Source organism: Halobacterium hubeiense, from assembly GCF_001488575.1.
Classification (GTDB): domain Archaea; phylum Halobacteriota; class Halobacteria; order Halobacteriales; family Halobacteriaceae; genus Halobacterium; species Halobacterium hubeiense.
Window position 1 is genome coordinate 659445 of sequence record NZ_LN831302.1, and the last position, 53944, is coordinate 713388.

Annotated in this window: 63 protein-coding genes (1 of these 63 running past the window's edge); 43 read left to right on the plus strand and 20 right to left on the minus strand. The window is 69.9% G+C overall.

Annotated features, from left to right (window positions below):
* Positions 1-32: 32 nt before the first annotated feature.
* Genes HHUB_RS03340 through HHUB_RS03350 form a run of 3 tightly spaced genes read right to left on the minus strand, consistent with a single transcriptional unit; the run spans position 33 to position 1473 of the window.
* Positions 33-902, minus strand: a complete 870-nt coding sequence (locus HHUB_RS03340) for a mechanosensitive ion channel family protein (protein ID WP_059056191.1) — start codon at positions 900-902, stop codon at positions 33-35.
* Positions 902-1144, minus strand: coding sequence for a YhbY family RNA-binding protein (locus HHUB_RS03345; protein WP_059056192.1), 243 nt, complete (start codon positions 1142-1144; stop codon positions 902-904). Before HHUB_RS03345 ends, HHUB_RS03340 begins: the two co-directional genes overlap by 1 nt.
* 53 nt (positions 1145-1197) lie before the next feature.
* Positions 1198-1473: a ribonuclease P protein component 4 gene (locus HHUB_RS03350; RefSeq protein WP_059056193.1), complete on the minus strand. Its 276-nt coding sequence runs from the start codon at positions 1471-1473 to the stop codon at positions 1198-1200.
* A 73-nt stretch (positions 1474-1546) separates the two neighbouring features.
* Between HHUB_RS03350 and HHUB_RS03355 the strand changes: the two genes are divergently transcribed.
* Together HHUB_RS03355 and HHUB_RS03360 are read left to right on the plus strand one after the other, a co-directional pair.
* Complete coding sequence (locus HHUB_RS03355; RefSeq protein WP_059056194.1) at positions 1547-2635, plus strand: glycosyltransferase family 4 protein; 1089 nt, start codon at positions 1547-1549, stop codon at positions 2633-2635.
* 13 nt (positions 2636-2648) lie between these two features.
* Entirely contained in the window at positions 2649-3746 is a 1098-nt protein-coding gene (locus HHUB_RS03360) for a glycosyltransferase (protein WP_059058173.1), read from the plus strand.
* Here HHUB_RS03360 and HHUB_RS03365 read toward each other — a convergent pair.
* Together HHUB_RS03365 and HHUB_RS03370 are read right to left on the minus strand one after the other, a co-directional pair.
* Positions 3743-4147, minus strand: coding sequence for a hypothetical protein (locus HHUB_RS03365; RefSeq protein ID WP_059056195.1), 405 nt, complete (start codon positions 4145-4147; stop codon positions 3743-3745). The two genes, HHUB_RS03360 and HHUB_RS03365, sit on opposite strands and share 4 nt — an antisense overlap.
* A gap of 60 nt (positions 4148-4207) precedes the next feature.
* Positions 4208-5023, minus strand: coding sequence for a DUF2797 domain-containing protein (locus HHUB_RS03370; RefSeq protein ID WP_059056196.1), 816 nt, complete (start codon positions 5021-5023; stop codon positions 4208-4210).
* A 119-nt stretch (positions 5024-5142) separates the two neighbouring features.
* On the opposite strand from HHUB_RS03370, the gene HHUB_RS03375 reads away from it, so the two are divergent.
* The 10 genes from HHUB_RS03375 to HHUB_RS03420 all read left to right on the plus strand — a co-directional run bounded on the left by HHUB_RS03375 (position 5143) and on the right by HHUB_RS03420 (position 14415).
* On the plus strand, positions 5143-5757 hold the full coding sequence (locus HHUB_RS03375; RefSeq protein WP_059056197.1) for a VOC family protein: 615 nt from the start codon (positions 5143-5145) through the stop codon (positions 5755-5757).
* 22 nt (positions 5758-5779) lie between these two features.
* Entirely contained in the window at positions 5780-6733 is a 954-nt protein-coding gene (locus tag HHUB_RS03380; RefSeq protein WP_059056198.1) for a VOC family protein, read from the plus strand.
* Positions 6726-7379 (plus strand): alpha/beta hydrolase, encoded by a 654-nt coding sequence (locus tag HHUB_RS03385; protein ID WP_059056199.1) that lies wholly within the window; start codon positions 6726-6728, stop codon positions 7377-7379. The genes HHUB_RS03380 and HHUB_RS03385 overlap by 8 nt, the downstream gene beginning before the upstream one ends.
* A 198-nt stretch (positions 7380-7577) precedes the next feature.
* On the plus strand, positions 7578-7985 hold the full coding sequence (locus HHUB_RS03390; RefSeq protein ID WP_059056200.1) for a DoxX family protein: 408 nt from the start codon (positions 7578-7580) through the stop codon (positions 7983-7985).
* A gap of 378 nt (positions 7986-8363) precedes the next feature.
* Positions 8364-9746 carry an ammonium transporter gene (locus HHUB_RS03395; RefSeq protein ID WP_059056201.1) on the plus strand — a complete coding sequence of 461 codons (1383 nt, stop codon included), beginning with the start codon at positions 8364-8366 and terminating at the stop codon, positions 9744-9746.
* Positions 9739-10092 (plus strand): P-II family nitrogen regulator, encoded by a 354-nt coding sequence (locus HHUB_RS03400; protein ID WP_082687156.1) that lies wholly within the window; start codon positions 9739-9741, stop codon positions 10090-10092. The genes HHUB_RS03395 and HHUB_RS03400 overlap by 8 nt, the downstream gene beginning before the upstream one ends.
* A gap of 124 nt (positions 10093-10216) precedes the next feature.
* Complete coding sequence (locus tag HHUB_RS03405) at positions 10217-11473, plus strand: branched-chain amino acid ABC transporter permease (RefSeq protein ID WP_059056202.1); 1257 nt, start codon at positions 10217-10219, stop codon at positions 11471-11473.
* Positions 11470-12786 carry a branched-chain amino acid ABC transporter permease gene (locus tag HHUB_RS03410; protein ID WP_059056203.1) on the plus strand — a complete coding sequence of 439 codons (1317 nt, stop codon included), beginning with the start codon at positions 11470-11472 and terminating at the stop codon, positions 12784-12786. Before HHUB_RS03405 ends, HHUB_RS03410 begins: the two co-directional genes overlap by 4 nt.
* On the plus strand, positions 12779-13669 hold the full coding sequence (locus HHUB_RS03415) for an ABC transporter ATP-binding protein (RefSeq protein ID WP_082687157.1): 891 nt from the start codon (positions 12779-12781) through the stop codon (positions 13667-13669). The genes HHUB_RS03410 and HHUB_RS03415 overlap by 8 nt, the downstream gene beginning before the upstream one ends.
* Complete coding sequence (locus HHUB_RS03420; RefSeq protein ID WP_059056204.1) at positions 13666-14415, plus strand: ABC transporter ATP-binding protein; 750 nt, start codon at positions 13666-13668, stop codon at positions 14413-14415. The genes HHUB_RS03415 and HHUB_RS03420 overlap by 4 nt, the downstream gene beginning before the upstream one ends.
* 1 nt (position 14416) lies before the next feature.
* Here the strand turns inward: HHUB_RS03420 and HHUB_RS03425 are convergent, their stop codons facing one another.
* The 4 genes from HHUB_RS03425 to HHUB_RS03440 form a co-directional block, all read right to left on the minus strand.
* Positions 14417-15430 (minus strand): DUF4350 domain-containing protein, encoded by a 1014-nt coding sequence (locus tag HHUB_RS03425; protein ID WP_059056205.1) that lies wholly within the window; start codon positions 15428-15430, stop codon positions 14417-14419.
* The gene (locus tag HHUB_RS03430) at positions 15417-16340 is read right to left on the minus strand and encodes a S49 family peptidase (RefSeq protein ID WP_059056206.1); all 924 of its coding nucleotides are present in this window, start codon (positions 16338-16340) and stop codon (positions 15417-15419) included. The genes HHUB_RS03425 and HHUB_RS03430 overlap by 14 nt, the downstream gene beginning before the upstream one ends.
* Positions 16337-16966 (minus strand): hypothetical protein, encoded by a 630-nt coding sequence (locus tag HHUB_RS03435; protein ID WP_059056207.1) that lies wholly within the window; start codon positions 16964-16966, stop codon positions 16337-16339. The genes HHUB_RS03430 and HHUB_RS03435 overlap by 4 nt, the downstream gene beginning before the upstream one ends.
* A 114-nt stretch (positions 16967-17080) precedes the next feature.
* Positions 17081-18313 carry an ABC transporter substrate-binding protein gene (locus HHUB_RS03440; protein ID WP_082687158.1) on the minus strand — a complete coding sequence of 411 codons (1233 nt, stop codon included), beginning with the start codon at positions 18311-18313 and terminating at the stop codon, positions 17081-17083.
* Between the two features lie 179 nt (positions 18314-18492).
* Between HHUB_RS03440 and HHUB_RS03445 the strand changes: the two genes are divergently transcribed.
* Positions 18493-19890: a phosphoribosylamine--glycine ligase gene (locus HHUB_RS03445; protein WP_059056209.1), complete on the plus strand. Its 1398-nt coding sequence runs from the start codon at positions 18493-18495 to the stop codon at positions 19888-19890.
* A gap of 6 nt (positions 19891-19896) precedes the next feature.
* Here the strand turns inward: HHUB_RS03445 and HHUB_RS03450 are convergent, their stop codons facing one another.
* Positions 19897-20814: a hypothetical protein gene (locus HHUB_RS03450; protein WP_143416407.1), complete on the minus strand. Its 918-nt coding sequence runs from the start codon at positions 20812-20814 to the stop codon at positions 19897-19899.
* Positions 20815-20883: 69 nt separating this feature from the next.
* Here HHUB_RS03450 and HHUB_RS03455 point away from each other — a divergent pair, with 69 nt between their 5' ends.
* The 6 genes from HHUB_RS03455 to HHUB_RS03480 all read left to right on the plus strand — a co-directional run bounded on the left by HHUB_RS03455 (position 20884) and on the right by HHUB_RS03480 (position 27022).
* On the plus strand, positions 20884-22059 hold the full coding sequence (locus HHUB_RS03455) for a hypothetical protein (RefSeq protein WP_059056211.1): 1176 nt from the start codon (positions 20884-20886) through the stop codon (positions 22057-22059).
* Positions 22060-22132: 73 nt separating this feature from the next.
* Positions 22133-23083, plus strand: a complete 951-nt coding sequence (locus tag HHUB_RS17310; protein ID WP_059056212.1) for a CopD family protein — start codon at positions 22133-22135, stop codon at positions 23081-23083.
* Entirely contained in the window at positions 23083-23364 is a 282-nt protein-coding gene (locus HHUB_RS03465; protein WP_059056213.1) for a sulfurtransferase TusA family protein, read from the plus strand. Before HHUB_RS17310 ends, HHUB_RS03465 begins: the two co-directional genes overlap by 1 nt.
* On the plus strand, positions 23357-24052 hold the full coding sequence (locus HHUB_RS03470) for a hypothetical protein (protein ID WP_059056214.1): 696 nt from the start codon (positions 23357-23359) through the stop codon (positions 24050-24052). Before HHUB_RS03465 ends, HHUB_RS03470 begins: the two co-directional genes overlap by 8 nt.
* A 77-nt stretch (positions 24053-24129) precedes the next feature.
* Positions 24130-25170, plus strand: coding sequence for an ATP-binding protein (locus HHUB_RS03475; protein ID WP_059056215.1), 1041 nt, complete (start codon positions 24130-24132; stop codon positions 25168-25170).
* Between the two features lie 49 nt (positions 25171-25219).
* The gene (locus HHUB_RS03480; protein WP_059056216.1) at positions 25220-27022 is read left to right on the plus strand and encodes a sensor histidine kinase; all 1803 of its coding nucleotides are present in this window, start codon (positions 25220-25222) and stop codon (positions 27020-27022) included.
* 2 nt (positions 27023-27024) lie between these two features.
* Here HHUB_RS03480 and HHUB_RS03485 read toward each other — a convergent pair whose 3' ends face one another.
* From HHUB_RS03485 to mvaD, 3 genes are read right to left on the minus strand one after another with little or no spacing between them, the layout of a single operon-like run.
* Positions 27025-27675 (minus strand): response regulator, encoded by a 651-nt coding sequence (locus tag HHUB_RS03485; protein ID WP_082687159.1) that lies wholly within the window; start codon positions 27673-27675, stop codon positions 27025-27027.
* Between the two features lie 60 nt (positions 27676-27735).
* Positions 27736-28878, minus strand: a complete 1143-nt coding sequence (locus HHUB_RS03490; RefSeq protein ID WP_059056217.1) for an NAD(P)/FAD-dependent oxidoreductase — start codon at positions 28876-28878, stop codon at positions 27736-27738.
* Positions 28879-28918: 40 nt separating this feature from the next.
* Positions 28919-29899 (minus strand): phosphomevalonate decarboxylase MvaD, encoded by a 981-nt coding sequence (gene mvaD / locus HHUB_RS03495; RefSeq protein WP_059056218.1) that lies wholly within the window; start codon positions 29897-29899, stop codon positions 28919-28921.
* 245 nt (positions 29900-30144) lie between these two features.
* Here mvaD and nth point away from each other — a divergent pair, with 245 nt between their 5' ends.
* Together nth and HHUB_RS03505 are read left to right on the plus strand one after the other, a co-directional pair.
* Entirely contained in the window at positions 30145-30828 is a 684-nt protein-coding gene (gene nth / locus HHUB_RS03500) for an endonuclease III (RefSeq protein ID WP_059056219.1), read from the plus strand.
* Positions 30829-30926: 98 nt separating this feature from the next.
* Positions 30927-31628, plus strand: coding sequence for an ArsR/SmtB family transcription factor (locus HHUB_RS03505; RefSeq protein ID WP_059056220.1), 702 nt, complete (start codon positions 30927-30929; stop codon positions 31626-31628).
* Positions 31629-31634: 6 nt separating this feature from the next.
* Here the strand turns inward: HHUB_RS03505 and HHUB_RS03510 are convergent, their stop codons facing one another.
* Complete coding sequence (locus HHUB_RS03510; protein ID WP_059056221.1) at positions 31635-32120, minus strand: DUF7321 family protein; 486 nt, start codon at positions 32118-32120, stop codon at positions 31635-31637.
* A gap of 111 nt (positions 32121-32231) precedes the next feature.
* Here HHUB_RS03510 and HHUB_RS03515 point away from each other — a divergent pair, with 111 nt between their 5' ends.
* The 9 genes from HHUB_RS03515 to HHUB_RS03555 all read left to right on the plus strand — a co-directional run bounded on the left by HHUB_RS03515 (position 32232) and on the right by HHUB_RS03555 (position 37805).
* Entirely contained in the window at positions 32232-32669 is a 438-nt protein-coding gene (locus HHUB_RS03515; protein ID WP_059056222.1) for a hypothetical protein, read from the plus strand.
* Positions 32670-32709: 40 nt separating this feature from the next.
* Positions 32710-33564 (plus strand): DUF7319 domain-containing protein, encoded by an 855-nt coding sequence (locus HHUB_RS03520; protein WP_059056223.1) that lies wholly within the window; start codon positions 32710-32712, stop codon positions 33562-33564.
* Between the two features lie 85 nt (positions 33565-33649).
* Positions 33650-34324: a plastocyanin/azurin family copper-binding protein gene (locus HHUB_RS03525; protein ID WP_059056224.1), complete on the plus strand. Its 675-nt coding sequence runs from the start codon at positions 33650-33652 to the stop codon at positions 34322-34324.
* On the plus strand, positions 34325-34711 hold the full coding sequence (locus HHUB_RS03530; RefSeq protein WP_059056225.1) for a DUF7318 family protein: 387 nt from the start codon (positions 34325-34327) through the stop codon (positions 34709-34711). It begins immediately after the preceding gene.
* Positions 34711-35544 (plus strand): Rieske 2Fe-2S domain-containing protein, encoded by an 834-nt coding sequence (locus HHUB_RS03535; protein WP_059056226.1) that lies wholly within the window; start codon positions 34711-34713, stop codon positions 35542-35544. The genes HHUB_RS03530 and HHUB_RS03535 overlap by 1 nt, the downstream gene beginning before the upstream one ends.
* Positions 35545-36360, plus strand: a complete 816-nt coding sequence (locus HHUB_RS03540; protein WP_059056227.1) for a cytochrome b — start codon at positions 35545-35547, stop codon at positions 36358-36360.
* Positions 36361-36364: 4 nt separating this feature from the next.
* The gene (locus tag HHUB_RS03545) at positions 36365-37129 is read left to right on the plus strand and encodes a cytochrome b family protein (RefSeq protein WP_059056228.1); all 765 of its coding nucleotides are present in this window, start codon (positions 36365-36367) and stop codon (positions 37127-37129) included.
* 129 nt (positions 37130-37258) lie between these two features.
* A complete protein-coding gene (locus tag HHUB_RS03550) occupies positions 37259-37552 on the plus strand; it encodes a DUF7315 family membrane protein (RefSeq protein WP_059056229.1) in 294 nt (97 codons plus the stop codon).
* Entirely contained in the window at positions 37545-37805 is a 261-nt protein-coding gene (locus HHUB_RS03555) for a DUF7314 family protein (RefSeq protein WP_059056230.1), read from the plus strand. Before HHUB_RS03550 ends, HHUB_RS03555 begins: the two co-directional genes overlap by 8 nt.
* Positions 37806-38047: 242 nt before the next feature.
* Here HHUB_RS03555 and HHUB_RS03560 read toward each other — a convergent pair whose 3' ends face one another.
* From HHUB_RS03560 to HHUB_RS03575, 4 genes are all read right to left on the minus strand, one after another.
* Complete coding sequence (locus HHUB_RS03560; RefSeq protein WP_059056231.1) at positions 38048-38488, minus strand: DUF7313 family protein; 441 nt, start codon at positions 38486-38488, stop codon at positions 38048-38050.
* A 45-nt stretch (positions 38489-38533) separates the two neighbouring features.
* Positions 38534-39253 carry an NAD(+)/NADH kinase gene (locus HHUB_RS03565; protein WP_059056232.1) on the minus strand — a complete coding sequence of 240 codons (720 nt, stop codon included), beginning with the start codon at positions 39251-39253 and terminating at the stop codon, positions 38534-38536.
* An 81-nt stretch (positions 39254-39334) separates the two neighbouring features.
* On the minus strand, positions 39335-40636 hold the full coding sequence (locus HHUB_RS03570; protein ID WP_059058177.1) for a M28 family peptidase: 1302 nt from the start codon (positions 40634-40636) through the stop codon (positions 39335-39337).
* 58 nt (positions 40637-40694) lie between these two features.
* Positions 40695-40952, minus strand: a complete 258-nt coding sequence (locus tag HHUB_RS03575; protein WP_059056233.1) for an MTH865 family protein — start codon at positions 40950-40952, stop codon at positions 40695-40697.
* 178 nt (positions 40953-41130) lie between these two features.
* Here HHUB_RS03575 and HHUB_RS03580 point away from each other — a divergent pair, with 178 nt between their 5' ends.
* Positions 41131-41679, plus strand: coding sequence for a plastocyanin/azurin family copper-binding protein (locus HHUB_RS03580; RefSeq protein ID WP_059056234.1), 549 nt, complete (start codon positions 41131-41133; stop codon positions 41677-41679).
* 4 nt (positions 41680-41683) lie between these two features.
* On the opposite strand, the gene HHUB_RS03585 is transcribed toward HHUB_RS03580, so the two are convergent.
* On the minus strand, positions 41684-42763 hold the full coding sequence (locus HHUB_RS03585; protein WP_059058179.1) for a Gfo/Idh/MocA family protein: 1080 nt from the start codon (positions 42761-42763) through the stop codon (positions 41684-41686).
* 121 nt (positions 42764-42884) lie between these two features.
* Entirely contained in the window at positions 42885-43376 is a 492-nt protein-coding gene (locus HHUB_RS03590; RefSeq protein WP_059056235.1) for a type II toxin-antitoxin system RatA family toxin, read from the minus strand.
* An 87-nt stretch (positions 43377-43463) separates the two neighbouring features.
* On the opposite strand from HHUB_RS03590, the gene HHUB_RS03595 reads away from it, so the two are divergent.
* The 12 genes from HHUB_RS03595 to hpt form a co-directional block, all read left to right on the plus strand.
* The gene (locus HHUB_RS03595; protein WP_059056236.1) at positions 43464-44183 is read left to right on the plus strand and encodes an NAD(P)/FAD-dependent oxidoreductase; all 720 of its coding nucleotides are present in this window, start codon (positions 43464-43466) and stop codon (positions 44181-44183) included.
* Between the two features lie 37 nt (positions 44184-44220).
* Complete coding sequence (coaBC, locus tag HHUB_RS03600) at positions 44221-45372, plus strand: bifunctional phosphopantothenoylcysteine decarboxylase/phosphopantothenate--cysteine ligase CoaBC (RefSeq protein ID WP_059056237.1); 1152 nt, start codon at positions 44221-44223, stop codon at positions 45370-45372.
* A gap of 139 nt (positions 45373-45511) precedes the next feature.
* Positions 45512-46555 carry a monovalent cation/H+ antiporter subunit E gene (locus tag HHUB_RS03605; RefSeq protein WP_059056238.1) on the plus strand — a complete coding sequence of 348 codons (1044 nt, stop codon included), beginning with the start codon at positions 45512-45514 and terminating at the stop codon, positions 46553-46555.
* Complete coding sequence (locus HHUB_RS03610; RefSeq protein WP_059056239.1) at positions 46552-46827, plus strand: cation:proton antiporter; 276 nt, start codon at positions 46552-46554, stop codon at positions 46825-46827. Before HHUB_RS03605 ends, HHUB_RS03610 begins: the two co-directional genes overlap by 4 nt.
* Positions 46824-47141 carry a monovalent cation/H(+) antiporter subunit G gene (mnhG, locus tag HHUB_RS03615; RefSeq protein ID WP_059056240.1) on the plus strand — a complete coding sequence of 106 codons (318 nt, stop codon included), beginning with the start codon at positions 46824-46826 and terminating at the stop codon, positions 47139-47141. Before HHUB_RS03610 ends, mnhG begins: the two co-directional genes overlap by 4 nt.
* Entirely contained in the window at positions 47138-47668 is a 531-nt protein-coding gene (locus tag HHUB_RS03620) for a DUF4040 domain-containing protein (RefSeq protein WP_059056241.1), read from the plus strand. Before mnhG ends, HHUB_RS03620 begins: the two co-directional genes overlap by 4 nt.
* Entirely contained in the window at positions 47665-48153 is a 489-nt protein-coding gene (locus tag HHUB_RS03625) for an MnhB domain-containing protein (protein ID WP_082687161.1), read from the plus strand. The genes HHUB_RS03620 and HHUB_RS03625 overlap by 4 nt, the downstream gene beginning before the upstream one ends.
* The gene (locus HHUB_RS03630) at positions 48150-48506 is read left to right on the plus strand and encodes a cation:proton antiporter subunit C (RefSeq protein ID WP_059056242.1); all 357 of its coding nucleotides are present in this window, start codon (positions 48150-48152) and stop codon (positions 48504-48506) included. Before HHUB_RS03625 ends, HHUB_RS03630 begins: the two co-directional genes overlap by 4 nt.
* On the plus strand, positions 48499-49986 hold the full coding sequence (locus HHUB_RS03635) for a monovalent cation/H+ antiporter subunit D family protein (RefSeq protein ID WP_059056243.1): 1488 nt from the start codon (positions 48499-48501) through the stop codon (positions 49984-49986). Before HHUB_RS03630 ends, HHUB_RS03635 begins: the two co-directional genes overlap by 8 nt.
* Positions 49983-51599, plus strand: coding sequence for a proton-conducting transporter transmembrane domain-containing protein (locus tag HHUB_RS03640; RefSeq protein WP_059056244.1), 1617 nt, complete (start codon positions 49983-49985; stop codon positions 51597-51599). The genes HHUB_RS03635 and HHUB_RS03640 overlap by 4 nt, the downstream gene beginning before the upstream one ends.
* Complete coding sequence (locus HHUB_RS03645; protein ID WP_059056245.1) at positions 51599-53371, plus strand: Na(+)/H(+) antiporter subunit D; 1773 nt, start codon at positions 51599-51601, stop codon at positions 53369-53371. Before HHUB_RS03640 ends, HHUB_RS03645 begins: the two co-directional genes overlap by 1 nt.
* A gap of 60 nt (positions 53372-53431) precedes the next feature.
* A protein-coding gene (gene hpt, locus HHUB_RS03650; RefSeq protein ID WP_059056246.1) for a hypoxanthine/guanine phosphoribosyltransferase crosses the window boundary here: on the plus strand, positions 53432-53944 show its 5' portion. The gene runs 54 nt beyond the window's last position; only the first 513 of its 567 coding nucleotides appear in the window; its start codon is at positions 53432-53434; the stop codon falls past the right edge of the window.

Sequence of the window (53944 nt, forward strand, 5' to 3'; positions counted from 1 at the left end):
TCGCGCAGAAGAGTGGCAGACGGCGCGGTCGGCTATTCGAGGTGGTCGGTCGCCGGCGACCCCGAAATCTCGACCTCGCCGTTCAGGGTGCGAATCGGGTACGGGATGTCGATACCCGCCTCGTCGAAGCGCTCCTTGACCGACTGGACGTACTCGCTGCGGGTCTTCACGAAGTCCGACCGCGAGGGGTTGGCGATCCAGAACCGGGACTTGAGTCCGACGTAGGAGTCACCGAGTTCGGTCAGCCGCACGGTCACGCCGGGGTCGTCGAGGATGTTCTCGTGGGCTTCGGCCTCCTCGACGATGATTTCGGTGGCCTCGTCGATGTCATCGTCGTAGCCGATGCCGAACAGGAACTGCTGGCGGAGCTTGTCCTTCGCCACCGGGTTCTTGATGACGCCGTCCGTGAGATTCGAGTTCGGCACCGTCAGCAGTTCGTTGTCGAACGTGCGCACGCGGGTGACGCGGAGGCTGATGTCCTCGACGACGCCGGCGTTGTCGTCCCACTCGATCCAGTCGTCGACGCGGAACGGCTCGTCCGTGTAGATGAACACGCCCGCGACGAAGTTCTGGATGACGTCCTGCATCGCGAACCCGACGGCGAGCGTCGCCGCGGCGGCGATGGTCGCGAGGCTCGTCAGGAAGTTCCCGTAGCCCGCGAACCCGAACGCCACCGAGATGGCGACGAAGACGATGGCGAAGTTCACGAGCCGCTGGAGCGGCTTGCGGGCGTGCGAGTCGAGGTCGCGGCGGCGGAGCACGCGGTCGAACAGCGGCCGCACCACCGCCTTCCCGACGAGGTAGATGGCGGCGAACGCCGCGACGAAGTAGAGGAACTGCGTGATTGCGCCCGCGTACTGCGGCACGAGGTCCTCGATGAACGGCAGCGGCTCCACTGGCATTACTGGTACACCGCCGTGTTGCCCCGCGTCTCGACGACCTCGCCGTCGGAGAGGTCCGCCAGCTCGTCCGCGAGCTCCTCGGTGGAGCCGTCGCCGCGCGCCGACCGCAGGAACTTCACTTTCACGACGTCCCGGTCGTCCAGTTGGTCCGAGAGTTCGTCCGCGACCGCGTCCACGCCCGCCTTCCCCACCCAGACCGTGACGTCGGCCTCGTGGGCTTGCTTCGCTAGGTCCTCGCTCATGTTCTACAGACAGTTCAGGGCGCGAGGCTTTGAAACTTGTTGCATCGCCGCCGCTACTCGTAGGGGTACCGAGACTGGTGGCCGCAGTCGCAGGTGACGACGACGTGGCCGTCCCGCGTGCGGACGCGGGCGTTGCGGCCGGGAATCAGGTAGGCGTCGCAGGCGTCGCAGGTGAACCGCCGGAACTCGCAGGGAAACTGGAGCCGGTTGCGTTCCGCGAGCCGGTGCGCCAGCCGGACGTACTCGCGGGCGCGGTCGTCGTCGCCGGCCCGCGCCGCTCGCCGCGCGAGGGCGTGCAGTCGCTCGATTCGCTCCGCCGCGATGGACATGTCTACGGGCAGGCGCGGCCGCCCGAAGACAGTTCCGGTAGGGTTATCGGCGACGGTCGGTTTGCGTCGGGTAATGCGGGCGCTGAACTACCTCGAGTTCGAGGACCGCCTCCGCGGGGGCATCGTGACGGCGACGCGCCAGCAGCGCAAGGCCCTCGCGACGACGGACGTCGAGGTGGTGGAGACGCCGTGGCGCGCCGGCAACCCGGTGCAGTCGCTGGGCACGCTGTTCGCCGGCGAGGGCTACTTCGCCGAGTACGACGTCGCGCACTGCAACCTCGTCGGGCCGGGCAGCGTCGCGGTCGCCCGGCACGCCAAGCGAAACGACATTCCGCTCGTGTTGCACGCGCACGTCACGAAGGAAGACTTCGCGGAGTCGTTCCGGGGGTCGTCGACGGTCGCTCCCGCGCTGGAACCGTACCTGCGGTGGTTCTACTCGCAGGCCGACCTCGTGGTCTGCCCCAGCGAGTACACGCGCGGCGTCCTCGAATCCTACCCCGTGGACGCGCCGATAAAGCAGCTCTCGAACGGCGTGGACGTCGAGAGTCTGGAGGGCTACGACCAGTTCCGCGAGGACACCCGCGAGCGCTTCGACCTCGACGGCATGGTCGTGTACGCGGTCGGCGAGGTGTTCGAGCGCAAGGGCCTCACGACGTTCTGCGAGCTCGCGAAGGCCACCGACTACGACTTCGCGTGGTTCGGTCCCTACGACGAGGGGCCGCAGGCAGGCAAAGCCACGAAGAAGTGGGTGAACAATCCGCCCGAGAACGTGACGTTCACGGGCTACATGGAGGACAAGCGCGCGGCGTTCGGCGCGGGCGACGTCTACCTCTTCCCCGCGAAAGTCGAGAACCAGGGCATCGCCGTGCTGGAGGCGATGGCCTGCGGGAAGCCCGTGGTCCTCAGGGACATCGACGTGTTCCGGGAGTTCTTCGCGGACGGCGAGGACTGCCTGATGTGCTCGACGTTCGAGGAGTTCCGCGAGGCCCTCGAACGGCTCGCCGACGACCCCGAGTTGCGGGAGCGCCTCGGCGAGAACGCCCGGGAGACCGCCGAGTCACACAGCCTCGACCGCGTCGGCGACGAACTCGAAGCCGCGTACCGCGACCTCGCCGACGGCGTGCCCCCCGAGTCCGTCGCGGCCGGCGACGCGGAGGGGTAGCGTGAGCGAGGAGCTGCCGACCGTCGCGGCGTTCACGGACTCCTATCTGCCGACGGTCAACGGCGTCACGTACACGGTCTCGACGTGGCACGACCGCTGGCAGTCCCGCGGCGGCGAGATGCCGGTCGTCTACCCGCGCGCGGACTACGACGCCGGCCCCGGCGAGTACGGCGTCCCGAGCCTGCGATTTCCGTTCTACGAGGGCTACCGGATGGCGCTCCCGCGCACCCCGGGCGCCGTCGCCGCCCTCGACGTGGATGTCGTGCACGCGCACACACCGTTCGGCCTCGGGCTCGCCGGCCTGCGGTTCGCGCGCAAGCACGACCTGCCGTTCGTCGCGTCCTACCACACGCCCACGGCCGAGTACGCCAACTACGTCGTCCCCGACGCGGCGACGGGCGTGGTCCGACGCGCCAGCGAGGCCTGGGAGCGGTGGTTCCTCGACCACGCCGACCTCGTGTTGACGCCGAGCGAGCGCACCCGCGACCACGTCTGGGACCTCGGCGTCGACGCGCCCGTCGAACCGCTCCCGAACGGCGTGGACGTCCGGACGTTCCGGCCGGTCGATACCGCCGATTTCCTCGCGCGCCACGACCTCCCCGCGGACGAGCCGCTGGTCGGCTACACGGGCCGCCACGGCTACGAGAAGTGCCTCTCGGACCTGCTCGCGGCAGCGGAGGGACTGGACGCGACGGTCGTCTTCGGCGGGGACGGTCCCGCCCGCGACGACCTCGAAGCCGAAGCCCGCGAACGCGGCGTTGACGCGCGCTTCTTGGGGTTCCTCGACCGCGAGGAACTCCCGGCGTTCTACTCCGCGCTGGACGCGTTCGCGTTCCCGAGTCCCGTCGAGACGGAGGGACTGGTCGCGCTGGAGGCCAACGCCTGCGGGACGCCCGTGGCGGGCGTGAACGCCGGCGCGCTCGCGGAGACCATCGACGACGGCGAGACCGGCTACCACTACGAGCGCGGCGACGTCGACGGCTTCCGCGCAGCCATCGAGCGCACGCTCGACGAGCGCGAGCGCCTCGCGGGGAACTGTCTGTCGCGCCGCGAAGAGATTAGCGTCGAACGCGCAATCGACGAGTTAGAAGAGCTGTACCGCGGCCTCTAGTCTTCGAGCGCGTTCGCGATGCGGTCGAGCTTGTTGTTCGTGCGCTCCAGTTCCTTGCGGAGCTGTTCGAGCTCGCGCTCGACCTTCTCGCTGGTGCCGCCCTCGGACTCCTCGCCGCGGCCGCCGCCCATGCCGGGCGGGCCGCCACCGCCGCCCATCATGCCGCCCATCATCTGCGCGAACGGGTTGCCGCCGCCACCGCCGCCGCCCATGCCGGGCGGACCGCCACCGCCGCCCATCGCTTCTTCCATGCGCTCGCGGGGGCCGCCCTCGCCGTCCTCGCCCTCGTCGCGTTCCTGCGCGCGCTCCTGGCGGATTTCCTCGACGCGCTCTCGGAAGGACTTCTCCTCCCCGTCGTCGCCGTTCTCGCCCTCGGCTGTCTCGGGTTCGTCGTCTGCCATACCAACGGGTTCATCGCCCGCACTGAAAAAAGCCGCTTTCCACCACGCGCCTCGCCGGCGCTAGAACGCGCCGAGACTCGACTGCCGGTCCCGGTCGCTCGCGCCCTCGGTGACGTCGTAGCCCACGAGGTCGCGCATGTCCACGGCGTACGTCGTCCCGCCGCGCTCCAGCGCGAGCACGCGCCCCTTCGTCCCGAGCACGGTCCCGGTGGCCATCGTCTCCGCGACGGGGCGGCTATCGAAGGCCAGCCCGTAGTCGAAGTCGAAGCGCTCGATAGGGTCGTACTCGGCAACGAGCGCGTTCCACGCCGCCTCGTCCACGCGCTCGGCGAACCCCCGGATTTTGGTGGGAACGCGCACGCGGTCGGGAATCTCGTCGGCGATGCCGTACTCGATTTGCCGCGCGCGCTTGCCGTCCTCGACCGTCCGGACGTGGGCCGCGCGGTCCGCGCCCTGCTCGCGCAGGCGCGTGTCCAGCCGCCACGAGCGCGTCACGCCCACCTTGAACGTGTCCGGCGCGAACGCCGCCAGGTAGATTGCGTGTTCCTCGTGGCACGACTCCAGCGGCATCGCGCAGTTCCCGATGCAGCGCGCGCACGGCCACGTGGACGTGTGCTCGTCGCAGTACGGCGCGTCCGCGTTCCCGCAGGCCTCGTGGACGTCCTCAGAACACTCTGTGTTCTGATGGGCTGGGGAAGACGACTCAGTCGTCTTCCCAACGCCCTCGTCCGTGGCGCCCGCGCAGTGCCGCTCGCCGAGCGTGTACGCCAGCGACTCGCCCGCCAGCAGCGGCACGCGCTCGACTGTCCCGCTGTCGGCAACCCGGAGCGCGGCCGGCCCCTCGCCGGGCGTCGTCTCGTACCCCACAATCTGCACGCTCGCGAGTACGCCGCTCCCGAATAAAGCGGTGGCGTTCGCCGCCCGATGACGTGCGTGTCACCGGGTGGCGTCGACACCCGCGAGCGCTTATCCGGACGGGCCGCCTAGGTGGCGTCATGGCAGACGAATCCATTCCCGTCTCCGCAGAGGCCCCCGACAGCCCGTTCCAGACGACGGGCACCGACCACATCACCATCTGGGGGAGCAACGCCGAGGACACCATCGCGTTCTACCGCGACATGCTCGGGATGCCGCTCGTGCTCCGACAGCCGAACCTCGACGACCCCTCGCAGACGCACCTGTTCTTCGACACCGGCGACGGCCGCATCCTCACCGTCTTCGTCAGCGACGACCGCGCGTCGAACCGCGGCCGCATCCGCACGCAGACCGGCAGCGTCCACCACCTCTCCTTCTCCATCGCGGCGGAGGACTTCGAGGACGTGATGGAGGCGCTCGAAGAAGCCGGCCACGGCTACAACGTCTTCGACCGCGGCATCTTCTTCTCGCTGTACACGCAGGACAACAACGGCCTCATCATCGAGCTCTCCGCGGACAAGTACGACATCCCGGACGACCGCCGCGGCGAGGTGCTGGCGACCGCCCAGCGCCTCCGCGAGGAGGACGGCGCGGATTTCGCCGAGGACCGCCACATGAAGCAGGCCCTCGAAGAGCTCGGCCTCGACGCCGAGCCCGCGGACCTCCCGGACGCCTCCACGGGCGTCGGCTACTGAACGCTCCCCGGTTTCCCAATTCGTGCTCACTGACACGCCCGGCATCCACCACGTCACCGGCCTCGTCGAGTCCGCCCAGCGCAACGTCGACTTCTACGTCGGCGTCCTCGGCCTGCGGCTCGTCAAGCGCACGGTCAACCAGAACGACATGCTGCGCTACCACCTCTTCTACGGGAACGAGACCGGCGACCCCGGGACCGTGCTGACGTGCTTCCCGTACCCCAACGAGGCGCCGGGCCGCGTCGGCAAACCACAGATTTCGGCGGTGGCGTTCGTCGTCCCCGAGGGCTCGCTGCCGTACTGGCGCGGCCGCCTCGCCGCCCACGGCGTGGACGCAATCGGGACCGACGCCCGGTTCGACGACCGCGTGCTGCGCTTCACCGACCCGGACGGCACGAACGTCGAACTCGTCGAGGGTGATGCGCCCGTCGAGCCGTGGACCGGCGGCTCCGTCCCCGAGGCGTACGCGATTCGGGGCGTGCACAGCGTCACCGCGCTCCCGACGAACCCCTACACGACCGGCGCGCTGCTGGAGACGCTGGGCTTCGAACTCGTGGGCGAGGAGCGCACGCGCGACGAGACCCGGATTCGCTACGAGGCCGACGGCGAGTACGCCACCGTCATCGACCTGCTCGACCGCCCGACCACGGAGTTCGGCCGCGAGGGCACGGGCTCGATTCAGCACGTCGCCGTCCGTGCCGAGAGCGTCGAGGAGCTGTACGAGTGGCACAGCTTCCTCCGGGAGCGCGACTACGACGTCTCGCGCGTGCACGACCGGTACTTCTTCCACTCGCTGTACGTCCGCGAGCCCGGCGGCATCCTCTTCGAACTCGCCACCGAGAAGCCCGGGCTCGCGTTCGAGGCGGACGTCGGCGACCTCGGGGAGTCGCTGGCGCTGCCCGACCAGTTCGTCGAGGACCGCGACCTCATCGAGCGCCAGCTGCCCCCGCTGTCGGTCCCGTACCTGGATGACTGACGGCGACCCGCACGCCGACCAGCCGGTCGTCACTGCGGGCGCACCAGCCTCTGTAGCGGACGCCGTGGTCGTCCTGCTGCACGGCCGCGGCGCGACCGCGCAGGGCGTCGTGAACCTCGCGGAGCCGCTGTACCGCCACGGCGTGACGTTCGTCGCGCCCGACGCCGCGCGCAGCCGGTGGTATCCGTACTCGTCGTTCGCGCCAGTCGAGCGAAACGAGCCACACGTCTCGTCGGCGCTCGCGGCCGTCGACCGCGTCCTTGCCGACGTGCACGAGTGGGACGTGGCTATCGAGGACGTGGTCCTGTTCGGGTTCTCGCAGGGCGCGTTTCTCGCCAGCGAGTACGCCGCGCGCAACCCCCGCAGGTACGGCGGCGTCGCGGCGTTGAGCGGCGGCCTGCTCGGCGAAACCGTCGATGCCAGCGGCTACACGGGGTCGCTGGACGGCGCGCCGGTCTTCCTCGGCGTCGGTGACGACGACCCGAACGTCCCCGTCGAGCGCGTCCACGAGACCCGCGAGGTCTTCGAGGCCCTCGACGGAACTGTCACCGAGCGCGTCTACGAGGGCGTCGGCCACGAGGTCACGGACGACGAGTTCGCGGTCGTTGGGTCGTGGCTCGACGGCATCGTGGGCGAGACGGACTGAGGAACGATTCTGTGGGTCGTCGCGGCCGTCCGAGCAGTCGGCGACACGCGTGTCACCCGGTGGCCCGAGTATCGCCAAACGTACAAGTAGGTTCCGCGACGAACCAAGTAACGTTGTGAAAGCTACTATCCAGACGACAGCCAACGCGGCTGCATCGCTCGACGACCACACCGGCCTCGACGCGGAGGTGACGGCCTGATGGCGGCCGCCGACCTCCTCCTGCTGGTCGCGCGCGTGCTGTTCGGCGGCGTGCTCGCGTTCATGGGCCTCAATCACTTCATGCAGCTAGAAGGGATGACCGGCTACGCCCAGCACAAGGGCCTGCCGGCGCCGAAGCTCTCGGTGCTGGCCTCCGGCGCGGTGCTCGTGCTGGGCGGCCTCTCGGTCGCCACCGGCGTCCTGCCGGTCGTCGGCGCCGTCGCGCTCGCGGCGTTCCTCGTGGTCTCCGCGCTCACGATGCACGACTTCTGGGCGGTCCCCGAGGACCAACAGCAGGACGAGATGACCGGCTTCCTGAAGAACGCCGCCCTCGCCGGCGGCGCGCTCGCCATCGCGGCGTCCGCCACGACCGGCTGGGCGTACAGCGTCGGTCTCACGCTCTTCTAGCGGCCCCTGAGACGACGCGCCCGTTCGCCGGGTAGACGCGGTTTTTGCCAGATTCTCCAGTGAAATTATATTTGTTTCGCGCGTGGGACGCGTGCACGCGCTGTTTATCGAAGAGAATTGGACGAATAGAGGAAAAGAAATCTGATTAGTTTAGAATATTGTTGGTTCGTCCTTATACACTCACTATACTACTATCACGATGCCATTCGATTAGGCGTTTATACGTTAGCCTTTTGTATGGAAGCGTGGTGTCCAGCGATGTGACGGATTCAATGCCCGAACGTGGAGTAATCTCATCGATTAGTGGTCGTATTCTGCAAGAATTGCACAGTCCGGTGAACGGAATCTCGGTGCGCGGGCGCCCGGAGGGGGTCGCCGATGCTTGAGGGAGCGCTCCTCGCGCAGGCGGACCCGGCGTCCGTCGTCAGCGGCGTCAACACGGTCTGGACGCTCGTGGTCTGCTTCCTCATCTTCTTCATGCAGCCCGGCTTCGCGCTGCTGGAGGCGGGGCAGGTGCGGGCGAAGAACGTCGCCAACGTCCTGATGAAGAACCTCATGGACTGGGGGATGGGCGTGCTCGTGTTCTTCGTGCTCGGGCTCGGCGTCTACGGCATCGCGGGCGCGGTCACCACGCCTGACCTCGCAGTGAGCGTCTCCGGGGCGTTCTCGTACATCAACGACCCGAGCGCGTGGATCGGCTCGTACCTGTTCAGCGCCGTGTTCGCGATGACCGCCGCGACCATCGTCAGCGGGGCGGTCGCCGAGCGCATCAAGTTCAAGGCGTACATCTTCTACTCCATCGGCCTCACGGCGTTCATCTACCCGGTCATCGCCGGGTTCGCGTGGGGCGGCAACGGTCTGCTGTCCAGCGCCGGCTACCTCGGACAGGCCATCGGCGTCGGCTTCCAGGACTTCGCGGGCGCGACCGTCGTCCACATGCTCGGCGGCGTCGCCGGCCTCGTCGGCGCGTACATGGTCGGCCCGCGCCGCGGCCGCTACGACTCCGAAGGCAACAGCCAGCCGATTCCCGGTCACTCCATCACGCTGGCCGTGCTCGGGACGTTCATCCTCGCGTTCGGCTGGTACGGCTTCAACGTCGGCACGCAGGCCGCGGTGCTCAGCGTCACGGACGGCGCGCTCGCGTTCAACGGTGACGCGCTCGGCCGCGTCGCGCTGAACACCACCCTCGGCATGGGCGGCGGCGCGGTCGCCGCCGCGCTCGTGACCGGCTGGTCGGACGGCAAGCCCGACCCGCTGTTCACCGCCAGCGGCCTGCTCGCCGGTCTCGTCGCGGTCACGGGCGCCGTCCCCCACGTCACGTGGTACGGCGGCCTCATCCTCGGCATCATCGGCGGCGCGCAGGCGCCCATCGTCTACCGGTGGGTCACGGACAAGCTCAAAATCGACGACGTCGCGGCCGTCTTCCCCGTCCACGGGAGCGCGGGCGCAATCGGCACGCTGCTGATTCCGGTGTTCGCGGTCGACGGCTTCTCGGCCTCGCAGCTCGCGATGCAGGCGGCCGGCATCGCCGTCATCGTCGTCTGGACGGTCGTCACGACGGCAATCGTGTTCAAAATCGCGGATGTCGTCGTCGGACTGCGCCCCGACGAGGACGACGAGGACATCGGGCTCGACCGCAGCGAACACGGGTACACGGCGTACCCCGAGTTCGTGGACACCGCCGGCGACGGCGGCGTCACGGTCACCAGCGGGGACAGTGCTATGGCTACCGACGGCAGTGGGGTGAACGAAGATGACTGAAAGCGACATCGAACTCGTGATTGCGGTTATCCGGCCGGACAAGCTCTCGGAAGCGAAGCAGGCGCTGGCGGAGGTCGGCGCGCCCAGTCTCACTGTCTCGGACGTGAGCGGGCGCGGCAGCCAGCCCGCGATGACCGAGCAGTGGCGCGGCGAGGAGTACACGGTGGACCTCCACCAGAAGGTGAAAATCGAAATCGTCGTCGCAGACATCGACGCCGAAGACGTCGCGGAGGCGCTCAGCGACGCCGCCCACACGGGCGAGCCGGGCGACGGCAAGATATTCATCGTCCCGGTCTCGGAGGCCTACCAGATTCGCACCGGCGAGACGGGCGTCGACGCGGTCTGACGCGCGCACCGCCACCGATTTTCTCGCGCAACCCGCCCGAAGCAGCGGCCATTGGCAAATACTACCACGTCGAACGAGCGTTATTTATCCCTCCGTGTCTGAGCGTACCACGAGAGACTCACACATGGACGCGAACGCAACAGTAGAACGCGGACTCCGGGCCGCGCGCGGCAGTCCCGGCGCGGCCGTCGTCTGGACGGTCGCGGCCGTCCTCTTCGTGGACCTGCTCGCGAAGCTCGCGGGCGTCTCCCTCGGTCCCTTCGAGACGCCGTGGTTCGCCCTCTGGTTCGGCGGGGACGTTCCACTCAGTCAGGCCGCGGGCCTGGCGTGGGACGGCGTCGTCATCGGCGCCGTCGTCGGCCTCGCGAGCATCGGCCTGTCGCTGACGTACAGCATCCTCAACTTCGCGAACTTCGCGCACGGCGACTACCTCACCGTGGGCGCGTTCTCCGGGTGGGCGGTCACGTACGTCATCGCCGGCGTCGGCGGCCTGCTCGCGCTCACCGAGTCCGCCGTCAACGCCGTCACCGGCCTCGGGCAGTCCCGCCTCGGGGACGCCGACCTCGTCTCGCTCGTCCTGCTCCAGACGCCGCCGCTGGACGCCGGCGCGAACATCTGGCTGTCCCCGATAGCCATCGTCCTCGGGCTCGTGGTCGCGGTCGCGGTGACCGTCGTGGTCGCGCTCGTGCTCGACCGCTTCGTCTACCGGCCGATGCGGGATGCCGACGGCATCTCGCTGCTCATCGCGTCCATCGGCGTGGCGTTCATGCTCCGGTACTTCGTCGCGTTCGTGTTCGGGAACAACCGCCGCATCGTCACCTCCACCGACCAGCTCCCGTCGCTGAACGTCGCGGAGGCGGTGACGGACGCGCTGCCGTTCCTCGGCCCGGCCCGCGGCTCCATCATCGTCGACCTCCACGAGGTCACGCTCGTCGTCGTCGCGGCGCTGCTGATGGTCGGCCTCCACGTCCTCCTCCAGCAGACGAAACTCGGGAAGGCGATGCGCGCGATGGCGGACAACCGCGCGCTCGCGCAAGTCACCGGCATCCCGACCGAGCGCGTCATCAAGTCCACGTGGCTCATCGGCGCCGGACTGACGGGCGCCGCCGGCTACCTGCTCGTGCTCTCGCAGGGCGGACTCGGCTTCCAGACCGGCTGGCTGCTGTTGTTGCTCATCTTCGCGGCGGTCATCATGGGCGGCATCGGCTCCATCTACGGCGCCATCGCCGGCGGGCTCGTTATCGGGCTCGCGAGCCGGCTGTCGCTGGTCTGGCTGCAGGGCGACCTCTCGTCGTTCGCGCGCCCGACCGCGTTCGCGCTCATGATTCTCATTCTCCTCTTCCGGCCGTCGGGCATCTTCGGCGGGGTGAAGACCGCATGAGCGAGTCAGCCACGCGGAACGCACTCGACCCGCTGCGGACCCTGTTCGCGCGCGACGCCGCGAAAGTCACCGCGATGTTCCTCGGCATCTGGGCGCTGTTCTACGCGTTCGGCCTCGCGCTCGGCTACGGGAACAACGGCCTGCTCGCGCTCGTGCGCCGCGTGACGTTCCTGTCGGCGGTGTACGGCATCGTCGTGCTCGCGCTGAACATCCAGTGGGGGTACGCGGGCCTGTTCAACATCGGCGTCGCGGGGTTCATGGCGGTCGGCGCGTACACCGCCGCGATGCTCTCCAGCGCGCCGTCCGGGATGCCGCCCGGCCTCGGGCTGCCGCTGCCCGTCGGCATCCTCGGCGGGATGCTCGCGGCGACCGTCGTCGGGCTGGTCGCGGCGCTGCCCGCGCTCCGCCTGAAAGCCGACTACCTCGCCATCGTCACGGTCGCGCTCTCGGAAATCATCCGCATCGTCTACAACACGCCCGCGTTCGCCGACATCACGGGCGGCGCGAGCGGGTTCGACAACCTCCCGACGAGTCCCGTCAACACGCTGCTGTTGCGCGACCCGACGAGTACCATCTCGGAACCGACCGCGGTCGGGTCGGTGGTGTTCTCCCTCTTCGAGCAGTTCGGCATCCAGCGGTTCACCGCCATCAACACCGTCTACACGGTCGGCGTGCTGGTGGCGCTGCTCGTCGTCTACCTGATTCTGGAGCGCACCGGGAAGTCCCCGTACGGCCGCGTGCTGAAGGCCATCCGCGAGGACGAGACCGCCGCGCAGTCGCTGGGCAAGGACACCCAGAACTTCAAGGTGCGCGCGTTCGCGCTCGGCTGCGGGCTGATGGGGCTGGCGGGCATTCTCTGGTTCGCGATGGGACCGCGCGCGTCGATTACGCCGACGACGTTCCGCCCGAACATCACGTTCTACATCTTCATCGCGCTCATCATCGGCGGCGCCGGCTCGAACACGGGGAGCGTGCTCGGCGGCGCGCTGTTCGCCAGCCTGCTGTTCGAGGCGCCGCCGGTCGTCCGCAACATCATCACGGACGCCTTCGACGTCTCCGCGGACCCCGCGAACCTCGTGGAGGCGCTGGCGCCCATCGTCAGCGGCAACCTCGCGCCGCTGGCGGGGTTCCTGTTGAACAACATCGACACGCTCCGGTTCATGGGCATGGGGCTGTTGCTCGTGGTGCTCGTCCAGCGCCGTCCCGACGGCCTGCTCGGCGCGCGCAAGGAGACCGCCGCCGGCGTCTCGCTGGCCGCGGACACGCGCCCGGGCGGTCAGTCCGCCGCGAACGGGGGTGACGACGATGAGTGACGCCGGCAACGACATCGCCGACGCCGAAGTCCCGGAGGACGTAGACGTTCCCGAGGACCTCGAACCCGAGAGCGCCGACTCCGAAATCGAGGAGGGCGCGAAGGAGGTTCCCCGCGGCCTCCCGCTGCGCGTCGAGGGGCTGCGCAAGGAGTTCGGGGGCATCACCGCCGTCGATGGCGCGTCCTTCGAGGTCGAGGAGGGGTCGCTGACGGGGCTCATCGGGCCGAACGGCGCGGGGAAGTCCACGACGTTCAACTGCATCACGGGCGTCCACGAGCCGACCGCCGGCGACGTCTACTTCCGCGGCGAGGAAATCACGGGACTGCAGCCCCACGAGGTCGCCCAGCGCGGGCTCGTGCGGACGTTCCAGATTGCGCGCGAACTCGACGAGATGACCGTCCTCGAGAACGTGATGCTCGCGCCGGGCGGGCAGAAGGGCGAGTCCATCGCGCGCTCGGTCGTCCCGGGGCTGCGCGGCGGCGTCGTCGACCAGGAACGCGACCTCCGCGAGGAGGCCTGGGAGACCCTAGAGTTCTTCGAGCTCGACCACCTCGCGACCGAGTACGCCGGCAACCTCTCGGGCGGCCAGCGCAAGCTCCTCGAACTGGCGCGCGCGCTGATGACCGACCCCGACGTGATGTTGCTGGACGAGCCGTTCGCGGGCGTCAACCCCACGCTGGAGGAGAAGCTCCTCGACCGCATCCACGACCTCCGAGAGCAGGGGCTGACGTTCCTGCTCGTCGAACACGACATGGACCTCATCATGGAGAACTGCGAGCACGTCGTCGTCATGCACCAGGGGCGGGTCCTCGACGAGGGGCCGCCCGCACAGATACAGGACAACGAGGAAGTCATCGAGGCCTACCTCGGGGGGAACGTATGAGCGAGCACGCCTCCCGCGAGTCGGCGCTCCCGGACGACGAGACCGGCATCCTCGCGGTCCGCGACCTCGACGCCGGCTACGGCGACCTCCAAGTGCTGTCTGACGTGGCGCTGGACGTCCGCGACGGCGAGTACGTCACCATCGTCGGGCCGAACGGCGCCGGGAAGTCCACCGTGATGAAGTCCGTCTTCGGGCTGACGACGTACATGGGCGGCTCGATTACGTTCCAGGACGCGCCAATTCACGAGCTCCCGCCCGAGGAAATCATCCACGAGGGCATCGGCTACGTCCCCCAGAACGAGAACGTCTTCGCGGGGCTGTCCGTGCGCGAGAACCTCGAGATGGGCGCGTACATCCTCGACGACGTGCCCGAGCAGCGGATTCGCTCCGTCTACGAGCGCTTCCCGATTCTCGAAGAGCGCGCCACCCAGAAGGCGGGGTCGCTGTCGGGCGGCCAACAGCAGATGCTGGCGATGGGGCGCGCGCTGATGCTCGACCCCGACCTGTTGATGCTGGACGAGCCCTCGGCGGGGCTGGCGCCGGACCTCGTCGACGAGATGTTCGACCGCATCGACCGCATCAACGACGACGGCACCTCCGTGCTGATGGTCGAGCAGAACGCCAAGGAGGCGCTGCGCCGCTGCGACCGCGGCTACGTCCTCGTCAACGGCGAGAACAGTTACATGGACGACGGCGACGCCCTCCTCGACGACGAGGAGGTCCGCCGAGAGTTCCTCGGCGGCTGAGTCAGGCCGTCACGACCGTCGAACCGGTTCCGGTCTGTCCGCCGGACGAGCCCGCGGGTGCCGCGGGCGCGCCCGCTTCTTTGTCGCCGGTGACGAGGAACGCAGCGACGTTGCTCGCGAGCACGTCGTTGTCGCCCTCCGTCGCGGCGCCCGACGTCAGGAAGTCGGTGTCCCCGACGGCGAGCACGTTCCCGTTGCGCGCGGCGACGGCGTACGACCCCTCGTCGCGGGTCGAGGACAGCGACACGCCGCTGGCCGTCAGCACGGGCGAGGCGCCCCCGCCGGTGGTCACGGGCGTGGCGTCGGTGAGGATTGCGTCCCCGACGCCGTCGGCGACGCCGCTGTCACCGCCCGCGTACACGGACTGGAAGTTGTTCGCGTTCTCGGCCATGTCGTAGAGGTAGCCGTCGCCGAACGACACGCCGAACGACGCCGCGAGGTTCGCCGGCTGCCCGGACGCGGACACGGAGCTGCTCGACGTCAGTCCGGGTATCGAGACGGTCGAGGTCGTGCTCGTGGTCGTCGGCGGCTCCGCCGCGAGCAGGACGCGACCGCCCGCGTCGGCGAACGCTTCCACGCCCGCCACCTCGTTCGACGAGTACGACGTCGCGGGGCTGGCGACGACGAGCGCGTCCGCGCCGCGCAGCGTCTCGTTGAACGCGGCGCCGGGCTCGGCGCCGATGGTGCTCGACGACCCGCCGCCGAACAGCTGGACCTCGTGGCCGGCGGCGACGAGCGCGTCCACGAACGGCTGGAGGGAGTTCTCGCTGACGCCGTTGCCGTGGCTCACGTCGATGACCACGGTCTTGGACTCGTCGCCGGCGGGCGCAGTGACGCTCCCGCTGTCGTCGATTGGCTCGGCGACGAGTTCGTTTGCGTCGTAGGCGGGCGCGGACGGCGCTTCGGACTGCGTGGGCGAGTCCAGCAGGAACCCGCCCGCGAACGCCGCCGCGACGACGACCGCCGCGACGACGGCGACGACCGCGACCGAGCGTGCGACCTCACGCGCTCGCATTCGCGGTCACCCCCGTCTCGTTGGCGGCCGCGTCCGTCTCGATTGTCCCGTGCAGCATCAGGTACTGGACGGTGTCGACGCCGCGGTACTCGAACACCTGCTCGGTGGTCGCGTCCGCGGACTCGCCGTCGGTCGCGAGCCCGAGCTGGGAGAGCACCGACGGCTGCGGGGCTTCCATCCGCACCACGTCGTAGTCGCTGAGGCCGGCGTCGTCGGCGGCGGCCGAGATGGCCGTGTCGATGCCGCCGATTTCGTCGGCGAGCCCGTTCTGCACGCCGTTGGCGCCGGCGTACACCTTCGCGTGCGAGACCTCCTCGCGGGTCAGCTCGATGCGGTCGCCGCGCTCGGCGAACACGGAGCCGACGAACGCGCGGCGCAGCGTCTCGACGCGCTGGCGGACCTCGTCGGGCGTCGAGCCGCTGCCCTTGTCGGGACCGGTCACGACCTCGCCGGCGGGCAGGCCGCCGGAGGGGAGGGTGGCGCGCACGCCGATGCTCCCGACGACCGAGGCGGGCGTGACGTAGATGTCATCGGCGGGCGCGGCGGCGTAGTACGACCCGGACGCCGCGGTGCCGGTGACGCTCGCGACGACGGGCATCTCGCCGGCGGTGCGCTTCACCGCGAGGTAGAGCTGTTCGCTCGCGGACGCGGTGCCGCCGGGGCTGTCCACGTCGAGGACGACCGCCTGAACGGAGTCGTTCTGCCGGGCTTCCCGGAGGTCGTCGACGACCGCGCTCGCGGAGTCGCCCGTGATGGAGCCGTGCAGTTCCACGACCGCGACCGTGCCGTCGGGCTCGGTCGCGTACCCCCACGCCTGGGGCGCGAACGCGACGCCGACGACCACGCCGACGACGACGAGCACGAGGGTCACCCCGCGCACGCTACCGCGGGCGGCGTCGGCTCCAGTCACGCCGCCACCTCCGCGCTCGCGGACGCGTTCTCGACGAGCGTCACGTCGTCGTACGTGACCGTCACCGAGGCGGGCTGGCCGCCGTCGGTCGTCCACGACGTGACGAACTTCAGTGGGACCTCGCGGTCGAGATCGACCCAGACGGTCCGGGAGACGTTCGCCGCGTCGCCGGTCGCGTTCTCGTGGGGTTCGAGTTCGAGGACCGCCGTCTGGTGGCTGTCGTAGCTGGTCACGCGCTCGACGGTGACGTTGCTCGTGCGCACGAGCGTCTCCGCGAGTGCGCCGTAGCCGGCGGGCGTCGCGGGGCTGCCGGCGCCCGCGCCGGCGTCGAACACCGGGCCGCCGTCGGCGGACTCGGTGACGGTCTCACCGGCGCGTGGCCCGGTCCTGTACGTTATCTCTCGTTGTTCGCCGCGGACGCTGACGGCTGCGCGGGCTTCCGTGGTCGAGTCGCCGACTTCGACCGTGCGGGTGACCGTCGCGTCGTAGCCGTCCAGGGCGGCGTATCGCTGTTCGACCGCGTCTCCGACTGCGGCGGCGTCGACGGAGCCGTCGGCGGAGAGCCCGCCGATGCAGCCCGCAGTCAGGGAGACGACGACGAGGGCGGTCGCTGCCGCCACTCGCATTCGTGTAGCTTGCATAACTCTCCGCGGGGACGTTCCGTAGGCACTGACAAAACACGCCGGTGGCGTTTGCAGGCCGAGAGAATCCGTCGCGTCGAAAAACGAGTGGTCGCGGCGTTACGCCGAGAACTGAATCTCGTCGAGCGTCTCGATGCCGCCGCCCTCCTGGAAGCCGAAGTACTCGTAGGTCGCGGCCTTCAGGTCGCCGTTGTCGTCGAAGTCGACGGCGCTGGACGCGCCCGAGTACTGGATTTCCGTGCCGTCGGCGGCCATCGAGAGGCCGTCCGCGAGGGTGCTGGGCGTGACCTCCTCGCCGCCGGGGTTCGCGATGGCCTGCATCTCCTCGGCGATGGCGGTGCCGGTGTTCTCCCCGGCCGCGGCGTTCGCGAGCAGGCAGACCGCGGTGGCGTCGAACGCCTGCGACGTGAACACGCCCGGTTCTTCGCCGTACTCGGACTGGTACTGCTCGTCGAAGTAGTCCCGGCCCGGCCCGGCCGCCAGCGGCGCGGTGCCGGTGACGTTGTCCAGCGGGTTGCCGACGTCCGCGGGGAGGCTCGCGGACCGCATCCCGTCCGTGACGAGAATCGGGACGTCCGTGTCGAAGTCCGAGTAGAAGTCCCGGAACAGCTGGATGCCGCTCTCGGGGTAGCCGATGACGACGACGACGTCGGGGTTGTCGTTGAGCGCCTGCGAGATGCGCGAGCTGTACGACGACTGGCCCTTCTGGAAGGAGACCTCCTGGGCGACCTGCCCGTCCTGGTCCTGGAACGCCGTGTTGAAGCTATCGGCGAGCAGCTGGCCGTAGGAGTTGTTCACGTACATCGTCGCCGCCGTCGACGCCTGGTGTTGTTCGACGGCGACCTGCGCGAGCACTTCGCCCTGCAGGGCGTCCGTCGGCGGCGTGCGGAAGATGAGGCCGTTGTCTTCGAGGTCGGTGATGGCCGGGGACGTGCTCGCGGGCGAGCAGCCGACCATCCCCGAGGGGATGAAGACGTTCTCGGCGACGGCGATGGTGACCTCCGAGGACGCCGCGCCCGTGACCGCGGGGTAGCTGCCGTTGCGCAGCGTCTGCGCCGCGGACTGGCCGGCGTTGGGGTCGGTCTGGGTGTCCTGCACGGAGAAGTCCAGTTCGAAGTCCGTCTCGCCCTCCAGCAGCGTCTGCGGGAGGACGGCGCCGTCGCGAATCGGGCCGCCGAGGTCCGCGAGGTCGCCGGTCGTCGGCAGGAGGACGCCCTGCTTTATCGTTCTCCCGCTTCCGCCGTCGCCGCCCCCGGTACAGCCCGCGAGGCCGGCGATACCTGCGGCGCCGAGGCCGCGAATCACGTCGCGTCGATTGACTCGTGATGGCATACCACGCATTAGCACGCAACTGGTATAAATGGATTCCGGACACGTCACCTTTCACCGAGCGTGCGGCGGAATTACGCGGGGTTCAGGCTCGCAACGCGTCGTATTGGAAACGGCGGAACCGCGTTGTTCCGCGTCCGAGTGGTCAGCATCCTTTTGGTCGCGCCCGGCGACGGTGCCGTATGGAACCGACGAAGTTTCTGTTCGTCTCCGCGGACGCCGCGCTCATCGGCGACGTGGCGTGGCAGGTCCGCGAGGAAGGCCACGACGTGAAGTACTACATCGAGGCCGACTCCGACAAGGAAATCGCGGACGGCTTCGTGCCGAAGACCGACGATTGGGAGGCGGAGGTTGAGTGGGCCGACGTCATCGTCTTCGACGATATCTGGGTCGGCAGCGACGTTGGGACGGGAGCGATTGCGGAGGAACTGCGCGCGGACGGCCACGCGGTCGTCGGCGGCACGCCCAACACCGACCGGCTGGAGGAGGACCGCGGGTACGCGATGGAAGTGTTAGAGGAGAACGGCGTGAATACCATCGACCACGAGGAGTTCACGGACTTCCAAGCGGGCATCCAGCACGTCAAGGAGAACCCCGGGCCGTACGTCGTGAAGCCGCTCGGCGAGGTCCAGAACGTCAAGCGCCTGCTGTACGTCGGCAACGACGACGACGGCAGCGACGTCGTGGACGTCCTGCGCGCCTACGAGAAGGCGTGGGGCCACCGGATGAAGGGGTTCCAGCTCCAGCGCAAGGTCGAGGGCGTCGAGGTCGCCGTCTGCGGGTTCTTCAACGGGAACGAGTTCGTCGAGCCGGTGAACTTCAACTTCGAGCACAAGCGCCTGTTCCCCGGCAACATCGGCCCCTCGACGGGCGAGATGGGGACGAGCATGTTCTGGTCGCGGCGCAACGACCTCTTCGAGCGCACGCTCGGCCGCATGGAGGGGTGGCTCGCCGACGAGGGCTACGTCGGCAGTATCGACCTCAACTGCATCGTCAACGACACCGGCGTCTATCCTCTCGAATTTACGCCGCGGTTCGGCTACCCCACCATCACCCTCCAAGAGGAGGCCATCGAGTCCTCGACCGGGGAGTTCTTCGCGGCGCTCGCGAACGGCCGCGACCCCGAGTTCGAGGTCCACGACGGCTACCAGGTCGGCGTGCGCGTGGTGCTGCCGCCGTTCCCGTTCGACGACGAGGCGACCTACGACGAGAACTCGCGGAACGCCGCTATCGTCTTCGACTCCGACGCGGACGGCGGCGCGACCACGCCGCCGCCCGGCGTCCACATCGAGGACGCCAAGTGCGTGTCGCTGCGCGACACGGAGTCCGGGAGCGGGGAGCCCTGCGACCCGCGAGCGCGCGTGGATGGACAGTGGCGCGTCGCCGGCGAGTCCGGGATGCCACTGGTCGTGACCGGGAAGGGGGAGACGATGCGGGAAGCCCAGGCACAGGCCTACGAGCGCGTCGAGGACGTGCTCATCCCGAACCTCTACTACCGCGACGACATCGGCGATCGCTGGGTGGAAGGCGACGGCGACCGCCTGCAGGCGTGGGACTACCTCGGGCCCGCCGACGAGTAGCCCGATTCAGCCGTCCGGCCATACCGCGAGCAGGCCGTCCGGAAACTGCGCGAGCGTCGGCGCGGCGTCGTTCCCGAACGCGGTGTGGACGAACGCCTGCCAGAGCACGCGCTCGGCGTACGGCCGCGAGTCGAGGTCCACTCCCAACTCCGCGGCGACCGCGTCCTCGGTGACGTTCGGCCCCGGTTCGACGTCCAGCGCGCGCGGCGCGTCGTCGAGGTCGAGGCCGAACGACGGGAACAGCCGGTAGGTCGCGTCCACCGCGGGGTGGTAGAACGTCCGCTCGCCCGGATATCGGACGGACAGCACGGGCTCTGCGGTCGCCGTCTCCCCGTCCGGGAGTTCGACCCGCCGCTCGCCGAGCGGGAGTTCGCGGCGCTGTCCGCGCGCCACGCGGTAGCGGTCGCCGGCGGCTGTGACGACCGCTTCGTCTCCGGACACGCGTTCGATAGTCACGTCGGGAGCCACGCCCGTCGCGAGTTCGGCTTCCGTCGAGTCGCCGCCGACCGTCCCCTCCACGACGACCGTGCGGCCGTCGTCGGCCGTCAGCGCGGGTGAGATCGGCTCTCCGTCGCCCGCCGGCTGGACGCGGTACGGCGTCGCGCAGACGTGGCTCCACTCGCCGGCGGGGGGCGCGGCGGCGTCCAGCACCGGCCGCCAGTAGAAGACGCGAGCTTCCTCCCCGCACGTGTAGGGGACGGCGTCGGGGAAGAAGCCGCCGCCGAACCGCGTCGCCTCCAGCCCCCGGTGTTCGAGGACGGCTTCGAGGTACCGGACGTTCCGCCGGACCGGCGCGCGGCGGTCGTCGGCGGTCGCGGGCGTCCACTCGACGCCCGCGCCGGAGTCGCGCATGGAGGAGTCCATCGCCGCGACGTAGGCCGCGAGCGGGCATAGGCCTGCGTCCGCAGATGTTCGGTGTGGCACACCCGCACGTCCGCGGAGTCGAATATATTCGACAGAGGTGTCTCCGTCGCGCGGGTCGTCGTCCCGCCCGTGGCAGCGACTGGCTCCGGCGTCGGGCGGTGGACGCGGCTGTTCACGCTCGCGGGCGTCGCCTTCCTCCTGCTCTGGCGAGTCGGCCTGCTCGCGGGCGTCCCCGCCGGGAGCGCCGTCGAACTCGCCGTGCTCGGGTTCGTGCTCCACGTCGTCTTCGGGCACGCGTACCTGCTCGTGCCCGCGTACTTCGGCCGCGTCCACCGCTCTAGCCACCTCCCCGGCGTCCACCTCGCGCTCGCCGCCTCCGGGACGCTACTGCTCGCGGCGAGCCACTTCTCTGCGACGCCGGACGGCACGCGACTCGCGGGCGCGCTGTTGTGGGCGGCCGGCGTCGCGGTGTTCGTCGGGTCGCTGGCGCGGTCGCTTCGCGGCGTCGCCCGGGACCCGTTCGCGGACGCCTCGAACCTCGCCGAGCGCGCCGCCGTGCTCGCCGTCCCCGTCCCGTTCGTGTACCTCGCCGCCGGGTCGTACGACCTGCTCGCCGCGCAGACCGCCGCACCGCGCCTGCTCGCGGCGTCGCCCGCCGGCGTCTCCCACCTGTTCGCCGCGGGCGTCGCCGCGCTCCTCGTGTTCGCGCTCGGCGTGCGTCTGCTCCCGCGGTTCCTCGGCGTGGACCCGCTCGCGGCGCCCTCGGTCTTCGTCCTCGTCGCGGGGAGCGTCGGCCCCGGCCTGCTCGCCGCCTCGCTGTGGGGTGGCTGGCTGTTCCGCGCCGCCGCGGCCGTCGAGGGCGCGGCCGTCGTGGCGTTCTTCGCGCACGCGGTGGTGCTGTTCGCTCGCTCGGACCGCCGGCGCGTCGGTCTCTCCGGCATCCTCGCTGGCCTCGCGGCGGGCGCGGTCGCCGTCCTCGTCGCGGGCGGCGTCGCCGCCGGCTGGCTCTCACCGGCCCGCATCGAGGGGCACGTCGCGCTCGTGCTCGGGGGCTTTCTGGCCGTCACCGTCGCGGGGTTCCTCGTCCAGTTCTACCCGCCGAGCGTCGCCGACGCCAGGGGCGCCAGTGAGTCGACGACGCGGGCCGCGCTCGCCGCGCTGCTCGGCGGTGCGGCGGTCGAAGCGAGCGGTCTCGCGCTCGGAATCTCCGCGCTGGCGAGCGCGGGCCGTGCACTCGCCGCGGCGGGCTCGGTCGCCCTCGCGTTCGTCCTCGCCGCGGTCGTCGCCGCGCTGGAGGCGCGCTGACCCCGACCGAACATGTCCGCGCACAGCCCTTAGTTTAGGTGTGCCTAACTCCCGGTGAGGTGTTCCAGTCGCGATGGCAGACGTGACCCACGAGCAGGCCGGCACAGTCGCCGACGAACTCTTCGACAAGTACCTCCTCCCGAAAGCCGCGCTCACCGTCATCCTCGCGGCGTCGCTGGTCGGCACCGCGCTGACCCTCGACCTCGCGGGCCAGTGGTCGCCGCTGGTCGCGCTCGCCAAGTGGGGGTACTTCGTCGCGCTCGGCGTCCTGCTCGGCGGCCTGCTCTGGAAGCACGGCTTCGTCCGCCCCGGCGACGTGGACGCCGCCGCGGACTACTGCGCGGAGATGTACCGGCGCTTCGACCGCATCGCGGTCGGCGCGCTCGCCGTGGTCGCCGTCGCGGGCGTCGCACTGCTCACCGTCGCCTACGCCGACGCGCCGCTCGCGCTCCGCGGCGGCCTCGCCGGCGCGCTCGCGCTCACCCTCGGCGCCGGCGCCGTCGATACCTACGACGACGCGCCCGTCCCCGAGCGCTTCCGCACGACAGCGGGCGTCCTCGCGCTCGCCGGCGCGGTGCTCGCCGTCGCGCTGTCCGCCGCCGCCGACGTCGCACTCGCCGGCGGTGGGGCCGTCCCGACGGCCTCCCGCGCCGTCCACCTGCTCGCGTTCGCGGCGTGGGTCGGCGGCGCCGTCTGGAACATCTTCGTCGCCGTGCCGACCGGCCAGCTCCGGCCGACCCCGCCGGTCGTCCGGGCCGCCGGCGAGCAGCTCGAACGCTTCCGCTGGACGGTGCGGTTCGTCATCCCGACGCTCGTCGCGACCGGCGTCTTCCAGTCCGTGGACGTGCTCGGCACCAGCCCCGGCACGTACGTCGGGACGACCGCCGGGCTCGCGGTGCTCGCGAAGCTCGGGTTCGTCGCGGTCCTGTTCGCCATCTTCCTCGCGTGCCCGATGTGGCGCGCGTGCTCGCCCATCGACGGCGTCTGCGACCTCGCGGAGATGGACGGGGAGGTGGGCGACTGATGCCCGACCTCGACGTCCCCGACACCGAGCCCGACGTCGACCCCGACCGCACCGTGGACAACCGCGGCCGCGGCTGCGCGAACGGCATCGTGCGCGTCCAGCGCGCGCTCGAAGACCTTCCGCCGGGGTCGGTGCTGGAGATTCAGAGCACCGACCGCCGCGCGAAGACCGAGTACCCGAAGCTCGCCGCCGAGACCCCCCACGAACTGCTCGCCGTCGTCGAGAGCCGGCGGCGCGTCCTCCGCAAGCAGTACACCACCTACCTCGAAATCCATGAGTGACCTCGTCGACCCCGACACTGACCCGACACCGAGACGCGGCACCGAGCGCACGAACTTCCAGCACCTCGCGGACGCCGACCCCATCGCGGTCCGGGACCCGCTCGCGGAGGTGCTCGGCGTCGTCCCCGAGGGCGACCCGCTGGTCGTCGGCTTCCCCGAGGTCGTGCTCGCCGCGGGCCACGCTTGTCCCGCCGTCGCGGGCGCCTACCGCGCGACCCAGCTTGCGCTCGACGACCTCTACCCCGACGACCTCCCTGTCCGCAGCGATGTCGCCGTCGAGGTCGGCGGCGAGCCCGACGACCACGGCCTCGGCCCGATGGCGAACGTCGTCAGTCACGTCACCGGCGCCGACCGCGAAACTGGGTTCACTGGTTTCGGCGGCTACGGCGGCCGCGAGAACCTCCTCTCCTTTACCGACCTCGACGGCCCCGGGCGCACGTTCGCGTTCCACCGCCTCGACACCGACGACAGCGTCCGCGTCTCGTTCGCGCCGGGCGCCGTCGGGATGTCGCCGCCGGGCGCGGACGGCGGCAGCGTCACGGACCTGATTCCGAAACTGGTCGCCGGCGAGGCCTCGGCGGCCGAGCGCCAGCGGTTCTACGACCAGTGGCACAACCGCGTCCAGCGCGTCCTGCGCGCGTCCCCCGGCGAGGACAGCCCCTTCACGCTCCAGCACCCACAGAACTGACCGACCGTTCACTCCGAAGCGTTTCACCCGCGCCGTGACTACAAACAACTAAGTTGTCGTCCGCGGTCGGTTCCCGCATGGGCAGTCTGCGACGACACGTGCCGGTCGCGGTCGTCGTCGGGTTCGCGGTCGCCCTGCTCGCCGTCTCGGCGGCCCACCACGCCACCGAAATCGAGCACATCAACCACACGGGCGGGCCGCTGTCCGCGTTCGTCGTCGACGCCATCCCCGCCGCGTTGCTCCTCGTCGCCGGCTACTGGCTGCACGGCGCCGACGTGGACGCCGACGCCCGCTGGCTCGTCGCGGCGTGGTCGATGGCCGGCAGCGCGCTCTTCACCAGCGTCACCGTGCTCACCGTCGCGATTCGCGAGTTCGAGGGCCGGAACGTCGTCGAACCCGTGTTCCCGATGCTCGTGGACGCGGGCGTCGGCGCCGTCGCCGGCTTCGCCGCGGGCGTCTTCTACGTCCGCGCGCGCCGCGACGCCGAACGCGCCGCCCGCGCCAGCGACGCGTTCGCGTTCGTCAACGACGTGCTCCGTCACGACATCCGCAACAGCCTCGGCATCATCCGCGGGCAGGCGGAGCTGCTCGCCACCGCGAGCGACGACGAAGCCGTCGAGTCCCGCGCGACGACGATTCACGAGCAGACCGACGAGGCCCTCGACCGCATCGAGAACGCCGGCACCATCGCGGACACGCTCGGCGACGACGCCGCGCTCGAACCCGTGGACCTCGTCCCGGCCGTCGAGACCGCGGCCGACCGCGTCGCCGACGCCCACGCCGTCGCCGTCGACACCGAGCTCCCCGAGCGGGCGCTCGTGCGCGCGAACGACGCCGTCCAGTCGGTCGTCGACAACCTCGTGGAGAACGCCGCCGAACACAACGACGCCGACGACCCCCGGGTCGAGGTCGCGGTCGCGCGCGCCAACGAGACGGTCCGGTTCGAAGTCCGCGACAACGGCCCCGGCGTCGAAACGGACGTCCTCGCGGACGCCGACGGCGGCCTCGAACTCGTGCGGACGCTCGTCGACCACTACGACGGCCACGTCGAAGCCGCCGCCAACGAACCGCGCGGCGCCGTCTTCGCCGTCGAACTGCCGCGCGCCGGCGCCGCGTGACCCGGTTCGGCGAGTACGCTTAACTGCTTGCTGCCGGCACTCACGACAAATGACCACCGCCACAGCGTCGGACAGCCGCCGGCGCCTCGCCGGGTACGCCGTCGCCGCGCTCGGCGTGGCGCTGTTCGCCGTGCCGGTGTACGACGTCTGGGACGACACCACCGACCTCGGCTGGGCGCTGCTCCCGTCGCTCGCCGAGAACGTCAGCCTGTTCGCGCTCGCCGCGCTCCTCGTCGCCGGCGGCGTCTGGCTCGCGCGCTCGCGGGCGGACGGCGACCACGCTACTATCGTCGCCGCCACGACGTTCGCCGGCACCGCCGCGACGGCCGCGCTGTTCGCGTGGATTGTCGTCGTCCAGTCGTGGACGATGCAGGACCTCAAGCCGTACGTCATCGCGCTCGACGCGGTCGTCGTCGGCGCGCTCGGGTCGTTCGGTATCGGCGTCTACCGCGCACGCTCGGCCAGCCGGCGCCGCGACCTCCGGGTGGAGCGCAACCGCCTCGCCGGCCTCTTCGAGAACACCAGCGACGCCGTCGCCACCGTCGAACTCGCGGACGGCTCGCCGGCGGTGTCGTCGGCGAACGAGCGCTTCCGGGAGACGTTCGCCGACCCGGAAGCCGCCATCGAGAACGCCGCCCGGCTTGCGGCCACCTCGCTGTCGTCGCTGCTTGACGGCGACCACGACGGCGAGACGACGACCCGAGAGGTCGCGTACAGCGACGCGGACGGTGTCCATCCGGTCGCGGACGCCGCCCGCGACGCCCGCGAGTTCATCGTCCAGTTCGTCCCCCACGATACCGACCGCGGGCGCACGTACGTCTACGTCGTCGCCACCGACGTCACCGAACAGAAACAGCTCGCGCGCGAGCGGGAAGCCAACGAACGCCTCGACCTCCTCCACGAGTACGCGTCGAAGCTCGTGAACGCCGAGAGCCGCGACCGCGCCGCGGCGCTCGCCCGGGAAGCCGTCGAGGAACTGTACGCACCCGCAGCGGTCCGCGTCGTGCTCGACGGCGAGGTCGTCGCCGGGCCCGATGACGCCGACGCCACGTTCGACACGGTCGCGGCGGTCGGCGACCGCGGCCGCATCGAACTCGCGGCCGACCTCGCGACGCGCGAACTGAACGCGGTCAACGTGCTCGCGACCCACCTCGACGACGTGCTCGGGCGCCTCGACTACGAGCGCGAACTCGCCGACGAGCGCGAGGAACTGGACTTCATCAACCGCACGCTCCGCCACAACCTCCTCAACGACGTGCAGGTCGTGAAGGCGCGACTCCAGACGCTCGACGACGCCGACGACCTCGTGGACCACCGCGACGTCCTCCTCGACCACCTCGACCGCATGGCGGAGTTCGTCCAGACGATGCGCACCTACACCAAGTCCCTCGTCGAGGACGACGAACACGTCCTCCGGCCCGTGGACCTCCGCCCCGCGCTCGAAGCCGTCGCCGACGGCACGCGCACCGCCTACGAGGACGCCGACGTCTCGCTCGGCGACGTCCCCGAGGTCGCCGTGAGCGCCGACGAACTCCTCGAACCGGTGCTGGAGAACGTCCTCACGAACGCCGTCGAACACAACGACAAGGAGACGCCGCGCGTCCACGTCGACGCGGAGCGCCACGGCGACTGGGTGGTCGTCCGCGTCGCCGACAACGGCCCCGGCATCCCCGACGACCGCAAGGACGCAGTGTTCGAGCGCGGCGAACTCGGCGAGCACAGCTCCGGCAGCGGCTTCGGGCTGTTCCTCGTGCGCAAAACCGTCGAATCCTACGGCGGCGGCGTTGAAATCAGAGACAACGAACCCACGGGCACCGTCGTCCGCATCACGCTCCCCGTGGCGTCGACGTGACGTTACCGGTCGGCGTCCTCGACGACCTGCAGGAGTTCAGCCATCGTCCCGTCGTCGGTGCCGTCGAGCTGTGCGGCGGCCTGCTCGCGCACGCGCTCTAATTCCGTCTGCAGCCGCTGGAAGCGCTCGTCGTCGGCCAGCTTCGACTCGTCGTAGCGCGCCTGCAACTCCGCGATTTTCGAGCTGAGCGCGTACAGCGCCCGGAGCTCCCGCGTGTAGTTCGCGCGCTCCAGCAGCTCCCGGGTGGCGTCCACGACCTCCTCGCGGTCCACGGGCTTCTCCAGGTACATATCGTAGTCCAACTCGACGACGTTGAGGTCGGGCTCCAGCGCCGTCAGCATCGCGACGCGAGCGCTCCCGTCGCGCTCGCGAATCTCCCGGAGGGTTTCGTCGCCGGAGCGCTTCGGCATCCGCCGGTCGAGCAACACGGCGTCGACGTGCGGGCCGTACTTCTCGAGCGCTTCCTCGCCGTCGGTCGCGACGACCGCGTTCCAGCGCTGGTCTATCCAGTCACCGACTGCCTCCGCGAACTCGGCCTCGTCGTCGACGACGAGAACCGTGTGGTCGCCGTCGAGCGCGTCGCTGCTCTCGCCAGCCCCGCTCCCGTCGGTCTGCGCGGGCGGACCCGAAGCCGCGAAACTGTCGGCGGTCATACCAGTGTAGTCGGCTGGCCCCCGTAAAACTGGATTGGCCGTCAGGTTACACGAGCGCGCTCACTCCCCGGCGAGGTCGAACTCCTCGCGGAGCAACCCGACCGCGTCCCGGACGCCGGCCGCAGAGGCGAGGTAGCTCGCGCCCACGCCGGACTTCACGGCGTTCGCCGCGGCGCCCCGGAGCACTGTCGGGCCGACCTGTGCGACCGCGCCATCCCCGACGCTCACCAGCCAGCCCGGCGAGTCGAACGTGTACTGTTCCAGTCGCGGCCGGAAGCCGTCGTCGCGCTCGCGTACGTCCGCGACCAGTTTCTCGACGTTCCGCGCCGCGACCTTCGCCTCGCGGACGGCCGCCTGCGCGGACGCCGGTACTGCCGTTCCCTCGGCGTCAATAACACGCGCGGCGTCCCCGAGTACGAGCGTCCGGTCGTCGGCGGCGAAGTCCGCGTGGACGTCCACGCGCTCGCCGTCGAGCGCGTCCGGGCCGCGGATGCCGCCCGTCCACACGAACACGTCGTACGCCACGTCGCCGTCGTCGGTCTCGATTACCTCGTCCGTCGCCCGCGAGACGGTAACGCCGGTGCGCACGTCCACGTCCTCGCGGTCGAGTTCGTCGCGGACCGCCGCTCGGAACTGCTCGGGGAACGACGGCGCGACCGTCTCGCGCTGTTCGAGCAACACCACGTCCGCGTCGGCGTCCGCCTCGCGCGCGAACGCCGCGAGTTCGCCCGCCGTCTGTACGCCGGAGAGGCCGGCACCACCGACGACAGCCGTGCCGCCGCCCGATTCGAGGAGGTCCTCGAACTCGCTGCGGATGCGCGCGGCGTCGGGCAGTCGCTTCAGCGGGCTGGCGTGCGCCTCGACGCCCGGGAGGCCGTAGTACGCCGTCTCCGCGCCGAGGCAGACCGCGGCCACGTCGTAGTCGAGACTGGTGCCGTCCGCGAGTTCGACCTGCCGGGCGTCGCGGTCGACGTCCTCGACGGTCGCGACCTCGACACGCGCCCGGTCGAAGATGTCGTCGAGCGGGACGACGACGTCGTCGCCGAACTCCGGGTGGCGTATCACGCGGTGGAGTTCGTGCTGGACGAGGTGTTCGCCGGTGTCGTCGACGACCACGAGGTCGACGTCTGCCGGCAGCCGGTCTTCCAGTCGGTCGGTCAGGACGACGCCCGCGTAGCCACCGCCGAGTACGACGACGCGCATACCGGTGCTACGCGAGCCAGCGCCAAAACCGTACCCGCCGTCAGAACAGCGCGTCGCTCTCGTCGAGAATCCGTGCGGGGCCGCCGACCTCCCAGACGTCCGTCTCGACGCCCGTCTCCGCGACGGCCGCCTCGACCTCGTCGGCGTACTCGGCGCGCGTGTTCACGTAGACCGTCGCGCCCGTGTCCGTCGAGAAGTAGACGGGGACGTCCTCTTCGCTGCGGAGGTCGCGGACGGCGTCGAACACCTCGATGGTGTCCGGCTTCCAGTACACCCACCCCGACGGGCCGGTCATCGTCGTCGCCGCCAGCGACAGCGAGTCGTGCTCGGCGGTCTCGAACACGCGCTGGAAGTCGCCCTCGCGGAGCGCGTCGCGGGCCTCCGCCAGTTGCGCGTGGATGTGGGAGAGGCGCGCCTCGAACATGTGGCTCTCGGCGGCCTCGGCGTGCGCGTGCCCGGTCTCCTTGTAGGAGGGGACCTTCGCGATGACGATGCGGAGGTCGTCGACGAACTCCTCGGGGACGTCGAGGCGCTCGCTCCGGCAGTCCTCGTCGTTCAGGCCCGTGTGGAGGTCCGAGAACCCGCCCGTGACCGCGCGCGCCGCGGAGGCGGAGCCGCGCCGCGCGATGGTCGAAATCTCGGGCAGCGAGAGGTCCAGTCCCGCGGCCTCGGTGGCCGCGCGAGCGAGCGCCGCGAACCCCGACGCCGACGACCCGAGGCCGATGTTCGACTGGAAGTTGTTCTCGCTCTCGACGCACACGCGGTCGTCGGTGCCTGCTCGCTCGCGGACCTCGTCGACGACCTTCCGGATGCGGTCGGCGCCCGAGCCCTCGACCTCCTCGCCGTCGATGACGTACGTGTCCTCGTCGCGGTCGGGCTGGAACTCGACGGTCGTCGTCGTGTTGCTCGGCGCGGTGCAGACGCTGATGGAGTCGTGGTAGGGGAGCCGGAGGTCCTCGTCCCGCATCCCGTGGTACTTCACGATGCCCTGAATCGGGTGGGCTCGCGCGGTCGCTTTCATACCCCGATGGGGGTCTGTCGCGCGCATAAACGTCCCGGAAGCCGGTCGGCGCTCGCGCTGTCCGCGTCGGAATCAGGCTGACAGGCGGCACGCGCGCCGGCGGGTCGGCAGGGCGGCGTGCCGCGCTCCCGCGAGCACCCTGCCGCCGTCGTCAGGTCACGCGTGACCGTGGTCCCGGCCTCGCATTTGAACGTTCGCCCGGCCGGTTCCGTTACAGGGAAAGGCGCGCCGGTCGAGTTCCGGGTATGGGAACGCCGCTGGACACCCGGGAGGCACAGGTCGAGGAGGTCATCGACCGCCTCAGCGACGAGTACCCCGACCCCGAGATTTCGCTGAACTTCTCGAACCGCCTCGAACTGCTGATTGCCGTGATTCTGTCCGCGCAGTGCACCGACGAGCGCGTGAACAAGGAGACCGCCCACCTCTTCGAGAAGTACGAGTCCATCGAGGACTACGCGAACGCCGACGAGGAGGAACTCGCGGAGGACCTCAACTCCATCACGTACTACAACAGCAAGGCCGGCTACATCAAGAGCGCCGCGCAGACCATCGTGGAGGACCACGACGGCGAGGTGCCGGACACGATGAGCGAACTCACCGACCTGTCGGGCGTCGGCCGGAAGACCGCGAACGTCGTGCTCCAGCACGGCCACGACATCACCGAGGGCATCGTCGTGGACACGCACGTCCAGCGCATCTCGCGGCGGCTCGGCATCACCGAGGAGGAACGTCCCGAGGCCATCGAGGAGGACTTGATGCCGGTCGTGCCGCGCGAGCACTGGCAGAACTTCACGCACTGGCTCATCAGCCACGGCCGGGACACCTGCACCGCGCGCAACCCCGACTGCGGGGACTGCCTGCTCGAAGACGTCTGTCCGTCCTCGAAGCTCGACAGCGACGTCGACCTCGCCGACGGCACCGAGTGGTAGCGAGCCGACGACGCGCGTTTCACTCCCGTCGCGGAGACTCAAATCGGGGCTTTAGCTTTAGGAGGTGCTTTGAGGGAGCGACGTGTAGCCCCGCGCAGATGGCAGAGAACCGCTTGCTCCCCTCGCGGTCGACCGTCGAGCGCGGCGACGGCTCCCGCGTGGTCGGCATCCGCGAGGACGCCGCCGCCGAAGTGTTCGAAGCGCTGTCTTCGAGCACCGCCCGCGAGATTCTCGCCGCGCTGTACGAGGAGCCCGACACCGCCTCCAGCGTCGCCGAGCAGTGCGACACGTCCCTCCAGAACGCCACCTACCACCTAGAGAAGCTCGTGGACGCCGAGCTCGTGGAGGTCGCCGACACGTGGTACTCCGAGCAGGGCCGGGAGATGAACGTGTACGCGCCCGCGTCGGAGTCGCTGGTCGTGTTCGCGGCCGACGAGGCGTCGAAGCCGTCGCTGAAAGACCGGCTGTTGCGCGTGCTCGGCGCGGTCGGATTCCTCGGCGTCGCGAGCCTCGTCGTCCAGCGGCTGTTCGGCGGGCAGGCGTCGCCGGACTACCAGACAACGGGCGGCGACGCGGGCGGCGCGACGCCCGCGCCGGCGACGACTCAGGGCGGAGACGTCGGCATCATGAACGAGCAGGCCACGGAGACGGCGCAAGCGACGACGACCGCCGCGAGCAACGTCACGCAGCAGGCCTCGCAGTCGGCCGCGCAGTCGCTCCCGCCGGGCGTGCTGTTCTTCGCCGGCGGGCTGCTCGTGCTCGCGGTCGTCTTCGCCTACGTCTGGTACCGGCGGCGGTAACGCCGTTCAGAACTGCGTCTGGTACTTCGTCACGAACTGCGCGACGCCGAGCACCCACGCGACCAGCCAGCAGAGCACGTAGCCGACGACGCCCGCGCGCAGGCGGAGCCGCCACGCGCTCATGTTCTCGTGAATCTCGTCGAGGTCGACGTCCTGGTCGGGGTCGTTGTAGAGGTTGTACTCGCGCTTCGCGCGCAGGATGGGGACGATGCCGGTGAGCGCGAACGCCAACAGCGCGTACGCCTGCACGCCGAAGAACGCGTGCAGCACCGCGAACCCGCCGAGCTGGTCGACCAGCGCCGGGACCATCCAGAAGACGACGGGGACGGTGTTGAGCGCGAGCCCCACGAAGATGTACGCGAGGTGATGCCGCAGCGTCCCCCACGTGACGGTCTCGGCGTCGATGATGATCCACGCGCCGTAGAGGTAGCACGGGAAGCTCGCGGTGACCAGCAACGCCGCGACGCTCGCCACCGTCACGTCCTCGACCATAGCGGGACGTTCGCGCGACGCGACTAAACGGGTTCGCTTCGTTCCCTCGGCGCGGAAACCACGGGACGGCCTGACACAAGACGTTTACCGGTCTCGGACACAGCCTCGGTCATGTCCCCGACGCGCATCGCCGACGTCGCCCTCCTCGTCGCCGTCGCGGGCTGTGCGGGGCTCGCGCCGACCGGCAGCGAGACGGCCCCGACGACTGCGCCGACGGCGACACCGACGGAGACGACGTCTAGTGACACGACCGCACCGCACACTGGCGTCGGCACGTCGCACTCCCCCGAACACCTCACGGTGCGCGCTAGCGCGGGTGTGGAGAACGCCACGGTGACGCTGGCGCCCGACGGCGACGCAGAGTCGTACGAAGTCCCCGCCGGCCGGGAAGTCGACCTCACGCGCGAGATTCACGACCGCGGCCACGACGTGCACGTGATCGTCGAGCGCGGCGGCGAAGTCGTCTACGAGGCCGACGTCCTCGGATACGAGCACCACAGGGTGACTGTCAACGAGAACGACACCGACGTCAGCATGGCGGTCGTGTAGGTCGGAAGCGTTTACCCGCTTCACGCGCAACTCCGAGGTGATGACTGACTCCAACGCCGGCGAGGGCGACAAGCCCGCGCCGGACGAGGAGCCCGACGCCGAGACGCCGGCGGACCTCCGAGAGCAGGTCGACTTCGAGGAGTTCGGCCCGAAGGAGATGGCCGAAATGTCCGCCGAGGAGTGGGACGCCGCCTTCGACCCGGACACGTGGATTACGGGCGAGCGGCTGCTCGACCGCGTGGAGGGCGACCTCCGGCACCGGGTCGCCACGCGGGACGTGTTCGCGGTCGTCGAACGCGACACCATCGACGGCGAACCCGTCGTGCTCGCGTACTCCGACGAGGGGTACGCGGTCGTCTACGCCGACGGCACGGTGCAGGGCACCGGCACCGTCCTCCGGGACGTGAAGCCGACGGTCGCGCTCTGCTCGATGGACGACTACGACGTCCCCGACGCCCCCGAGGACGCCGGCCTCCCGGACCCCCAAGAGGTCCCCGAGGGGAGCGGCGGCCTCGGGACGACGCTGCTCCAGTACATCGGGCTCGCGCAGGTCGTCGTCGGCGTCCTCCTCGTCCTCTCGCCGCTGTTCTACGACCCGCTCGTGCGGTCGTGCCCGTCGGTCGCGGGGTCGGCCGCGCGCGCCTGCTCGGTGGCCGGGACGACGCTGGAGCTGTACCCGCTCGGGAACTCCGCCATCATCGCCGTCATCGCTGGCGTCGGGTTCGTGCTGTTCGGCGCGCTGATGCTGGTAATCGTCGCCAACGCCCGGCTGTCGGACCGCTTCCGCTCCGAGGAGTTCCGCAACCGGCTGCGCTCGACGGGACTCGGTGACGGCGAACGGCCGTCGTTCGTCCCCGAAACGGACAGCCAGCGAGACGACTCCGACGCCCCCTGAACGCCGGTAGAACCGGCGTACGGCCCGTCTCGTTCCGCGCGGCCATCGGTGGGTTTATGCGGGAGCCATCCTGACTCACGACTGTATGAAGAGGCGGGACTTTCTGAAGATTGCGACCGGTTCGGCCGGCGGCGCTGCAGCCATCGGCGCAGCCGGCGCTCGGTCGTCCTCCACGTCCGCCGCCGTCCAGGAGGGCGAAGGAAACAACACGACCTCCGGGAACGGCACGTCCGGGAACGCCACGACGTCGGAGGGCGACTCGGGCGAGGACGGAGGACTCCCGGGCGCGGGGACGACGAAGACGGTGACGGTCGCCCCCAACGGCCAGCTCGTCTTCGAACCCGAGACCGTCTACATCCAGCCGGGTGCGACGGTCGAGTGGGAGTGGGCGGCGGGCGGCCACAACGTCGTCCCGGACAGCATCCCCGAGGAGGCCTCGTGGGAGGGCCACGAACCACTGGAGGACTCCGGGTTCACGTACTCGCACACGTTCGAGGGCCCGACCGGGGAGTACGACTACGTCTGTACGCCCCACGCCGGCGCCGGCATGGTCGGCACCGTGGTCGTCAACGAGAGCGGACAGGCACCCGGAGGCGAAGGCGGCGGAGCCGAGCTCCACCCCGAAGAGATGGGCGTGCCGTTCCAGGCACACTTCGTGGGCATCGCGACCATCCTGATGATGATCGTGTCGCTCGTCTACGCCTTCTTCGTCCTCAAGTACGGCGAATCACAGCACGCGAGCGCACCCAACAAAGAATAAATGTCCTCGAAAGGCTCCAACTACGGCGACATCCACCGGTACGAGCCCGCCCGCGAGAGCACGGCGGCGACCGTCGCAATCGTGTTGCTGACGCTCGTCGAAGTCGCGTTCGTGGCGGTGTTCGCGTACGGCCTCGTCACGGGCTGGGGCGTGGACCCCGTCGGCAACATGTACCTCGGGTTCCTCCTCGCGGCCATCTTCATCGACCTCTCGTTCGTCCTGCTCCTCTACCGCAAGGAGTTCCTGCCGGACGTGATGATCGTGAAGAAGCGCCGGCGCAAGTGGGAAGACCTCTACGTCCGTGAGGACCAGGTCGACGGCGAGTCCGCGTTCGGTGACGTCAGCGAACAGTTCAAGAAGGCAATCTACCCCTACTACGAGAAATAATGTCTGACAAGTACCCAGAGAGTTCGGGACGCCGCCGCTTCGTGAAGGGCGTCGTCGGGAGCGCCGGCGTGGCCGGCATCGGCACCGCCGGCGTCGCCAGCCTCGACGCGGTCACCAACCAGACGGGGACCGGTGGCGGCCAGACGACGTACTTCGGCGTCCAGAACACCGGCGGGCCCGCGCCGCGTGCGATGCCGATGGTCCCCCTCGAAATCGACGACGAGGGGTACCTCCGCGGCGTCTACCCCGAGGTTCAGGAAGTCGAACAGCAGGGCGAGACGGTCCAGGTCGCCCGCGAAGACCTCGGCGGCATCACCTACGAAGTCGACTGGTTCCAGTACTGCGGCATCCAGGACTACGAGGGCCTCCAGCCGAGCTACGAGGGCGACAACTACTTCCGGTACTCGGGCGGCTCCAGCTCCTACGACTGGCAGCCCGGCTCCGGCCAGGTCCACGTCGACGACTTCTCCGACTACGACACGTGGGCCAACGACTACGGCGAGGCCGGCATCGGGAAGCCCGCGTCCGTGACGTGGCGCTCCCAGGACACCGACAACTCGATTCCGGTGCAGGTCATCCGGAGCACGCTCCTCGAGGACGCCATCGAGGACGCCAGCGGCGAAGTCGGCGAGTGGCTCGACGCCGCCACGGAGAACGGCTTCATGGCGTTCCTCAACAAGTGCACGCACTACTGCTGTGTGCCCGGCTACCGATCCTCGAACTACGAGGGCGCCGGCGACAAGATTTACTGTGCGTGCCACCAGTCCATCTACGACCCGTACAGCATCGTCAAGCGCAGTTTCACGGCGTACCCGCGCCCGGAGGACGGATAAATGAGCGTCGAACGCAAGGACGACCACGACCACGACGCGTGGCTCGAGGAGAAAGACCTCACGCCCATCGAGCACACGTTCCTCGCGACGCTCGTCTGGCTGGACAAGCGGCTCCGGCTGGTCGACTACCTCGAACTGCTGGAGACGCTGTACTACCGGGTCAACCTCCAGATGCCGAAGAGCCACACCGAGCAGTACAACCTCGACAACAAGTTCTGGTACTGGTACCCACTGTACTCGCTGGGGTTCTTCTCGACGCTGGCGTACGTCGTCGCGGCGATATCCGGCGCGTTGCTCGGGTTCTACTACTCGCCGTCGACGGCCGCCGCCGCGTCGTCGAACATCGAGGGCGCGACCGTCGCGTACAGCGCGGTCGCCGCCATCATGACGGACCTGAACTTCGGGTTCTTCCTCCGGTCGCTGCACCGGTGGGCCGCGCAGGTGATGACCGCCGCGGTGTTCCTGCACATGCTGCGCGTCTACTTCACGGGCGCGTACAAGGAACCCCGCGAGGTCAACTGGATCATCGGCATCGTCCTGCTCAGCCTCACGATGGTCTTCGGGTACACGGGCTACCTGCTCCCGTGGGACCAGCTGGCGTTCTGGGCGGGGCAGATCGGCGTCGAGATGAGCCTCTCGATTCCGCTCATCGGCGAATGGGTCGCACAGCTCGTGTTCGGCGGCTTCTCGCCGGGGCAGCCGACACTCCAGCGAATGTACATCCTCCACGTGTTCCTGCTCCCGTTCGTGGTGACGACGGTCATCGCCATCCACCTCGGACTCGTCTGGATGCAGGGCATCGCGGAACCCCACTAAAACCATGGCAGACGACGAACACACCGACGACGCGGCTCGCACCGACGGCACGGGCATCGTTCCGCCGGACGACGAGACGCCGACGTGGCGCGAACGCAAGGAGCGCACGACCGGCCTCTCCCGGCTGACCTACGAGTACTTCGAGCGCTCCCGCCGGGAGGACCAGGACCTCCGCGAGGAGTCCGACTACGTCGAGCGCGACGTGCTCGCGTTCCCGGTCTGGCCCCACGAGCTCATCCGGAACCTCGCGCTGACGAGTTTCTTCGTCGGGATGATTTTCTTCCTGGCGTCGACGCTCCCGCCGCACCTCGGCGCGCCCGCGAACCCGAGCCAGACGCCGAGCATCATCCTGCCGGATTGGTACCTCTACTGGTCGTTCGGCCTGCTGAAGCTCGGCCCGCTGAACCCCGACCTCGCCATCCTCGGCGGGGAGAAGCTGATGGCCGACCGGACGTACGGCGTGGTCGCGAACCTCGTCGTCGTCGGGTTCATCGCCATCGTCCCGTTCCTCAACAAGGGGAGCGCGCGCCGGCCCGTCGAGCAGCCGTTCTGGGCGTCCGTCGGCGTGATGGGCGTCGTGTTCGCGGTGACCATCAGCGCGCTCTCCATGAAGAACCTGATTCCGCTGGACTCCCACCTCCTGTTCGACCTGACGTTCCTCGTGCCGCCGATAGCCGGCGCCATCGCGTACGCCCTGCTGAAGACGATGCGCGAGGGGTACATGTACGACCTCAACCGCCGGTACTACAAGCTCCGGCCGCCGAAGTAACCGGCTCCGACCGCCCGCCGCTCTCAGTTCTCCCGCTTCTCTCCGTTCTCCCGCCTCACGTTCGTCGCGAGTGCACGCGTTCCCCGCCGACCGCGACAGTGAAGTACCGCGCGGCCGTTCCTCCGACCAATGGGTGACGACGAACGTGGCAGAGACGTGGTCGTGCCCGACCGGCTCTACAAGTCCGTGACCGTCTTCTCGACGCTGTTCGCCGTCGTCACGGTCGTCCTCGGGTTCGTCTCGCTGGACAGCGCGACGAACGCGGGACGGGCGGCGCCCGAGGACGTGAACGTCGCGCTCGCGGCGCTCGGCGTCGGCCTCATCGCGGTCGGGGGGCTCGTGTACGCGTTCTCCTCGCGGTTCCGCGCCAGCGGAATGGCAAAGGATAAAGACAGCGGCGACGAACCTTCGGATAATGGCTGACGAGTTCGCGAAGGGGCTCGGCCTGTTGACGGGCGCGGGCCTCATCTGGATGGTGCTTGCGGGCTGGTACAAGACCCCGAGCTTCTCGGGCGCACAGCTCACCGGCGCGCCGCCGAGCGACCTCTCGATGCTCGGCGAGGCCGCGCTGATACTGACGGAGTCGATGTTCTGGCTGGCCATCTTCGGCGCGGCCCTGTTCTGGGTGGGCGTGCCGCTGGGCCGGCAGCTGTACGCGGGCATCGGCAGCGAGTAACCGCTCCCGTTCCTTCTGACGGACGTCGCCCGTCCGCGTAGCCGTCGCTCTCCCGTACTCTGTGTCGAGCAGTTCCGCGCGCGCGTCGCGCTCTTAGTGGTCGGGCGTTACGGCTCGCGCGTCACGCTGCTCGGAGCCGTGTCACTGCTCGTCGCTGACCGAAGCGGAGCGAAGCGTCGCGTCGAGAAATCGGCGCGGTCGCTGCGGAATCTGTCGCAGTAGAGAAGCGTCGGCGGGCCGCCTCAGACGACCTGCACCCAGTACGGCTTGATGAGGAAGAAGACGCTGATGTAGGCGGCGTACAGGAACGTGATGGTCGCCGCGACGAGAGCGCCCTTCGGGGCTTCCAGTTCGAGGCCCTCGCGGGCTTCGACCTTGCGCGCTTCGAACTCGAAGAAGTCGGCGAGCATCGTGCCGAGCGCGAGCACGGACAACACCATGCCGCTGTGGTGGTGCAGCGTCAGGTAGTAGAAGCTCAACAGCACGACGCCCCACGTCGTGAAGGCGTGGAACGGGTGCCACGAGAGCGCGTCCGCGCCGTTCTCGGCCTGCCGTTCGTGGGCGGCGTGGGCGACCCGCCGGCTGACGAAGTTCAACACGACCATGACCAACACGGCGTACTCGGCGTAGGGCGCCAGCACCGTGTCGAGTGGCCCGAAGAGCGTGACCGATGGAACTGCCATGCGCGAACGTCGGTCTGTCGCGGTATTATGTCTTTTCCAATACGCTCACTCGAAGCCGACGCCCCGCGACGCCGCGACGACCGCGACGGGGAACGGCTCCCCCCAGTCGAGTTCGACGGGGTCGTGCGGAGCGGCGAACCCGCGGTCGCGGCCGTCCACGAGCAGCGACACGTCGGCTTCCTCGCGGACGACGGTGACGGTGGCGGGCGCGTCCAGCACCCACTGGACGCGCTCGACGCGGAACGGCGCGACGGGCACGACCGCGAGCGCGTCGGCGTCCGCGGACAGCAGCGGGCCGTTCGCGTCGCCGGCGTAGCCGTGGCTGCCGGCGGGCGTCGCGACGACGACGCCGTCCGCGCGCACCGCGTCGACGTCGCGGCCCCGCGTGGCGACCGCGTACTCGGAGATGCGCGCGGGCTCGTCGGTCACGAGCATCACGTCCGCGAGCGCGCGCACCGTCCGCTCGCCGGCACCGACCGCGAGCGTCGGCCGCTCGTCGACCTCGTAGTCGCCGCCGGCGAGCGCGGCCAGCGCGTCCGGCAGGTCGTCGCGGGTGACGCCGCCGTACTCGTCGCCGGCGCCCACCGGGAGGACGGGCGCGCCCGGCGCCGCGGCCAGCGCGTCGAGGAGCGCGTCCTCGCCGAGCGCCGCGAGTACGTCCGCGTCGCTGTCCAGCGCCTCGTCGCCGACGACCGCTTCCCCGCCGGCGTCGCGCACGAGGTCGGCGGCGGTCGCTCCGTCACCGAGCACGCCGACGCGCGTCACCGCGACACCCCACGCGGCATCGTCTCGCTCATGGTCGGAACGCGGGGCCGGCAGTCGCAAAAAGGCTACGGGCTCCCGGCGTCAGTACGGCCAGTCGCCGGTAATCTGCATCCCCTCCGCGAGGTCCTCGGCTTCCAGTGCGGCGGCCACGTCGGCCTCGCTGGCGTGTGCGACCGCGAACCCGTCGCTGGCGAGTTCGACCGCGAGCGCGGTGAGGAGAATTGCTTGCTCGCGGAACGTCCGCACTTCCAGTTTGTCGAGCGTGTCCGCGTGCGTGTGCCCCCAGCCGCGGCCGTCGCCGTCGGTCTGACTGGTGACGTGGTAGCCGGGCACGCCGAACTTCACGTACTCCCAGTGGTCGGAGTGCGGCCCCATCTCTGGGGTCACCGAAATCGGGTGGTCGAAGCGCTGTGCGACCGTGCGGGCGGCGTCGCCGAGCGCGTCGAAGTGGTGCGTGTAGAACTCCAGCGTGCGGCCGGCGACGACCCCGTCGAGGTTCAACACGGCGCGGACCTGCTCGCGGTCGCGGTTCGCGGCGTCGTAGGCGGAGCCGACCAGCCCGACTTCCTCCGCGCCGAAGCAGACGAACCGGACCTTCGTGTCGAGGTCGGCCTCGCGGTCGGCGAGCGCGTGCGCGAGCTCGACGACCATCGCGGTGCCGGCGCCGTTGTCCATCGCGCCCTCCGCGATGTCGTGGGCGTCCACGTGGCTGGTCACGAGCAGCTCCTCGTCGGTGTCCGGGCCGAGCGTCGCGTGGACGTTCTGACTCGTCGCGTCGCCGACCTCGGCGCTCACGGAGACGCCCACGGTGTCGCCGTCGTACTTCCGGCCGAGGCGCGCGCCGACCTCCTTGGAGACGCCGAGCGCGGGAATCTCGCCGAGCGGCTGGTCCTCCGTGCCGACGCTCCCCGTCGGCGGGAGCTGGCCCTCGACGTGGTTCTTGTAGACGAACGCGGCCGCCCCCGCCTCGACGGCATGGTAGTACTTCTCTCGGCGGTGGAGGTAGCGGTCGTACCAGCCGGGCACGTCCGAGGCGACCATCACGACCTTCCCGTCGAGGTCCGCGTCCTCGAAGTCGCTCGGGAGGCCGTAGCCGAGGTCCACGAACTCGCCGGCGACGTCGCCGTTCGGACTGCGCGGGAGCGCGATGCAGTCCTCGTCGCCGTCCGGCGTCTCGACGGCGCCGTCGCCGCGCGTCCAGCCTTGAATCTCGAACTCGTCGAGGGTGGCGTCACCGCAGGCGGCCGCGAGCGCGTCCCGCGTCGCTTCCGCGGCCTCGCGCTCGCCCGGCGACCCGGCCATCCGGTCGCGCACGTCCACGAGCGTCTCGAGGTGGCTCCAGCCGGTGTCGCTGGTGAACACGTCGCCAATCCAGTCGGTCATGGCCGTACCGACGCCGACCACGCCGTAAGTCGTTACGGAAGGAGAAGTCGCGCCGCGCTCAGAGGTCGCCTTCGTCCTTCAGGCCCTCGATGACGTCGTCGACGAGGGATTCGGCGTCGTCGTAGGGGAAGTCCGCGCGGCTGGAGAGCTTCGTCGCCAGCTCCATCGCGGTGAAGGACTTGTCGCCGGCCTCGAACTTCGTCGAGGGGCCGTCCGGGAGCGCGGGCACCAGCCCCATCTGGTTCTTCACGGGGTAGTCGGCGTTCGAGAACGCGTCTAAGAGTTCCTTGCGGAGTTCGGATTCGACGTCTGCCATGTTCGCACGTGGACAGCGACCCGGCAAAAGGGTTCTGGAACCTTCGACCCGGCGCGGAGAGTTTCCACGCTCGACGCTCGTCTGCCCCGGCGCTCGCCGCGTTCCGTCCGCGACTCCCGACAGCCCGCGCAGACCGCAAACCAAAGTATTCAGTACCCGGTGTCCCCTAGCCCCGGGCATGAACTCCGATGCAGACGAGCGGGTGACGCGCCGCAGTTTCCTCCGAACGGGTGTCGGCGCCGCCGCTGCGGGGGTCGCCGCGACTGGAACGGCCGCCGCGCAGGAAGGCGAGGGCGGCCCGACGGTCGTCACCGTCGGCCCGGGCGGGAGCAACGTCTTCGACCCAGAGACCGCCTACGTGCAGCCCGGTGGCACCGTCCGCTGGGAGTGGGGGTCCAGCGGCCACAACGTCGTTCCCCAGTCGACGCCGTCGGGCTCGGACTGGTCGGGCCACGAGCCCCTCGAAGACTCCGGGTTCACCTACGAGCACACCTTCGAGACCGAGGGCACCTACGAGTACGTCTGTACGCCCCACGCCAGCCTCGGCATGGAGGGCGTCATCGAGGTCACGGAGAACCCGCCGGAGAACACCGGCTACCAGTCCATCCTCCCGGACAGCGCGCTGAACCTCGGCGTCGCCGCGACCGGGTCGCTGGTGTCGGTGCTCGGTCTCACTTACCTCTTCATGCGGTACGGCGGCGACTACGAGGGCGACTTCGGGGAGTAACTTTCTAGACCGTCACCCACTCGCGGCGGTCGTCACTGCGCTCGACGGCGTCCAGCAGCCGCTGCACCGCGAGCCCGTCCGCGAAGTCCGGGGCGTACTCGCCCCCGCCGGCGGCCGCCCCGAGGAACTCGCTGTTCTCGTGGACGAACGTGTGCTCCCAGCCGAGGACGTGGCCCGCGGGCCACCAGTGCTCGCCGTAGGGGTCGTCGTCGTCCGTGACCAGCACCGTCTCGAAGCCGCGGCCGTCGCCGCGGCGGACCTCAAGTTCGTTGAGGCGTTCGAGGTCGAACCGGAGCGCGCCCTCCGAGCCGTCGATTTCGAACGTGTGGCCGTTCTTCCGGCCGGTCGCGTACCGCGTCGCCTCGAAGGTCCCCATCGCGCCGTTCGCGAACTCCGCGTGCGCCGCGAACGCGTCGTCGACGGTGACCGAGCGGGGTTCGCTCTCGCCCTCGGGGACGCGCTCCTCGACGAACGTCTCGCGGTGCCCGCTGACGGCGTCGACGTCGCCGACGAGGAAGCGCGCGAGGTCGAAGCTGTGCGCGCCGAGGTCGCCGAGCGCGCCCGACCCCGCGGATTCGGCGTCCATCCGCCACGTCCACGGCGCGTCCGCGTCCACCAGCCAGTCCTGGAGGTAGCGGAAGCGCGCGTGCCGAATCTCGCCGAGCGCGCCGTCCTCGATTAGCTGCTTGGCGTACTGGACGGCGGGCACGAACCGGTAGTTGAACCCCGTCGCCGCGACGGCGTCGCTGGCCGCGGCCGCGTCCGCCATCCGCTCGGCGGCTTCCACGGTGGGCGCGAGCGGCTTCTCGCAGAGCACGTGGACGTCCTCCTCCAGCGCCGCGATGGAGGGCTCTACGTGGACGTCGTTCGGCCCGAGGTTGTAGAAGACGTCCACGTCGTCGATTGCGTCCCGCCAGTCGGTCGCCACGCGGTCGAAGCCGAGGCGGTCCGCGGCCTCGCGAGCGGCGGTCTCGTCGCGACCGACGAGCACGTCAAGCGATACCGCCGGCGCGTCCGGGAAGAACTGCGGGAGCGAGCGGAGCGCGTTCGCGTGCGCGTCGCCCATGAACCCGTAGCCGAGCATCCCCACTGAGAGCGGTTCGTCGGTCACTGCCCCGCCCTCCGTCGGGCGCCGAACCCGGCGCTCGTGTCGTGTGCTGTCACGTCCGCAGGGTTCACTCGGTACCGGATAAGCGTTGCCGTGGTCAGTGCGTCTCGACGGTGAGTTCGACCGGTCGGCGCTCGCCTTCGAGGTCCGCGACGACGCGTTCGACGACGCGCTCGCCCTCCTCGACGACCTTGTCCACGACCCGCTCGACCACCCAGTCGAGGGAGACCAGCCGCGGGAGGTCGAGCGCGCCGCGCGCGCTGTCCGTGTCGTACGTGACGACGAACGTCACCCGCGACCCGTCGTCGGTCTCGGCGACCTCCCAGCGGCCGTGCGCGTCGATGCCGTCCACGAGTTTCCAGTCGATTCGCTCGGGTTCGTCCGTGTCGGTCACGCGCGAGCGCACCGCGTGCGTGAGCTTCCACCACGCGAACGTCAGTTCGTACTCGGTGCCCGCGCCGCCGTTCCCGTGCTGGGTGACCGACTGCAGGTACTCCGAATACTTGGCGTACCGCGGGAAGTCGGCGACGAACGCGTACGCTTCCGCCGGGGGGACGCGGACGTCTGTGCTCACCTCGACCGTGTTCACACGTCGCCTTCGTTGCGCGGCGTCAAAGGTCTACTGTGGCCTGCCGGGACCGCGGCGCTTGTATCCGCTCGACGCCAACCGGGAGCCATGACCGAACACGTCGCCGTGGTCGGTGGCGGGCCCGCGGGCCTGACCGCCGCCATCTACACCGCACGCGCCGGCCTCGACACGACCGTCTACGACGCCGGCGAGCCGATTCTCGCGCGCAACGCTCACTTGGAGAACGTCCCCGGCTTCCCCGCGGGCGTGAACGCCCGCACCTTCCTCGACGCCACCCGCCAGCAGGCCGAGAACGCCGGCGTGGAGTTCGTCGAAGCGCGCGTCGAACGCGTCGCCGGCACCGACGACGGCTTCGTCGTCGAGACGGACGCAGCCGCCACTGACACTGCGGACTTCGTGGTCGCGGCGTCGTGGCCGGACAGCTCCTACCTCGACGACTTCGAGTTGTCGCGCATCGACCGCGGGTCGAAGACGATGCTCGGCGTGGACGAGTTCGGGCGCACCGACCGCGACGGCGTCTACGCCGCCGGCCGCGTCGCGCGCCAGTCCCACCAGACCGTCGTCGCGGCCGGCCACGGCGCGACTGTCGGCCTCACGGTCATCGACGACAGCGACGTCCCCCACTACCACGACTGGGTCGCGCCCGAGGGCTACTTCACGGGCCGCGACCGCGACGTGCCGCCGGGTTGCGAGGAAATCGGCGAGGCCGAGCGCCGCGAGCGCGAGCAGGCGAGTCTGGACGCCCTCGCCGCGCTCTCCCCGGCGGACCCGCCGACGATGCACCCGAGCGTCGAAGACGACGACTGACCAGCCTATTTATAGCCGGGCGCGCAACTCCCCGTGAATGCTCTCCGGAGTGAACGTCGCCCTCGGGGTCACGGGCAGCATCGCGGCGGTGAAGGTCGTGGAACTCGCCCACGAACTCCGCCGCCGGGGCGCGAGCGTGCGCGCCGTGATGACCGGGAGCGCGCAGGGAATCATCAATCCGTGGGCCGTCGAGTTCGCCACCGACGAGCCCGTCGTCACCGAGATTACGGGCGGCGTCGAGCACGTCGAACTCTGCGGCCGCGACGGCTGGGCGGACGTCTTCCTCATCGCGCCGGCGACCGCCAACACCGTCGGGAAAATCGCGGGCGCCATCGACGACACGCCCGTGACGACCTGTGCGACGACCGCGCTCGGCGCCGACGTGCCGGTCGTCGTCGCACCCGCGATGCACGAGCCGATGTACGACCACCCGGGCGTGCTGGACGCCATCGACCGCGTGGAGTCGTGGGGCGTCGAGTTCGTGGACCCGCGCGTCGAGGAGGGGAAGGCCAAAATCGCCACCGAGGAAGCCATCGCAATCGAGACCGCTCGCGCGGCCAGCGACGACCCGCTGGCGGGCGAGCGCGTCGTCGTCACGAGCGGCGCGACCAGCGAGCCAATCGACCCCGTGCGGGTGCTCACGAACCGCTCGTCGGGGCGGACGGGGCGCGCGGTTGCCGCGGGCTGTTACGTCGCGGGCGCGGACGTCACGCTCGTCCACGACGGCGACGACGTGCCGTACGCGGAGACGGTACAGGTCGAGACCGCCGCGGAGATGCTGGCGGCGGCCCGGGACGCGTGCGCGGACGCCGACGCCCTGATTTCGGCGGCCGCGGTCAGCGACTACACCGTCGAGGCCAACGACGAGAAGATTCGCTCCGGGCAGGACCTCACGCTCGACCTCGAACCGACGCCGAAGCTCATCGACGAGATTCGCGACGCCCACCCCGACCTCACCATCGTCGGGTTCAAGGCCGAGACCTCGGGCGACGACGACGCGATGGTCGCCGCCGCGCGGAAGACCCTCGACCGTGCCGACCTCTCGTTCGTCGTCGCCAACGACGCCAGCGTGATGGGCGACGAGGACACCCGCGTCCTGTTCGTGACCCGCGAGTCGGTCACGGAGTTCGTCGGCAGCAAGACCGCGCTCGGCCGTCGCGTCGCCGACGAGCTCGCCGCGCGGGACTGACGGCGACGACGGACTCCGGCGCGTAGCGTGGGAAACCGAAGGTATCATCATACGGCGCACCCACTCGCCGAACACGACAAATGACGCTAGCTACGCGGCCGCAGTCGGCGCTGTGGCCCGAACCACGGGGGGTGACCTGATGGCCGGCGACGACATCCTCGTCCCGGTCGACGACTCGGTGACGCTCCGGAAGACGGTGGCGTACGTCGCCGAGCGTGCCGCCGACGCCGACGGCCGGCCGACGCTGCACTTCGTCTACCCGGTCTCCGAGCGCATCGACACCAGCGAGGAGGGCGCGGAAGCCACGGGCGCCGTCGAACTCCTCGACCGCATCGAAGTGTGGGTCGAGGAGGACCTCGGTGACGGCGCCGACTCGGTCGGCGTCGAGACCGCCGTCGTCGGGCAGACCGAGTACCTGTTCAACCCCGGCGACTACGCCGACGTGCTCGTCGAGTACGCGCGACGCCACGGCGTCGAGACCGTCGTCCTCGACCCCGAGTACAACCCGCTCGGGATGGCGCCGCTGCTCCCGCCGCTGGAGGGCGAACTCGAGTCCGCGGGCCTGACCGTCGAACTCGCGCCCGTCGAGCGGGCGACCCGCCGCAGCCCGCTCACGCGGACCGCCGGCCTCGGCCAGTTCGTCGTGCTGTTCTGCTCGACGTACGCGTTCTACCTGCTCGTCTCCGGGACGCTGTCGGCGTTCGACCTCGCGACCGGCGCCATCAGCGCGGGGGTCGTCTCCGCCGTGCTGTGGCGCATCACCACCCGCGGCGAGGTCGAGCTGAGCAAGCTCGGCGGCCGGCTCGCGCGCTTCGCGCTGTACGTCCCGTTCCTGCTGTGGGAAATCGTGAAGGCGAACATCGACATCGCGTACGTCGTGCTCCACCCGCGGCTCCCCATCGACCCGAAGACGGTGGAGTTCGACGCCGCGGTGTGGTCGGCGCTCCCGGCGACGACGCTCGCGAACAGCATCACGCTGACGCCCGGGACGCTCACGGTGGACGTCACGCAGCGACACTTCACCGTCCACAGCCTCACCGTCGGCTCCCGCGAGGACTTGCTCGACGGCGCGCTCGAACGCGCGGTCCGGTTCGTGTTCTACGGCCGGCGCGCCGCTCGCATCGCCAGCCCCGCCGAGCGCGGCGCGCGCACCGACGACGAGACGGAGGGTGAGAACGCGTGACGCTGCTCACCGACATCCTGCTCGGGGGCGCGGCGGCGTTCGTCGTCGTCTCGCTGTCCATCCTCTACCGGGTCGTCAAGGGCCCGACGATGCAGGACCGCGTCATCGCGGTCAACGCCATCGGGACGAACATCGTCGTGGTCATCGCGCTCGTCGCGGCGGCCACCGGCAACCCGTCGGCGCTGGACATCGCCATCGTGTACGCGCTGTTGAACTTCCTGATGAGCATCGCCATCTCGAAGTTCACCGTCGAGCGGGGTGGTGTGCTGTGACGCCCCGCGAGATTGCGGTGCTGGCGCTGGTCGCCGGCGGCGCGTTCTTCGCGTTCGTCGCGGCGGTCGGGCTCCTCCGACTGCCCGACGTCTACACGCGGGCCCACGCCGCCTCGAAGAGCGACACGCTCGGCGCCGGCCTCGCGCTCGCGGCGGTCGCCGCCACGTTCGGCTTCGACCTCTCCAGCGCGAAGGCCGCGCTGCTCGTCCTGTTCATGTTCATCACGAACCCGACCGCGGCCCACGCCATCGCGCGCGCCGCCGCCGACCAGGGCATCGAACCGTGGACGACCGAGGAGGGTGACAGCGAATGAACTTCGAACTCCCGCTCATCGCGTTCGTGCTCGCGTCCGCGCTGGCGACCGCCGTCCTCCGGGACGTGCTCGGCGCCATCATCGCGTTCGCGACGTACAGCCTCGGCATCGCCGTCGTCTGGGTGGTGCTGCAGGCGCCCGACGTCGGCCTCACGGAGGCCGCGGTCGGCGCCGGCGTCACCACCGTGCTGTTCCTGTTGACCATCGCGAAGACGGTGCGGCCGTCCGGGGACCGGCTGCTCGAACGGCTCGACGTGCCCGCGCTCGCCGTCGCCGTGCTGTTCGTCGCCGTGCTGGCGACGACGCTCACCGACCTCCCCGCTATCGGCGACCCGGACAACGTCGTCATCACGTCGGAGGTCACGACCTACTACCTCGAGAACGCGTACAAGGAAGCCGGCGTGAAGAACGCCGTCACTGCCGTCCTCGCGGCGTACCGCGGGTTCGACACGCTCGGCGAGGCGGTCGTCGTCTACTCGGCGGGCGTCGGACTGCTCGTCGTGCTCAAGAAGGAGGTGTTCGCATGAGCCAGTCTAACTCCGAGAGCGACCTTGAGGCCGCCGAGACCGCCGACGACCTGCGCTCGTACGTCGAGAGCCCCATCATCATGGCGACGGTGCGCGTCGTCGCGCCGTTCGTGTTCACGTACGGCCTCTACCTGATGTTCCACGGCGCCGACTCCTCCGGCGGCGGGTTCCAGGGCGGCGTCGTCGTCGCCACGGTGATGTTGATGCTCGGCATCGCGTTCGGCATCGACCCGCTACGGGAGTGGGTCGGGGAATCGACGCTCGTGCTCGTCGTCGTCGGCGGCGTCGCGGCGTTCGTCGCCATCGGCGTCGGCACCGTCGTCGCGGGCGGCGGCTTCCTCGACTACTCGGCGTACGGCATCCACCACGCCAGCAAGTACGGCATCGAAGCGGTGGAACTGTTCATCGGCGTCATCGTCGCGAGCACCATCACCGGGTTGTTCTTCGCCATCGACGCCGGCAAGGACGGAGGTGACAACGAATGATAGACCTACTCGTCACCCGGGACTACTACGTCGCGGCGTTCCTGCTGTTGGGCATCGGGACGTACGTGATGATAGCCGCCGGGAACTTCGTGAAGAAAGTCATCGGCATGAACATCTTCCAGACCGGCATCTTCCTGTTCTTCATCGCGTCGGCGTACCTCGAAGGCGGGACGGCGCCCGTGCTGAGCGACGGCGGCCCGTACGTCAGTCCGCTGCCGCACGTGCTCATCCTCACCGCCATCGTCGTCGGCGTCGCGCTGACGGCGGTCGCGCTCGGGATGATCGTCCGCATCTACGCGGAGTACGGCACGCTCACCGAGGACACCCTCAAGGAGGTGCGCAACAGTGAGTGACCTCGTCGCGCTCGCGGTCGTCGTCCCCATCGTCGGGTCGCTCGCGGCGTTCGTCGCTGGGGTCGCGCGCTCGGAGAGCGGCTGGCCGGTCGCGGTCGTCGCGTGCCTCGTCCAGCTCGCGGTCGCCGCGCAGCTCGCGGTGACAGCGTTCACCGACGGCACCATCAACTACGTCGTCGGCGGCTTCGAGGCGCCGTACGGCATCGAACTCGTCGTCGACGGGCTCTCCGCGACGATGATAGTCCTGATTGCGGTCGTCTCGCTTGGCGTGCTCGCGTACGCCCGCCGCGCCGGCCCGCGCTCGAACCCGTTCTACGCGGTGTACCTGCTGTTGGTCACCGGTCTGACCGGGATGAGCGTCACCGCCGACCTGTTCAACATGTACGTCTTCCTCGAAATCACGGGGCTGGCGGCGTACGCGCTCGTCGCCAGCGGCGACCGCGGCCGGTCGGCGGTCGCGGCGCTGAAGTACCTGCTCGTGGGGACGGTCGGCGCGTCCCTGTTCCTGCTCGGCGTCGGGTACGCGTACATCGACACCGGGACGCTGAACATGGCCGACCTCGGCATGAAACTCGCCGAGAACGGCTACGACGCGACGCTCACGCAGGCAGCGTTCGCGTTCATCGTCGTCGGCCTGTTCATCAAGGTCGCGGTGTTCCCGCTGCACACGTGGCAGCCCGACGCGTACGCGGGCGCCCCGGACAGCGTCAGCGCGTTCATCTCCGCGCTCGTCTCCACGGTCGCGGCGTACGCGCTGTTGCGCATCGTCTACACGGTGTTCGGCGCCGCGTTCCTCGCGAACAACGAACTGGCGAACGTCATCCTCGTCGGCGGCGCCGTCGTCAGCATCGTCGTCGGCAGCCTGCTCGCAATCTCGCAGTCCGAAGTCAAGCGGATGCTGGCGTACTCGTCGGTCTCGCAGTTCGGGCTCGTGGTCGCCGCCATCTCCATCGGGAACGTCACCGCGCTGATGGGCGCGGCCGTCCACCTCGTCGGCCACGCCATCATGAAGGGCGGGCTGTTCCTCACCGCGGGGCTGGTCGCCACGGAGACCGGCGCGCGCCGCGTCGAGGAGTTCGACGGGCTCGTCCAGCGCTCCCCACTCGGCGCGGGCGCGTTCGGCGCGCTCGCGGTGGCGATGGTCGGCATCCCGCCGACGATTGGCTTCGCGGGCAAGTGGTACGTCGCCGTCGGCGCCGCCGAGTCGGGGTCGTGGGCGCTGCTCGCGGTCATCGTCGGGAGCACGCTCCTGACGCTGGCGTACTTCGCGCGGCTCGTCGAGCGGATGTTCTTCCGCGAGCCCAGCGACGACCTCGAACCCGCCGGCGAGGCGGTCGCCGACGGCGGCGAGACCGCCGGCGTCTCCCTCGGGATGCAGGCGGCGGTCGTCGCCGCGGTCGTCGCCGCGGTCGCGCTCGGGTTCGCGGTGTTCGGCTACAGTGACCAGCTCCGACCGACCATCGAGGTGCTCCTCTCATGACTGAAATCACTTCCATCCGGCCGCTCGCTGCGGTGCTCGTGTCGGCGGTCGCGGTCGCGCCGATTCTGGCGTCCCGCGGCCGGCAGAACGTCCGCGAGGCGTGGACGGTGCTGGCGGCGCTGGCGAAGTTCGGGCTGGTGGCCAGCATGGTGCCGGCCGCCCTCGCCGGCGACGTCTACGTCACCGAGCTCGGGACGTTCGTCCCGGGCGTGAAGTTCACTCTCCAGGCGGACGCGCTCGGCCTGCTGTTCGCGCTGCTGGCGAGCACTCTCTGGATCGTCACGAGCTTCTACAGCATGGGCTACATGCGGGGGCTCGACGAAGACCACCAGACGCGGTACTTCGCGTCGTTCGCCGGCAGCGTCTCCGCCGCCGTCGGCGTCGCGTTCGCGTCGAACCTCGTCGTCCTCTACGTGTTCTACGAGCTGCTGACGGTCGCGACGTACCCGCTGGTCGCCCACGACGGCACCGACGAGGCGCGCGCCGCCGGCCGCAAGTACCTCGCGTACACGTTCGGCGGCGGCGTCGCCGTGCTCGCCGGGACGCTGCTGGTCTACCAGCTCACGGGGACGGTGGCGTTCACGACCGGCGGCATCGGCGACCTCGCGACCGCCGACCCGACGCTCGCTCGCGCGGTGTTCGCGCTGCTGGTCACCGGCTTCGGCGTGAAGGCCGCGCTGATGCCGATGCACTCGTGGCTCCCGGACGCGATGGTCGCGCCGACGCCCGTCTCGGGGCTGCTGCACGCGGTTGCGGTCGTCAAGTCCGGCGTGTTCGGCATCGCGCGCGTCCTGCTGGACGTCTTCGGCATCGACCTCGTCGCGGAACTCGGGGTCGGCGGCGTGCTCGCGGCGGTCGCCGCGTTCACGCTCGTGGTCGCCAGCGTCATCGCGCTCCGACAGGACCACCTCAAGCGCCGGCTCGCGTTCTCCACGATTAGCCAGCTGTCGTACATCGTGCTCGGCATCGCGGTCGCTGGCGCCATCGGCTCCGGCGACGCCGCGAAGTGGGCGCTCGTCGGCGGCCTCCTGCACATCCCGGCGCACGCGTTCATGAAGCTCACCCTGTTCTTCTGCGCGGGCGCGGTCCACGTCGAGACCCACACCGACTACATCTCCGAGATGGCGGGCATCGGCAAGCGGATGCCGCTCACGATGGGCGCGTTCGCCGTCGCCGCCGCCGGCATGGCCGGCATCCCGCTCATCGCGGGGTTCGTCAGCAAGTACTTCCTGCTCATCGGAACCGTCTCCGGGGGCTACCTCGCGTTCACCGGCGCGCTGTTGCTCTCGGGCATCCTGAACATCGCGTACTTCTGGCCGGTCGTCTACACCGCGTTCTTCGAGAGCGCCGACGGCGCCGACGGGAAGCCGCTCGTCTCCAGCCCGTTCGGCGGCCGCTCCACGAGTGAAGTCAGGGCCGACGGCGGCCACGACCACGGCCACGGCGCGTTCGAGCGCCGCGCGCCGAACGGCGCGGAGTCGACGTGGTTCGTCCTCGCGCCGATTCTGTTCGCGGCCGCCGGCTCCGTCGTGCTCGGCGTCGTGCCGGACGCCGCGGTGTTCCTCCAGCTCGTGCGTGAGGTCGCCGACGCCGCCGTGGGGGTGATGGTCTGATGGACGCAATCGTCCCGCCGTTCGTCCCCGTCCTGCTGGCGGCGCTGTTGCTGCCGTTCCTCGGGCGCCGCGTCGGCCACGCCGTCGGCGCGCTCGCCAGCGCCGCCGTCGTCCCCTACGTCTGGCTGGTCGCCGAGGGCGCGCACTTCCAGACCCACCTGTTCGGGTTCAAGGCCGTGCTGTTCAACGTCGACCCCTTCTCGACGCTGATGGGGCTCATCTTCGGGTTCATCGGCGCCGCCGGCGTGCTGTACTCGTACGCCAGCGACGCCGACAACCTCCAGACCGCGTTCGCGCTCGGCTACGTGGGCACGAGCCTGGGCGCCGTCTTCGGCGGCGACTGGCTCACGCTCATCTTCTTCTGGGAGCTGATGGCCGTCACCAGCACGCTGTTGGTGTGGCATTACGGCGGGAAGGCCGTCCGCGCAGGCTTCCGGTACGCGCTCGCGCACGGCATCGGCGGCACGCTCCTGCTCGGCGGCATCGTCTGGCACTTCGCCGAAACCGGGACGTTCCTGTTCGCCTCCGTGCCCGGCGGCCCCGAGTCCGGCGGGCTCGCGGGCCCGGTCGCGCCGATTCTCGGCGCCATCGGCATCGGCGTCAACGTCGGCTTCATCGGGCTGCACGCGTGGCTGCCCGACACCTACCCGCGCCCGCACGTCGCCGCCAGCGTCTTCCTCTGCGTGTTCACGACGAAGACCGGCGTCTACGGGATGTACCGCGTGTTCCCGCAGGACGGCAACGTCGCCGTCGCGTACATGGGCGGCCTGATGGCCGTCTTCGGCGCGACGATGGCGCTGTTCCAGAACGACATGCGCCGGCTGCTCTCCTACCACATCCAGTCGCAGGTCGGCTACATGGTCGCCGGCGTCGGCATCGGGGGCGCGCTCGCGCAAGCCGGCGCGTTCGCGCACGTCTTCAACCACATCCTCTACAAGGGACTGCTGTTCATGACGGCGGGCGTCGTCGTCTACCGCACCGGCGAGGAGAGCCTGAAGAAGCTCGGCGGACTCGCCCGCGAGATGCCGATTACCGCGGGCGCGTTCACCGTCGCCGCGCTCTCTATCGCGGGCTTCCCCGGCTTCAACGGCTTCGTGAGCAAGGGCATCGTCATCTCCGCGAGCCACTACTCCTTCGAGAAGGGGCCGCTCGTGCTCGGTGACTTCTACACGCTCGAACTGCTGTTGTTGCTCGGGGGCGTCGGGACGTTCATGTCCTTCATCAAGTTCGGCTACTACGCGTTCTTCCACGGCAGCTACGACGGCTCCGTGAAGGACGCCAACCGCGGGCAGTCGGTCGCGATGGTGACCGTCGCGGCGCTGTGCGTGCTCTACGGCGTCTTCGACGGCGCGCTGTTCGCCATCCTGCCCTACGACGTGACGAGTGACGCGGTCGTCCACCACGTCTACCACACGTACACGGTCCCGCACGTCATCGAAGGCGTGGCGCTCGCCGTGCTGGGGCTCGTCGGCTTCGTGCTCGTGAAGAAGCCGCTGTCGAAGCTCGGCCGCGTCCCGGACGTCGACAACGCGTACAACCCGCTGACGTTCTACGCCACCCGGTATCTGGTGGTCGGCGTCACGGAGCTGTACGCCGCGGTCGACCGCGCGGCCGTCCGCACCGCTGACGCGACCGCCGCGGTCGTCACCGCACCGGGCGCTGCTGCGGGGCGGCTCGTCGGCGAGGACCGCGTCTCGCTGCGCGCGGACGTGAGCACGAGTCTGTTGCTGGTCGTCGTGGTGGTCGCGCTTGCGCTCGTGCTCGTGCTGTAACTGTCTCTCACGGTCGCGCTCGTTCCGTCACCTTTTATTCGCGGCGCAAGTACTTCCTGCATGGATAGGCTCAAGCAGTCCCTGCTGGACGCGCCCATCATCGAGAAGGACGGGTACCACTACTTCGTTCACCCAATCAGTGACGGCGTCCCGATGCTGGAGCCGGAGCTGCTGCGGGAGATCGTCATCCGCATCATCCGGAAGGCGGAGCTCGACGACGTCGACAAGATTGTCACGCCGGCGGCGATGGGCATCCACATCTCCACGGCGGTGTCGCTGATGACCGACATCCCCATCGTCGTCATCCGCAAGCGCGAGTACGGCCTCCCGGGCGAGGTCGCGCTCAGCCAGCAGACCGGCTACTCGGAGAACGAGATGTACATCAACGACGTCGAGGAGGGCGACCGCGTGCTCGTCCTCGACGACGTGCTCTCCACCGGTGGCACCCTGCGCGCCATCACGGACGCCCTCGAACACATCGGCGCGGACGTCGCGGACGTCCTCGCGGTCATCAAGAAGGCCGGCCCGAACGAACTCGACGACACGGACACGGACGTGAAGACGCTCATCAAC

Excerpts from the sequence above, each read along its gene's own strand:
- HHUB_RS03340 (WP_059056191.1), bottom strand. The coding sequence starts at position 902 with ATGCCAGTGGAGCCGCTGCCGTTCATCGAGGACCTCGTGCCGCAGTAC.
- HHUB_RS03345 (WP_059056192.1), bottom strand. The coding sequence starts at position 1,144 with ATGAGCGAGGACCTAGCGAAGCAAGCCCACGAGGCCGACGTCACGGTC.
- HHUB_RS03350 (WP_059056193.1), bottom strand. The coding sequence starts at position 1,473 with ATGTCCATCGCGGCGGAGCGAATCGAGCGACTGCACGCCCTCGCGCGG.
- HHUB_RS03355 (WP_059056194.1), top strand. The coding sequence starts at position 1,547 with ATGCGGGCGCTGAACTACCTCGAGTTCGAGGACCGCCTCCGCGGGGGC.
- HHUB_RS03365 (WP_059056195.1), bottom strand. The coding sequence starts at position 4,147 with ATGGCAGACGACGAACCCGAGACAGCCGAGGGCGAGAACGGCGACGAC.
- HHUB_RS03375 (WP_059056197.1), top strand. The coding sequence starts at position 5,143 with ATGGCAGACGAATCCATTCCCGTCTCCGCAGAGGCCCCCGACAGCCCG.
- HHUB_RS03385 (WP_059056199.1), top strand. The coding sequence starts at position 6,726 with ATGACTGACGGCGACCCGCACGCCGACCAGCCGGTCGTCACTGCGGGC.
- HHUB_RS03390 (WP_059056200.1), top strand. The coding sequence starts at position 7,578 with ATGGCGGCCGCCGACCTCCTCCTGCTGGTCGCGCGCGTGCTGTTCGGC.
- HHUB_RS03395 (WP_059056201.1), top strand. The coding sequence starts at position 8,364 with ATGCTTGAGGGAGCGCTCCTCGCGCAGGCGGACCCGGCGTCCGTCGTC.
- HHUB_RS03400 (WP_082687156.1), top strand. The coding sequence starts at position 9,739 with ATGACTGAAAGCGACATCGAACTCGTGATTGCGGTTATCCGGCCGGAC.
- HHUB_RS03405 (WP_059056202.1), top strand. The coding sequence starts at position 10,217 with ATGGACGCGAACGCAACAGTAGAACGCGGACTCCGGGCCGCGCGCGGC.
- HHUB_RS03410 (WP_059056203.1), top strand. The coding sequence starts at position 11,470 with ATGAGCGAGTCAGCCACGCGGAACGCACTCGACCCGCTGCGGACCCTG.
- HHUB_RS03415 (WP_082687157.1), top strand. The coding sequence starts at position 12,779 with ATGAGTGACGCCGGCAACGACATCGCCGACGCCGAAGTCCCGGAGGAC.
- HHUB_RS03420 (WP_059056204.1), top strand. The coding sequence starts at position 13,666 with ATGAGCGAGCACGCCTCCCGCGAGTCGGCGCTCCCGGACGACGAGACC.
- HHUB_RS03425 (WP_059056205.1), bottom strand. The coding sequence starts at position 15,430 with ATGCGAGCGCGTGAGGTCGCACGCTCGGTCGCGGTCGTCGCCGTCGTC.
- HHUB_RS03435 (WP_059056207.1), bottom strand. The coding sequence starts at position 16,966 with ATGCGAGTGGCGGCAGCGACCGCCCTCGTCGTCGTCTCCCTGACTGCG.
- HHUB_RS03440 (WP_082687158.1), bottom strand. The coding sequence starts at position 18,313 with ATGCCATCACGAGTCAATCGACGCGACGTGATTCGCGGCCTCGGCGCC.
- HHUB_RS03445 (WP_059056209.1), top strand. The coding sequence starts at position 18,493 with ATGGAACCGACGAAGTTTCTGTTCGTCTCCGCGGACGCCGCGCTCATC.
- HHUB_RS17310 (WP_059056212.1), top strand. The coding sequence starts at position 22,133 with ATGGCAGACGTGACCCACGAGCAGGCCGGCACAGTCGCCGACGAACTC.
- HHUB_RS03465 (WP_059056213.1), top strand. The coding sequence starts at position 23,083 with ATGCCCGACCTCGACGTCCCCGACACCGAGCCCGACGTCGACCCCGAC.
- HHUB_RS03470 (WP_059056214.1), top strand. The coding sequence starts at position 23,357 with ATGAGTGACCTCGTCGACCCCGACACTGACCCGACACCGAGACGCGGC.
- HHUB_RS03475 (WP_059056215.1), top strand. The coding sequence starts at position 24,130 with ATGGGCAGTCTGCGACGACACGTGCCGGTCGCGGTCGTCGTCGGGTTC.
- HHUB_RS03480 (WP_059056216.1), top strand. The coding sequence starts at position 25,220 with ATGACCACCGCCACAGCGTCGGACAGCCGCCGGCGCCTCGCCGGGTAC.
- HHUB_RS03485 (WP_082687159.1), bottom strand. The coding sequence starts at position 27,675 with ATGACCGCCGACAGTTTCGCGGCTTCGGGTCCGCCCGCGCAGACCGAC.
- HHUB_RS03490 (WP_059056217.1), bottom strand. The coding sequence starts at position 28,878 with ATGCGCGTCGTCGTACTCGGCGGTGGCTACGCGGGCGTCGTCCTGACC.
- mvaD (WP_059056218.1), bottom strand. The coding sequence starts at position 29,899 with ATGAAAGCGACCGCGCGAGCCCACCCGATTCAGGGCATCGTGAAGTAC.
- nth (WP_059056219.1), top strand. The coding sequence starts at position 30,145 with ATGGGAACGCCGCTGGACACCCGGGAGGCACAGGTCGAGGAGGTCATC.
- HHUB_RS03505 (WP_059056220.1), top strand. The coding sequence starts at position 30,927 with ATGGCAGAGAACCGCTTGCTCCCCTCGCGGTCGACCGTCGAGCGCGGC.
- HHUB_RS03510 (WP_059056221.1), bottom strand. The coding sequence starts at position 32,120 with ATGGTCGAGGACGTGACGGTGGCGAGCGTCGCGGCGTTGCTGGTCACC.
- HHUB_RS03515 (WP_059056222.1), top strand. The coding sequence starts at position 32,232 with ATGTCCCCGACGCGCATCGCCGACGTCGCCCTCCTCGTCGCCGTCGCG.
- HHUB_RS03520 (WP_059056223.1), top strand. The coding sequence starts at position 32,710 with ATGACTGACTCCAACGCCGGCGAGGGCGACAAGCCCGCGCCGGACGAG.
- HHUB_RS03525 (WP_059056224.1), top strand. The coding sequence starts at position 33,650 with ATGAAGAGGCGGGACTTTCTGAAGATTGCGACCGGTTCGGCCGGCGGC.
- HHUB_RS03530 (WP_059056225.1), top strand. The coding sequence starts at position 34,325 with ATGTCCTCGAAAGGCTCCAACTACGGCGACATCCACCGGTACGAGCCC.
- HHUB_RS03535 (WP_059056226.1), top strand. The coding sequence starts at position 34,711 with ATGTCTGACAAGTACCCAGAGAGTTCGGGACGCCGCCGCTTCGTGAAG.
- HHUB_RS03540 (WP_059056227.1), top strand. The coding sequence starts at position 35,545 with ATGAGCGTCGAACGCAAGGACGACCACGACCACGACGCGTGGCTCGAG.
- HHUB_RS03545 (WP_059056228.1), top strand. The coding sequence starts at position 36,365 with ATGGCAGACGACGAACACACCGACGACGCGGCTCGCACCGACGGCACG.
- HHUB_RS03550 (WP_059056229.1), top strand. The coding sequence starts at position 37,259 with ATGGGTGACGACGAACGTGGCAGAGACGTGGTCGTGCCCGACCGGCTC.
- HHUB_RS03555 (WP_059056230.1), top strand. The coding sequence starts at position 37,545 with ATGGCTGACGAGTTCGCGAAGGGGCTCGGCCTGTTGACGGGCGCGGGC.
- HHUB_RS03560 (WP_059056231.1), bottom strand. The coding sequence starts at position 38,488 with ATGGCAGTTCCATCGGTCACGCTCTTCGGGCCACTCGACACGGTGCTG.
- HHUB_RS03570 (WP_059058177.1), bottom strand. The coding sequence starts at position 40,636 with ATGACCGACTGGATTGGCGACGTGTTCACCAGCGACACCGGCTGGAGC.
- HHUB_RS03575 (WP_059056233.1), bottom strand. The coding sequence starts at position 40,952 with ATGGCAGACGTCGAATCCGAACTCCGCAAGGAACTCTTAGACGCGTTC.
- HHUB_RS03580 (WP_059056234.1), top strand. The coding sequence starts at position 41,131 with ATGAACTCCGATGCAGACGAGCGGGTGACGCGCCGCAGTTTCCTCCGA.
- HHUB_RS03585 (WP_059058179.1), bottom strand. The coding sequence starts at position 42,763 with ATGCTCGGCTACGGGTTCATGGGCGACGCGCACGCGAACGCGCTCCGC.
- HHUB_RS03595 (WP_059056236.1), top strand. The coding sequence starts at position 43,464 with ATGACCGAACACGTCGCCGTGGTCGGTGGCGGGCCCGCGGGCCTGACC.
- coaBC (WP_059056237.1), top strand. The coding sequence starts at position 44,221 with ATGCTCTCCGGAGTGAACGTCGCCCTCGGGGTCACGGGCAGCATCGCG.
- HHUB_RS03605 (WP_059056238.1), top strand. The coding sequence starts at position 45,512 with ATGGCCGGCGACGACATCCTCGTCCCGGTCGACGACTCGGTGACGCTC.
- HHUB_RS03620 (WP_059056241.1), top strand. The coding sequence starts at position 47,138 with ATGAACTTCGAACTCCCGCTCATCGCGTTCGTGCTCGCGTCCGCGCTG.
- HHUB_RS03625 (WP_082687161.1), top strand. The coding sequence starts at position 47,665 with ATGAGCCAGTCTAACTCCGAGAGCGACCTTGAGGCCGCCGAGACCGCC.
- HHUB_RS03630 (WP_059056242.1), top strand. The coding sequence starts at position 48,150 with ATGATAGACCTACTCGTCACCCGGGACTACTACGTCGCGGCGTTCCTG.
- HHUB_RS03640 (WP_059056244.1), top strand. The coding sequence starts at position 49,983 with ATGACTGAAATCACTTCCATCCGGCCGCTCGCTGCGGTGCTCGTGTCG.
- HHUB_RS03645 (WP_059056245.1), top strand. The coding sequence starts at position 51,599 with ATGGACGCAATCGTCCCGCCGTTCGTCCCCGTCCTGCTGGCGGCGCTG.